The organism is Bradyrhizobium sp. USDA 4503 (assembly GCF_054055815.1).
In genome coordinates this window covers 4,635,257-4,691,987 of record NZ_JBSRXS010000001.1, presented here as the reverse complement: position 1 = coordinate 4,691,987, position 56,731 = coordinate 4,635,257, and the positions used below count along the sequence as shown (strand labels likewise).

General features: G+C 64.9%; 51 protein-coding genes (2 of these 51 cut by a window edge). 37 read left to right on the top strand and 14 right to left on the bottom strand.

The features are described 5' to 3' along the window. The 3 genes from ACVMIH_RS22715 to ACVMIH_RS22705 form a co-directional block, all read right to left on the bottom strand. Nucleotides 1-734 carry the 5' portion of an OpgC domain-containing protein gene (locus ACVMIH_RS22715; protein ID WP_057018168.1) on the bottom strand. Its footprint begins 457 nt before the window's first position, so 734 of the gene's 1,191 nt are visible here — the first part of the coding sequence; its start codon is at nt 732-734; its stop codon lies beyond the left edge, outside the window. Nucleotides 735-1,017: 283 nt separating this feature from the next. Next, nucleotides 1,018-1,632, bottom strand: a complete 615-nt coding sequence (locus ACVMIH_RS22710) for a TetR/AcrR family transcriptional regulator (RefSeq protein WP_076828126.1) — start codon at nt 1,630-1,632, stop codon at nt 1,018-1,020. A 156-nt stretch (nt 1,633-1,788) separates the two neighbouring features. Then, nucleotides 1,789-2,961, bottom strand: a complete 1,173-nt coding sequence (locus tag ACVMIH_RS22705; protein ID WP_456855263.1) for an acyl-CoA dehydrogenase family protein — start codon at nt 2,959-2,961, stop codon at nt 1,789-1,791. Here ACVMIH_RS22705 and ACVMIH_RS22700 point away from each other — a divergent pair. Continuing rightward, nucleotides 2,956-3,468, top strand: a complete 513-nt coding sequence (locus tag ACVMIH_RS22700; RefSeq protein ID WP_456863409.1) for an AMP-binding protein — start codon at nt 2,956-2,958, stop codon at nt 3,466-3,468. The two genes, ACVMIH_RS22705 and ACVMIH_RS22700, sit on opposite strands and share 6 nt — an antisense overlap. A gap of 112 nt (nt 3,469-3,580) precedes the next feature. After that, on the top strand, nt 3,581-4,675 hold the full coding sequence (locus ACVMIH_RS22695) for an asparaginase (RefSeq protein ID WP_456855265.1): 1,095 nt from the start codon (nt 3,581-3,583) through the stop codon (nt 4,673-4,675). Here ACVMIH_RS22695 and ACVMIH_RS22690 read toward each other — a convergent pair. Then, nucleotides 4,635-5,186, bottom strand: coding sequence for a sigma factor-like helix-turn-helix DNA-binding protein (locus ACVMIH_RS22690; RefSeq protein WP_456863406.1), 552 nt, complete (start codon nt 5,184-5,186; stop codon nt 4,635-4,637). The two genes, ACVMIH_RS22695 and ACVMIH_RS22690, sit on opposite strands and share 41 nt — an antisense overlap. A 184-nt stretch (nt 5,187-5,370) precedes the next feature. Here ACVMIH_RS22690 and ACVMIH_RS22685 point away from each other — a divergent pair, with 184 nt between their 5' ends. The 5 genes from ACVMIH_RS22685 to zigA all read left to right on the top strand — a co-directional run bounded on the left by ACVMIH_RS22685 (nt 5,371) and on the right by zigA (nt 12,073). Continuing rightward, entirely contained in the window at nt 5,371-6,351 is a 981-nt protein-coding gene (locus tag ACVMIH_RS22685) for an AraC family transcriptional regulator (RefSeq protein WP_076828101.1), read from the top strand. Between the two features lie 60 nt (nt 6,352-6,411). Further along, nucleotides 6,412-7,218 (top strand): MBL fold metallo-hydrolase, encoded by an 807-nt coding sequence (locus tag ACVMIH_RS22680; protein ID WP_168858395.1) that lies wholly within the window; start codon nt 6,412-6,414, stop codon nt 7,216-7,218. Nucleotides 7,219-7,309: 91 nt separating this feature from the next. Then, complete coding sequence (gene htpG / locus ACVMIH_RS22675) at nt 7,310-9,172, top strand: molecular chaperone HtpG (protein ID WP_316396076.1); 1,863 nt, start codon at nt 7,310-7,312, stop codon at nt 9,170-9,172. 186 nt (nt 9,173-9,358) lie between these two features. Then, entirely contained in the window at nt 9,359-10,387 is a 1,029-nt protein-coding gene (locus ACVMIH_RS22670; RefSeq protein WP_057016162.1) for an IS110 family RNA-guided transposase, read from the top strand. A 480-nt stretch (nt 10,388-10,867) separates the two neighbouring features. Continuing rightward, nucleotides 10,868-12,073 carry a zinc metallochaperone GTPase ZigA gene (zigA, locus tag ACVMIH_RS22665; RefSeq protein ID WP_456863403.1) on the top strand — a complete coding sequence of 402 codons (1,206 nt, stop codon included), beginning with the start codon at nt 10,868-10,870 and terminating at the stop codon, nt 12,071-12,073. Nucleotides 12,074-12,418: 345 nt separating this feature from the next. On the opposite strand, the gene ACVMIH_RS22660 is transcribed toward zigA, so the two are convergent. Beyond that, nucleotides 12,419-13,447, bottom strand: a complete 1,029-nt coding sequence (locus ACVMIH_RS22660) for an IS110 family RNA-guided transposase (RefSeq protein WP_057016162.1) — start codon at nt 13,445-13,447, stop codon at nt 12,419-12,421. A 231-nt stretch (nt 13,448-13,678) separates the two neighbouring features. On the opposite strand from ACVMIH_RS22660, the gene ACVMIH_RS22655 reads away from it, so the two are divergent. Further along, entirely contained in the window at nt 13,679-14,827 is a 1,149-nt protein-coding gene (locus ACVMIH_RS22655; protein ID WP_057018114.1) for a DUF3095 domain-containing protein, read from the top strand. Nucleotides 14,828-15,070: 243 nt separating this feature from the next. Here the strand turns inward: ACVMIH_RS22655 and ACVMIH_RS22650 are convergent, their stop codons facing one another. The 3 genes from ACVMIH_RS22650 to ACVMIH_RS22640 form a co-directional block, all read right to left on the bottom strand. Next, the gene (locus tag ACVMIH_RS22650) at nt 15,071-15,514 is read right to left on the bottom strand and encodes a DUF2147 domain-containing protein (protein ID WP_057018115.1); all 444 of its coding nucleotides are present in this window, start codon (nt 15,512-15,514) and stop codon (nt 15,071-15,073) included. A 261-nt stretch (nt 15,515-15,775) separates the two neighbouring features. After that, nucleotides 15,776-17,155, bottom strand: coding sequence for an MATE family efflux transporter (locus ACVMIH_RS22645; protein ID WP_456863400.1), 1,380 nt, complete (start codon nt 17,153-17,155; stop codon nt 15,776-15,778). A gap of 136 nt (nt 17,156-17,291) precedes the next feature. Then, nucleotides 17,292-17,822 carry a GNAT family N-acetyltransferase gene (locus ACVMIH_RS22640; protein WP_456863397.1) on the bottom strand — a complete coding sequence of 177 codons (531 nt, stop codon included), beginning with the start codon at nt 17,820-17,822 and terminating at the stop codon, nt 17,292-17,294. Between the two features lie 139 nt (nt 17,823-17,961). Between ACVMIH_RS22640 and ACVMIH_RS22635 the strand changes: the two genes are divergently transcribed. The 14 genes from ACVMIH_RS22635 (at nt 17,962) to ACVMIH_RS22570 (ending at nt 33,803) form a co-directional block, all read left to right on the top strand. Beyond that, a complete protein-coding gene (locus ACVMIH_RS22635; RefSeq protein ID WP_016846956.1) occupies nt 17,962-18,561 on the top strand; it encodes a superoxide dismutase in 600 nt (199 codons plus the stop codon). Between the two features lie 245 nt (nt 18,562-18,806). Then, on the top strand, nt 18,807-19,193 hold the full coding sequence (crcB, locus tag ACVMIH_RS22630) for a fluoride efflux transporter CrcB (protein WP_057018130.1): 387 nt from the start codon (nt 18,807-18,809) through the stop codon (nt 19,191-19,193). 554 nt (nt 19,194-19,747) lie between these two features. Beyond that, entirely contained in the window at nt 19,748-20,461 is a 714-nt protein-coding gene (gene tolQ, locus ACVMIH_RS22625; RefSeq protein WP_016846954.1) for a protein TolQ, read from the top strand. A 34-nt stretch (nt 20,462-20,495) separates the two neighbouring features. Then, nucleotides 20,496-20,963: a biopolymer transporter ExbD gene (locus ACVMIH_RS22620; protein WP_016846953.1), complete on the top strand. Its 468-nt coding sequence runs from the start codon at nt 20,496-20,498 to the stop codon at nt 20,961-20,963. Between the two features lie 30 nt (nt 20,964-20,993). Continuing rightward, nucleotides 20,994-21,926, top strand: coding sequence for a cell envelope integrity protein TolA (locus ACVMIH_RS22615; RefSeq protein WP_456863394.1), 933 nt, complete (start codon nt 20,994-20,996; stop codon nt 21,924-21,926). Between the two features lie 72 nt (nt 21,927-21,998). Next, nucleotides 21,999-23,324 carry a Tol-Pal system beta propeller repeat protein TolB gene (tolB, locus tag ACVMIH_RS22610; protein ID WP_028340643.1) on the top strand — a complete coding sequence of 442 codons (1,326 nt, stop codon included), beginning with the start codon at nt 21,999-22,001 and terminating at the stop codon, nt 23,322-23,324. Nucleotides 23,325-23,508: 184 nt separating this feature from the next. Then, nucleotides 23,509-25,833 (top strand): putative bifunctional diguanylate cyclase/phosphodiesterase, encoded by a 2,325-nt coding sequence (locus tag ACVMIH_RS22605; protein ID WP_456863391.1) that lies wholly within the window; start codon nt 23,509-23,511, stop codon nt 25,831-25,833. 172 nt (nt 25,834-26,005) lie between these two features. Continuing rightward, complete coding sequence (locus tag ACVMIH_RS22600; RefSeq protein WP_057018120.1) at nt 26,006-26,740, top strand: N-acyl amino acid synthase FeeM domain-containing protein; 735 nt, start codon at nt 26,006-26,008, stop codon at nt 26,738-26,740. 272 nt (nt 26,741-27,012) lie between these two features. Then, on the top strand, nt 27,013-27,495 hold the full coding sequence (gene pal, locus ACVMIH_RS22595; protein WP_456863388.1) for a peptidoglycan-associated lipoprotein Pal: 483 nt from the start codon (nt 27,013-27,015) through the stop codon (nt 27,493-27,495). A gap of 252 nt (nt 27,496-27,747) precedes the next feature. Then, entirely contained in the window at nt 27,748-28,788 is a 1,041-nt protein-coding gene (ybgF, locus tag ACVMIH_RS22590) for a tol-pal system protein YbgF (RefSeq protein ID WP_076828018.1), read from the top strand. A 52-nt stretch (nt 28,789-28,840) separates the two neighbouring features. Continuing rightward, nucleotides 28,841-29,875: a tRNA lysidine(34) synthetase TilS gene (gene tilS, locus ACVMIH_RS22585; RefSeq protein WP_057018121.1), complete on the top strand. Its 1,035-nt coding sequence runs from the start codon at nt 28,841-28,843 to the stop codon at nt 29,873-29,875. A gap of 258 nt (nt 29,876-30,133) precedes the next feature. Further along, entirely contained in the window at nt 30,134-32,056 is a 1,923-nt protein-coding gene (gene ftsH, locus ACVMIH_RS22580; protein WP_057018122.1) for an ATP-dependent zinc metalloprotease FtsH, read from the top strand. 39 nt (nt 32,057-32,095) lie between these two features. After that, a complete protein-coding gene (locus ACVMIH_RS22575) occupies nt 32,096-32,482 on the top strand; it encodes a DUF3052 domain-containing protein (RefSeq protein WP_244558820.1) in 387 nt (128 codons plus the stop codon). Between the two features lie 121 nt (nt 32,483-32,603). Next, nucleotides 32,604-33,803: an ABC transporter substrate-binding protein gene (locus ACVMIH_RS22570; protein ID WP_456855271.1), complete on the top strand. Its 1,200-nt coding sequence runs from the start codon at nt 32,604-32,606 to the stop codon at nt 33,801-33,803. Between the two features lie 210 nt (nt 33,804-34,013). Here ACVMIH_RS22570 and ACVMIH_RS22565 read toward each other — a convergent pair whose 3' ends face one another. After that, nucleotides 34,014-35,513 (bottom strand): hypothetical protein, encoded by a 1,500-nt coding sequence (locus tag ACVMIH_RS22565; protein ID WP_456855272.1) that lies wholly within the window; start codon nt 35,511-35,513, stop codon nt 34,014-34,016. A 397-nt stretch (nt 35,514-35,910) separates the two neighbouring features. Between ACVMIH_RS22565 and ACVMIH_RS22560 the strand changes: the two genes are divergently transcribed. Continuing rightward, nucleotides 35,911-36,585: a TetR/AcrR family transcriptional regulator gene (locus ACVMIH_RS22560; RefSeq protein WP_026191806.1), complete on the top strand. Its 675-nt coding sequence runs from the start codon at nt 35,911-35,913 to the stop codon at nt 36,583-36,585. Between the two features lie 94 nt (nt 36,586-36,679). Then, entirely contained in the window at nt 36,680-37,108 is a 429-nt protein-coding gene (locus ACVMIH_RS22555; protein WP_016841620.1) for an OsmC family protein, read from the top strand. 77 nt (nt 37,109-37,185) lie between these two features. Here the strand turns inward: ACVMIH_RS22555 and pyk are convergent, their stop codons facing one another. Continuing rightward, complete coding sequence (pyk, locus tag ACVMIH_RS22550) at nt 37,186-38,622, bottom strand: pyruvate kinase (RefSeq protein WP_456863386.1); 1,437 nt, start codon at nt 38,620-38,622, stop codon at nt 37,186-37,188. Beyond that, complete coding sequence (locus ACVMIH_RS22545; protein WP_038377731.1) at nt 38,619-39,227, bottom strand: DUF1036 domain-containing protein; 609 nt, start codon at nt 39,225-39,227, stop codon at nt 38,619-38,621. Before ACVMIH_RS22545 ends, pyk begins: the two co-directional genes overlap by 4 nt. 196 nt (nt 39,228-39,423) lie before the next feature. On the opposite strand from ACVMIH_RS22545, the gene ACVMIH_RS22540 reads away from it, so the two are divergent. The 3 genes from ACVMIH_RS22540 (at nt 39,424) to ACVMIH_RS22530 (ending at nt 42,193) form a co-directional block, all read left to right on the top strand. Next, nucleotides 39,424-39,726, top strand: a complete 303-nt coding sequence (locus tag ACVMIH_RS22540; RefSeq protein WP_456863384.1) for a DUF1244 domain-containing protein — start codon at nt 39,424-39,426, stop codon at nt 39,724-39,726. Nucleotides 39,727-39,997: 271 nt separating this feature from the next. Continuing rightward, on the top strand, nt 39,998-40,270 hold the full coding sequence (locus ACVMIH_RS22535) for a DUF2312 domain-containing protein (protein ID WP_016841616.1): 273 nt from the start codon (nt 39,998-40,000) through the stop codon (nt 40,268-40,270). Between the two features lie 159 nt (nt 40,271-40,429). After that, on the top strand, nt 40,430-42,193 hold the full coding sequence (locus ACVMIH_RS22530; RefSeq protein ID WP_076828030.1) for an adenylate/guanylate cyclase domain-containing protein: 1,764 nt from the start codon (nt 40,430-40,432) through the stop codon (nt 42,191-42,193). A 36-nt stretch (nt 42,194-42,229) separates the two neighbouring features. On the opposite strand, the gene ACVMIH_RS22525 is transcribed toward ACVMIH_RS22530, so the two are convergent. From ACVMIH_RS22525 to ACVMIH_RS22515, 3 genes are all read right to left on the bottom strand, one after another. After that, nucleotides 42,230-43,825, bottom strand: a complete 1,596-nt coding sequence (locus tag ACVMIH_RS22525; protein ID WP_456863381.1) for a DUF882 domain-containing protein — start codon at nt 43,823-43,825, stop codon at nt 42,230-42,232. A 265-nt stretch (nt 43,826-44,090) separates the two neighbouring features. Further along, nucleotides 44,091-46,388: a L,D-transpeptidase scaffold domain-containing protein gene (locus ACVMIH_RS22520; RefSeq protein WP_456863379.1), complete on the bottom strand. Its 2,298-nt coding sequence runs from the start codon at nt 46,386-46,388 to the stop codon at nt 44,091-44,093. Nucleotides 46,389-46,694: 306 nt separating this feature from the next. Beyond that, nucleotides 46,695-48,185 carry a sigma-54-dependent transcriptional regulator gene (locus ACVMIH_RS22515; protein WP_316396090.1) on the bottom strand — a complete coding sequence of 497 codons (1,491 nt, stop codon included), beginning with the start codon at nt 48,183-48,185 and terminating at the stop codon, nt 46,695-46,697. Between the two features lie 142 nt (nt 48,186-48,327). On the opposite strand from ACVMIH_RS22515, the gene ACVMIH_RS22510 reads away from it, so the two are divergent. The 10 genes from ACVMIH_RS22510 to ACVMIH_RS22465 form a co-directional block, all read left to right on the top strand. After that, nucleotides 48,328-50,244 carry a M3 family oligoendopeptidase gene (locus ACVMIH_RS22510; protein ID WP_456863377.1) on the top strand — a complete coding sequence of 639 codons (1,917 nt, stop codon included), beginning with the start codon at nt 48,328-48,330 and terminating at the stop codon, nt 50,242-50,244. A gap of 268 nt (nt 50,245-50,512) precedes the next feature. Next, complete coding sequence (locus ACVMIH_RS22505) at nt 50,513-50,665, top strand: aa3-type cytochrome c oxidase subunit IV (protein ID WP_092080774.1); 153 nt, start codon at nt 50,513-50,515, stop codon at nt 50,663-50,665. Between the two features lie 144 nt (nt 50,666-50,809). Further along, complete coding sequence (locus ACVMIH_RS22500) at nt 50,810-51,934, top strand: Re/Si-specific NAD(P)(+) transhydrogenase subunit alpha (protein ID WP_229192827.1); 1,125 nt, start codon at nt 50,810-50,812, stop codon at nt 51,932-51,934. A gap of 11 nt (nt 51,935-51,945) precedes the next feature. Next, nucleotides 51,946-52,263: a proton-translocating transhydrogenase family protein gene (locus ACVMIH_RS22495; RefSeq protein WP_016841609.1), complete on the top strand. Its 318-nt coding sequence runs from the start codon at nt 51,946-51,948 to the stop codon at nt 52,261-52,263. A gap of 43 nt (nt 52,264-52,306) precedes the next feature. Then, nucleotides 52,307-53,704, top strand: coding sequence for an NAD(P)(+) transhydrogenase (Re/Si-specific) subunit beta (locus tag ACVMIH_RS22490; RefSeq protein ID WP_028335992.1), 1,398 nt, complete (start codon nt 52,307-52,309; stop codon nt 53,702-53,704). A gap of 10 nt (nt 53,705-53,714) precedes the next feature. After that, nucleotides 53,715-53,885, top strand: a complete 171-nt coding sequence (locus tag ACVMIH_RS22485) for a hypothetical protein (RefSeq protein ID WP_199805310.1) — start codon at nt 53,715-53,717, stop codon at nt 53,883-53,885. A 15-nt stretch (nt 53,886-53,900) separates the two neighbouring features. Beyond that, entirely contained in the window at nt 53,901-54,719 is an 819-nt protein-coding gene (locus ACVMIH_RS22480) for an alpha/beta hydrolase (RefSeq protein ID WP_057019010.1), read from the top strand. A gap of 53 nt (nt 54,720-54,772) precedes the next feature. Further along, nucleotides 54,773-55,870, top strand: coding sequence for a calcium:proton antiporter (locus tag ACVMIH_RS22475; RefSeq protein ID WP_057019011.1), 1,098 nt, complete (start codon nt 54,773-54,775; stop codon nt 55,868-55,870). A 37-nt stretch (nt 55,871-55,907) separates the two neighbouring features. Further along, nucleotides 55,908-56,192, top strand: coding sequence for a cupin domain-containing protein (locus ACVMIH_RS22470; protein WP_028340624.1), 285 nt, complete (start codon nt 55,908-55,910; stop codon nt 56,190-56,192). Between the two features lie 264 nt (nt 56,193-56,456). Beyond that, nucleotides 56,457-56,731 carry the 5' end (the start) of a hypothetical protein gene (locus tag ACVMIH_RS22465; RefSeq protein WP_456863374.1) on the top strand. Its footprint extends 649 nt past the window's final position, so 275 of the gene's 924 nt are visible here — the first part of the coding sequence; it begins with the start codon at nt 56,457-56,459; its stop codon lies beyond the right edge, outside the window.

Here is a 56,731-nt window from a genome sequence, read left to right as displayed (position 1 = left end):
AGCGCGAACAGCAGATAGGCGCCGCCGAGCCAAAGGAAGGCGCGCGAGCGGATGAACGTGATCGATTCGCTCGCGCCGCCGAGCGCGAACCAGCCGCCGAACACGAACAGGAACTGCCAGCAGAACGGATTGAAATACCATGAGCCGGACGGATAGGCCGGCAGGTTCCAGCCGAATTGCCGCGCCGCGAGATAGAGCAGGAACGAGGCCAGCAGCGTCAGATTGAGCTTGCGCAGCATCGCCCACAGCACCAGCGGATAGCACAGCATCAGCGCTATATAGAGCGGCAGCACATCCATGTTGACCGGTTTGAACGCCAGGATCAGGCCCTGATAGAGCGTCTCGGCCGGATTGTGCATGAAGCCCGCGACGTTGAATTCGTCCTGCAGGTTCGGGTCGTGGTAGCGCTGGGAGAGATAGCCGATCTCGGCGATATAGATCACGAACAGCAGGACGTGGGCGACATAGATCTGCCAGGCGCGCTTGATCAGGCGGGTGGCGCCGATCACGGTGCCGCGCTCGAGCATCATGCGCGCATAGACGAAGGATGCGGTGTAGCCGGAGATGAACACGAACAGATCGGCCGCATCGCTGAAGCCGAAATTCTTCTGCGTGATCCAGTTCACCGCGTTGTTCGGGATGTGATCGAGATAGATCGCCCAGTTGGCGAAGCCGCGCAGCAGATCGAGGCGATAGTCGCGGCCACGCGGCGGCAGAACAGCCTTGACGTCCATCGGTACGCTCCCATCCCGAGTGCCCGCGTGTCCGGTCGCGGGTCGCCCACGACGTCATACTAGAACAGGATTTCGACGGTTGTGTATTGGTTTTCCGGAAACGGATCGCCGCCATAGCCGGCCAAACAGCGATGAATTTGGATCAAATCGTTCGCGCCGCGAACCACGCGGTGCGTAGGATGGGTAGAGCGAAGCGAAACCCATCGCTCCGTGTCGACCTGACGAATGATGGGTTTCGCTTCGCTCTACCCATTCTACGAGAGCCGGCCGCGCACCGGCGCGGCTAACGCTGCACAAACCCGTTATGCAGCGTGGTGAACAGCGCCTTGCCCTTCTTCACCAGATCGTATTTGCGGCCGTAAAGCAGCCAGACGGCGGTGAGGTGGCACATCCCGCCCATCATCAGCGACATCGCGGTGTAGGGATCGAGATTGCGGCGATAGGTGCCGGCGCGGCTCGCCTGCCTGATCAACTGCACATAGCGCAGCGCGTATCTGTCGACCGCCTTCTTGATCCGCGGTTCGGCGGCAAGCACGCTCGGCCAGATCTCGAGGAAGAACACCCGGCCCCAGCTCGGGTTGTCCTTGATGTACTGGAAGTTGGTGAGGAAGATGATGCGGAGCTGGTCGACGGGATCGCCACCCTTGACCAGCAGCGGCTCGGTCTTCTGATACAGCGCCTCGAAATTGCCTTCGGGCACATCGAGCACCAGCGCGCGCTTGTCCTCGAAATAATCATAGATGCTGGAGAGCGGTACTTTCGCCGCGGCGGCGACCTCGGTGAGCGAGGTTCCGTCGATGCCTTTTTCGCCAAACAGCTTGGTGGCCGCCGTGAGGATCTGCTCGCGCCGGTCGCGGCTGCGTTGCTGCTTGAGCTTGAGTGTCGTCCCCGAAGCCACGGTGGTCTCCAAGAGCGTTTTCGCGCGAAGTGGATACCGGTTCGCGCAAGGAAGACGCGTCAAAGCAGGAATCTCATCCCCGTAAAAAAAACAGTAAGGCAGCGGGATCGGAACACAAGTGCTATTGCGACGGGATACAGCGGTAAAGCCTGCGGGTCAGACCGGCGCGTTCCGCCGTTCATGTGTGCGGAACGCGTTGCGGGCAATGATCTGGCGCATGATCTCGGAGGTGCCGTCTAGAATGCGGACCACCCGCGTTTCCCGCCAGATGCGCTCGATCGGCAGGTCTCTTGAATAACCGGCACCGCCGAACAGCTGCATGGTCGTGTCGGCGACGCGCTGCACCATGTCGGCGCCGGTATATTTGGAGAGCGCTGCCGCGGCGGTGCGGGCGGCGGCATCGCCCTGGTCGTAACGCCAGGCTGCCTCATAGGCGACAAGCCGCGCGGCATGCAGCGAACTCGCCATGTCGGCGATCTGCCACTCGATGCCCTGATGGTCGCGCAGCTTGCGTCCGAACGTCTCGCGCTCCGAGACATGGTCGAGCGCGTAGTCCAGCAGCTGGCTCGCCGCGCCGACGCAATAGGCGCCCCAATGGGTGCGCCCGGCATCCAGGCACCGCATCGCGATGGCGAATCCTTCGCCCTCCTGTCCCAGCAGATTCTCGCGCGGAACACGGCAATCCTCGAAGATCACTTCGGCGTGCTCCGAGCCGCGTCCGGCAGCCATCTCGACCAGGCGGCCGATGGCAAGGCCCGGCGTCTTTGCGTCGACGACAAAGGCCGCGATGCCCTTGGCGCCGGCGGAGGGATCGAGCGTGGCGAACACCGTGAAGACGCCGGCCGCGGGCGCATTGGTGATATAGGTCTTGCGGCCGTCGAGCACGTAATGATCGCCGTCCCGCCGCGCTCGGGTCTGGATCCGGGCGGCATCGGATCCGGCATTCGGTTCGGTCAGCGCGAACGCGCCGATCACCCGTCCGCTGGCGAGCTCCGGCAGCCATCGGTCGCGAACCGCCGGCTGCGCGTAGAGCTCGATCGCCTTCGAGCCGATGTGAACGTTGACCCCGCTCAGATAGTAGAAGGCGGTGTGGGCCTTCGCGAGCTCCTCGATCGCGATGCAGCTGCCCAGCATCGTGAGGCCGAGGCCGCCGAATTGCTTCGGCGTGTTGGTGCCGAACAATCCCATCCTGCGCAGGCCGGCCATGGCGCTGTCCGGCACCTTGCCGGTCGCCTCGATCGCGGCATCGTGCGGCTGTAGCTCGCTGCGCACGAATTCACGCATCCGGCCTTGCAGAACGCGGAGGTCGTCGGGAAGCTCAAAATGCATCGCGGGCACCAAAAGTCGAATAATCTTCGAAAAATGTTGCGCCGCCTTCCGGCAGATGTCAAGGTTTTGCGGAAGTTCCGGAGAATACGGCATGCTCGCAGGCTTGATGCAGCAGGTCCCGCTCACCCTCAATCTGGTGAGGGACGTGTCGCGGATCTCTATCCGAACAAGACGGTGACGACGCGGTATTGCGACCGCGTCCATGTCATCAGCCATGCGGAGCTGCTCGGCCGCGCGGGCCAGCTCGCCAACTTCCTCGCCGAGATCGGCGTCGAGCGCGGCATGCGCGTTGCCACGCTGGCCTGGAACTCGCGCCGTCACCTCGAGCTTTATCTCGCCGTGCCCTGCATGGGCGCGGTGCTGCACACCATCAATGCGCGCCTGCACGCGCTTGATATCGCAAGACTGCTCGCCCACGCCGAGGATCGGGTGCTGTTCGTCGATCGTTCGATCTGGCGAACCGTCGGGACGGAGATCGAGCTGCGCAACACGTTTGAAGCTCACTAAACGCTTCAACCCATCTTCCGACCATCGCATCTTCCGCCGCAACTTTGTCCACTTGTTACGGGACAAAACCACGAGTTGTGGACTGGCGACCTGTCGCTTTGGGGAGAAGATCATGCCACGTTCGTTTCAATCCAATTATTCCGTTCGGCTCTTCCTCGGCCTCGCCGCCGCCCTCACGATCGGGCTTGCCTCGCCGGTATCAGCGCAACAGGCCTCCGGCACCGCGCTGGCCCGCGTGCTCGTGCTCGGTACCGGCGGCACCATCGCGGGGCAGGCCAGCGCACGCGCCGGCAACGCCTATGACTCAGGCAAGGTCAGCGCAGCCAACCTGGTCGCGGCGATCCCGGGCATCGACAAGCTCGCCCAGATGTCGGCCGAGCAGATTTCGTCGATCGGCTCGCAGGACATGAACGACAACGTGTGGTTCGACCTCGTCAAGCGCATCCGCGCGGCCATTGACGACAAGGAGGTCGACGGCGTCGTCATCACCCATGGCACCGACACGATGGAGGAGACCGCGTTCTTCCTGCAAAACGTACTCGACACCGACGTCCCGATCGTGCTGGTCGGATCGATGCGGCCCTCGACCGCGATCGGCGCCGACGGTCCGGCCAATCTCTACGAGGCGATGCGGGTCGCATCGGCCCCGGAATCCCGCGGCCGCGGCGTGCTCGTGGTGCTCAACGACACCATCCATGCCGCGCGCTGGGTGCAGAAGACCAACACCACCAGCGTCGAGACGTTCCGCTCGCCCGAAGTCGGCCCGGTCGGCTATGTCGACACCGGCTCGCTGCGCTTCCTGCAGCCGGCCGCACCCGTCAAGGCTGCCAGGTTGAAGCTGCCGGATGCGCCGCCCTTGCCGCGGGTCGACATCATCTATTCGCACGCCAACATGGACGCCGCTGAGGTCGAGGATGCGGTCAGGCGCGGCGCCAAGGGCATCGTGCTGGCCGGCGTCGGCGACGGCAATTCATCGAAGGGCGCGATCGATGCGCTGGCCGCCGCGGCGAAGCAGGGCGTCGTGGTGGTGCGTTCGACCCGGGTCGGCTCAGGCTTCGTCAACCGCAACGTCGAGGTCGAGGACGACAAGCTCGGCTTCGCGGTCTCGCTCGATCTCAACCCGCAGAAGGCGCGGGTATTGCTCGAGCTCCTGATCGCGAACGGCATCACCGAGCCGTCGGCGGTTCAACAGGCGTTCGCGCGGTAGACCACCGGTTTTGAGGCGCCGCCGGCTTCGCCTGCGCGGCCTTGTTCGCCGCGCGCCACGCTGGGAGCAGCAGGGCGCGCGCTTCCGCGATGCGCGACATCACGGTGGTGACGGGAATGCCGGTGACTTCGGCGATCTCCTTGTAGGAGAGATATATCATCTCGCGCAGCGCGATGACCTCGCCGAGCGGGGCGGGCAGGTCATGGATGAGTTGCCGGATGGTCGGGGTGTCGCGCCGTTCCGGCGTTACATTGTTGCCGGAGGGTTTCCGGTCGAGTTTCTCTTGGCAGACGGCTTTGAGGATCGCGAGCAGCCACGGCCTGATGGCCGGGCCGCGAACGCCGTCGAACCGGCGCAGTGCGCGCAGATAGCATTCCTGCACGGCCAGTTCGGCGTCCGCCTCGGTCCGCATCAGGACCTGGGCGAACGCGTAGGCATCGTCGAGACACGGCAATGCCGCGTCGCGAAACTGCTGCGCCGTTTTATTCCCGGCTTTCGCACTTCGCATCATAGGGTTGCATCTCGTGAATAGCTTTACCGGCAATCGGCGCAGTGGTATCAGGCTCCGCGCCGGAGTCGTGGACCGTCGCGCCAAGCGTAGGGACAGGAACGACGTGCGCACACGACATGCGCGCGGCGGACAGCAAGCGATCGATCGTGTCAGCCCTGATCGATCGAGCGTCGGAGCGCGGATCATGTCCGAGACACAGGTGCCCAACCGGTTCTCGATTTTCCATCATGGGCTGGCCAAAGGGCCGGCCTATGAGGCATGGCGCGAAGGGATTTGCCGCGGCTTCTGCCGGCTCGACGTCGGACCGACCGACGACAACCGCATCGACTGCCACAACGAGTTTACGCTGCTGCATACGGTTGCCATCGCGACGCCGCGCGGCGGCTCGGCCCGCTTCGCTCGCACCCGCGCGCTTCTGAATGACGGCTGCGACGACCTCGTCCTGATCTCTGCGACGCGCGGCACGGTGCAGGTCACGCAGGCAGGCAAGGCGATCGAGCTTCAGCGCGGCCAGATGTGCCTCACCGAAATGAATATCGTCGGCACCGCCGACCTCACCCGGTCGGGCAGCTTTACGACGACGCGGTTTCCGCGGCGCCTGCTGCTCCAGGTCGCACCATTGGTGGAAACGCAGCTGGCGCGGGTACTCGGGCGCGAGCCGGCCCTGGGCGCGATGATCGAGCGCTATTCCGTGCTCTGCACCGAGCTTGCCGGCGATCTGGACGTGCCCGGCCAGCGGGCGGCGGCGCACCATCTCGCCGACCTGGCGGGTCTCGTTCTCGGCAGCAGCGCCGAGACAAAGCAGCTGTCGGCACGCGACGGCGTGGCGAAGGCGCGGCTCGATCTGATGAAGGCCGATGTTCTCAAAAATCTCGACAACGGTAAGCTCACGATCGAAGCCATAGCAAAGGCGAATGCGCTGAGCACCCGCCAGGCGCAGCGCCTGTTCGCGTCCGCAGGAACGACATTCTCGGAGTTCGTCCTCGAGCAGCGCCTGCTGCGGGCGCGCCGGCTACTGCTGCACGAAGAGGGCGCCGGCCGCAAGGTCAGCGACATCGCCTATACGGTCGGCTTCAACGACTTGTCCTATTTCCATCGCGCGTTCCGCCGGAAGTTCGGCATAGCACCGGCGGAGATGCAGATGGAACTGGGGCGGCGGCATTGAACGCCTCCTGCCGCGGCGCTAGATCAGCAGACCAGCTTCATCGCAACGAGGGCGCTGCCAATGCCTCTGTGGACCTGCGAACAATGCGGCGCGCAATTTCCTGAGACCGCTGCGCCGCCGCCGGCTTGCCCGATCTGCGAGGACGAGCGGCAATATGTGAACTGGAAGGGGCAGGCGTGGCTGACGCGCGAGGAGCTCGCAGAGCGGCACAAACTGGTCTGTCGCGACGATCTTGGCCTCGTCGGGATCGCGCTCGAGCCGTCCTTTGCGATCGGGCAGCGCGCGCTGCTGGTGCCGGACCGCGGCGGCTGCGTGATGTGGGACTGCGTGCCGCTGGCAACCGCCGAGGCGATCGCCCATGTCAGATCGCTCGGCGGGCTGAAGGCGATTGCGATCTCGCATCCGCATTATTATGGCGCGGTCGCCGACTGGAGCGCGGCGTTCGACAATGCCCCGGTCTATCTGCACGGCGACGATGCACAATGGGTGACGCGGCCTTATCCGTCGATCGTGCCGTGGCAGGGGGACAGCCATCGCATCTCCGACGACATCCTGCTGGTGCGCGGCGGCGGGCATTTTGCCGGCGCCACCATGCTGCATTGGCGCAATGGCGCCGACGGGCGCGGCGCGCTTCTGACCGGGGATATCGCGATGGTGGCGATGGACCGCCGCTCGGTCAGCTTCATGTATTCCTACCCGAACTATATCCCGCTCAATGCATCAGCGGTCCGCCGCCTCGCGCGCGCGGTCGAGCCGCTGGCCTATGATCGGATCTATGGCGCCTGGTGGGGCAAGAACATCGCCTCCGACGCCAAGGCGGCGTTCGACCGCTCGGTGCAGCGCTATCTCGCGGCGATCTCGGACTGACGGTTCCGGCCGCTTTTGGCAACCTTGCCACGCGGCGCGATCGCGCTATATCAGGGCTTTCCCGCCCCTTACCGATTGTCCGAGTTTCCGCATGACCACAACTGCCGCTGCCGAATCCCAGCCATTCCAGGCCGAGGTTGCCGAATTGCTGCACCTGATGGTGCATTCGGTCTATTCCGAGACCGATATCTTCCTGCGCGAGTTGATCTCGAACGCGTCGGATGCCTGCGACAAGCTGCGCTACGAGGCGATCGCCAATCCGTCCCTGATCACGGACGGCACGCCGCCGGAGATCAGGATCGTCCCGAACAAGGCGGCCAACACGCTTGCCGTGGTTGATACCGGCATCGGCATGGAGCGCCAGGAGCTGATCGACAATCTCGGCACCATCGCGCGCTCCGGCACCAGATCGTTCCTGTCGAAGCTCACCGAGGCCAAGGACGGCGCCAACCTGATCGGCCAGTTCGGCGTCGGCTTCTATGCCGCCTTCATGGTCGCCGAAAAGATCGTCGTCACCAGCCGCCGCGCCGGCTCGGACGAGGTGTGGGTGTGGACGTCGGAAGGCGGCAGCGGCTTCGAGATCGCACCGGGGGGCGAAGAGGCCGCCCAGCGTGTCGCGCGCGGCACCGAGATCGTGCTGCATCTGAAGAAGGACGCCGCCAAGTATCTCGAGGCCTACGAGATCGAGCGCATCGTCCGCGAATATTCCGACAACATCCAGTTTCCGATCCTGCTGGTGCCGGAAGAGGGCGAGCCGCGCCAGATCAACTCGGCGAGCGCGCTGTGGCAGCGCTCGAAATCCGAGCTCAAGCCGGAGGATTACGCCCAGGCCTACAAGCAGATCGCCGGCGCGTTCGACGAGCCGGCGATGACGCTGCATTACCGTGCCGAGGGCCGGCAGTCCTACGCCGTGCTGCTGTTCGCGCCGTCGCAAAAGCCGTTCGACCTGTTCCAGGTCGAGCGCAAGGGTAAGGTCAAGCTCTACGTCCGCCGCGTCTTCATCGCCGACGATGCCGAGCTGCTGCCGGCTTACTTGCGCTTCATCCGGGGTGTGATCGACAGTGAGGACCTGCCGCTCAACATCTCGCGCGAGATGCTGCAGAACAATCCGCAGCTCGCGCAGATCCGCAAGGCCGTCACCGGCCGCGTGATCGGCGAGTTGGAGACGCTCGGCGAGAAGGAGCCGGAGACCTTCGCAAAGATCTGGAACGCGTTCGGCCCGGTGATCAAGGAAGGCCTGTGGGAGGATTTCGAGCGCCGCGACAAGCTGCTGGCACTGGCGCGCTTCACCACGACGTCGGGCGAGAACCGCTCGCTGAAGCAGGTTGTCGACGACTTCAAGCCGAACCAGACCGAGATCTATTATCTGGTCGGCGACAGCGTCGAGCGGCTGAAGTCGAACCCGAAGCTGGAATCGGCGCGCGCCCGCGGCATCGAGGTGCTGCTCCTGACCGATCCGGTCGATGCGTTCTGGACCTCGGCGCCGCTCGATTTCGGCGGCAAGCCGCTGAAGTCGCTGAGTCAGGGCGATGTCGATTTCGGCCTGATCCCGCTTGCCGATGACAAGGACGACAAGAAGGACGAACCCGCGGCCGACGCGGCGACCACGATCGCCGTGATCAAGGACGCGCTCGGCGAGCGCGTCTCCGACGTCCGCGCCTCGCAGCGGCTGACCGCGAGCGCGTCGTGCCTCGTTGCCGGCGGCGATGCGCGCGACCGCGCGCTGGAGCGGCTGCTCGCCCAGCAGAACCGCGGCGCGATCACAAAGCCGGTGCTCGAGATCAATTTGCGCCACCCGCTGGTCGCAGCGCTCGCGACCGATACCGCGCAGGCGAAGGACCTGTCGCTGCTGCTGTTCGAACAGGCGCAGATCCTCGACGGCGAGATGCCCGACGACCCCGCCGCGTTCGCTGGCCGCATGAACCAGCTTGTGCTGCGCGGATTGGGGAAGTAGAGCGCGAACTCTGAACCCGTCATCCTGAGCCCGTAGATGGGGTAACGGGCCGGCCGCCCGCTCGCTACGGCGCAATTTGGAAGCGCGCTCGCGAGCGGCCTGTTGGTTGGAAGGCGGTCGTCCCTCAAACTGATGGTGTTCAACGGAGTCGGGCAAGCCCGCTCCAAGCATCATTAAGGGACGACCATGTACCACTATGCAGGAATTGACGTGTCTTTGGAATGCTCGAGCGTTTGCCTTGTCGATGGGACAGGCAAGATTTTGCGCGAGACGAAGGTTGCGAGCGAGCCGGCGGCGCTGATCGCCTGGTTCCGGTCGCTGGGTCTGGTACTGGAACGGATCGGGCTGGAGGCAGGCCCCTTGTCGCAATGGCTGTATGCGGGTCTGCGAGACGCAGGGCTTGCGGTCGAGCTGCTGGAAACGCGGCACGTTCGCGAAGCCTTCAAGTCGATGCCGGTGAAGACGGACCGCAACGATGCCCGCCGGATCGCGCAGTTGATGCGGCTCGGCTGGTTCCGGCCGGTGCACTGCAAGTCGGTCGCGGCGCAGGAGACCCGCGCCATCCTGACGGCGCGCAAGCTGCTGCAATCCAAGCTTCGCGATGTCGAGAACAGCCTGCGCGGCATACTTCGCGGTTTTGGCCTGAAGGTCGGTGCGACCACCGAGCGCACGTTCGCCGGACGCATCCGCGAGCTCGTGACCGGCCATCCCGGACTGGAGTTGGTCGCGGCGGCGCTGCTCCAAGCCCATGCGGTGCTGCTGCGGGAGTTCAAGAGCCTGGACAAGCACACCCAGAAGCTCGCCAGGACGCATCCATCCGCCAAGCTCCTGATGACAACGCCGTCCGTTGGTCCGATCGTGGCGCTCACCTATGCCGCGGCGATCGACGACCCGAAGCGCTTCCGCTCCTCGAAGGCCACGGGAGCCCACTTTGGGCTTACCCCGAAGAAGTACCAGTCCGGTGAGACCGACTACACCGGCCGCATCAGCAAGATCGGGGATGCCTCCGTGCGCGAGGCACTCTACCAGGCAGCTCACGTCATGCTGACCAAGCCGGTCAAGAATTGCTCGGCATTGAAGAGCTGGGCGATGCGGATCGCCCGGCGCGCAGGCATGCGCAAGGCCAAGGTAGCGCTGGCTCGCAAGCTCGCCGTGATCCTGCATCGCATGCTCGCCGACACCAAACCGTTCAACCCGATGACCAAGGCCATCTAGCCAGGAGCAGCAATCGGTTCCGGGCGGGCCACGACACCAGGCTCTCCCCGAGCGAAGTCCCTCCGCTGGGACGATGGATCCGGTCAGGCCGCCATCCGGGAAGTGGCTCACGACCACGCAATCCGTAGATTGGCCGGCCGGCTCCTCAATGCACCCCATCAGGCGACGGCCTTCGCGCCGATCCCGTACAGAAGCAAGTGCCCGGCGAGTGGATGACGCGAAAAGGGATTGACTAACCAAGGCCCGTTACAGAAGCCCGGATGGAGCGAAGCGCAATCCGGGACAGGTCCATCCGTGGATAGCGCGGCCCCGGATTTCGCTGCGCTCCATCCGGGCTACGCATTCCTAAAACTGGCAGGCTGACTGCGCCGCCCAGGCGCTTGACAGGCCGCGGTCCATTGATGTTATGTTATAACATAACATCAAACGAATGCCCCATGTCCCGCCGCCGCCGATCCCTCCAGCAACTGTTTGATCTCGATGCAAAAACTCCCCGTCACCATCTTGTCCGGCTTCCTCGGGGTTGGAAAGACCACTTTGCTGAACCACGTCCTGAACAACCGCCGCGGCCTGAAGGTTGCGGTGATTGTGAACGACATGAGCGAGGTGAACATCGACGCCGACCTGGTTCGCGATGGCGGTGCGAAGCTGTCCCGGACTGACGAAAAACTGGTCGAGATGAGCAATGGCTGCATCTGCTGCACCCTGCGCGACGATCTGCTGAAGGAGGTACGCACGCTCGCCGAGAGCGGCCGCTTCGATTATCTCCTGATCGAATCGACCGGCATTTCCGAGCCGCTGCCGGTCGCCGCGACCTTCGAGTTTCGCGATGAAGATGGCCAAAGCCTCTCCGACATCGCGCGGCTCGACACCATGGTCACGGTGGTCGACGCCGCCAATCTCCTGAAGGACTACGCCTCGACCGATTTCCTCAGCCAGCGCGGCGAAGCGCTCGACGGCGACAAGCGCACGCTGGTCGATCTGCTGGTCGAGCAGATCGAGTTCGCCGATGTCGTGGTGCTGAACAAGATCGATGCCGCGACGCCTGCGCAGCGCGAGGCCGCCCGTACCATCGTGCGTGCGCTCAATCCCGAGGCCGACCTCGTCGAAGCGAATTTTGCGCAAGTCCCGTTCGACCGCGTGCTCGACACCGGCCGCTTTGCCTATGAGCGCGCGCAGCAGCATCCGCTCTGGCACAAGGAACTCTATGGCTTCGCCGAGCACGTGCCGGAGACCGAGGCGTACGGCATCAAAAGCTTCGTCTACCGCGCGCGGCGCCCGTTCGACCCGGTGCGCTTCCACGGCTTCCTGCGCGAGAGCTGGCAAGGCGTGATCCGCGCCAAGGGCCATTTCTGGATCGCGACGCGCCCGGATTGGTGCGGCGAGCTGAGCCAGGCCGGCGCCATCGTCCGCACCGAAGGGCTCGGTTCGTGGTGGGCCGCGATCCCGCGCGTGCGCTGGCCGGATGATCCGGACTGGCGGCTGATGATGCAGCGGAGCTGGAACGATCTCTACGGCGATCGCCGGCAGGAGCTGGTCTTCATCGGCTCCGGCATGAACGAGGACTACATCCGCCGCAGGCTCGATGCCTGCCTCGTCACCGGCAGACCGGGCATGGACCCGCAAGCCTGGGCCGGGCTGCGCGATCCGTTTCCGCCGTGGAGCAGGACAGGCGAGGCGGCGTGAGACAGTCACCGTAGCCCGGATGGAGCGAAGCGCAATCCGGGGTCTCCCGCCGCTTGAGAGGTCTCCGGATTTCGCTGCGCTCCATCCGGGCTTCTGTAACGGGCCTTGGTTAGTCAATCCCTTTTCGCGTCATCCACTCGCCGGGCACTTGCTTCTGTACGGGATCGGCGCGAAGGCCGTCGCCTGATGGGGTGCATTGAGGAGCCGGCCGGCCAATCTACGGATTGCGTGGTCGTGAGCCACTTCCCGGATGGCGGCCTGACCGGATCCATCGTCCCAGCGGAGGGACTTCGCTCGGGGAGAGCCTGGTGTCGTGGCCCGCCCGGAACCGATTGCTGCTCCTGGCTAGATGGCCTTGGTCATCGGGTTGAACGGTTTGGTGTCGGCGAGCATGCGATGCAGGATCACGGCGAGCTTGCGAGCCAGCGCTACCTTGGCCTTGCGCATGCCTGCGCGCCGGGCGATCCGCATCGCCCAGCTCTTCAATGCCGAGCAATTCTTGACCGGCTTGGTCAGCATGACGTGAGCTGCCTGGTAGAGTGCCTCGCGCACGGAGGCATCCCCGATCTTGCTGATGCGGCCGGTGTAGTCGGTCTCACCGGACTGGTACTTCTTCGGGGTAAGCCCAAAGTGGGCTCCCGTGGCCTTCGAGGAGCGGAAGCGCTTCGGGTCGTCGATCGCCGCGGCATAGGTGAGCGCCACGATCGGACCAACGGACGGCGTTGTCATCAGGAGCTTGGCGGATGGATGCGTCCTGGCGAGCTTCTGGGTGTGCTTGTCCAGGCTCTTGAACTCCCGCAGCAGCACCGCATGGGCTTGGAGCAGCGCCGCCGCGACCAACTCCAGTCCGGGATGGCCGGTCACGAGCTCGCGGATGCGTCCGGCGAACGTGCGCTCGGTGGTCGCACCGACCTTCAGGCCAAAACCGCGAAGTATGCCGCGCAGGCTGTTCTCGACATCGCGAAGCTTGGATTGCAGCAGCTTGCGCGCCGTCAGGATGGCGCGGGTCTCCTGCGCCGCGACCGACTTGCAGTGCACCGGCCGGAACCAGCCGAGCCGCATCAACTGCGCGATCCGGCGGGCATCGTTGCGGTCCGTCTTCACCGGCATCGACTTGAAGGCTTCGCGAACGTGCCGCGTTTCCAGCAGCTCGACCGCAAGCCCTGCGTCTCGCAGACCCGCATACAGCCATTGCGACAAGGGGCCTGCCTCCAGCCCGATCCGTTCCAGTACCAGACCCAGCGACCGGAACCAGGCGATCAGCGCCGCCGGCTCGCTCGCAACCTTCGTCTCGCGCAAAATCTTGCCTGTCCCATCGACAAGGCAAACGCTCGAGCATTCCAAAGACACGTCAATTCCTGCATAGTGGTACATGGTCGTCCCTTAATGATGCTTGGAGCGGGCTTGCCCGACTCCGTTGAACACCATCAGTTTGAGGGACGACCGCCTTCCAACCAACAGGCCGCTCGCGAGCGCGCTTCCAAATTGCGCCGTAGCGAGCGGGCGGCCGGCCCGTTACCCCATCTACGCTTCTAAAACCGGTCCCAACCCGCGCCGTATCTGCTAGAGAATCCCGCATCAGGGCGGAAACGGCGCGGCGTTGCGATGGCTGGCGGCAGCGATATCTTCTACGGCGGCATTCCGGTGTTTCGCGGCTTCGCGCGGCTGATGGACCCCGCGCTGTATGCGCCGTTGCCGGATGACTGGACGGTCGGCGTCGCCGATATCGTGGAATCGACCAAGGCGATCGCGGCGCAGCGCTACAAGGCGGTCAACATGGCCGGCGCCGCGGTGGTCGCCGCCGTCACCAATGCGCTGGAGGGCCGCGAATTCCCCTTCGTGTTCGGCGGCGACGGTGCGAGTTTTGCGGTCGCGCCCGCCGATCTCGACAAGGCGCGCGAAGCCCTGGCCGCGACCGCGCGCTGGGTGCACGACGACCTCGATCTGGTGCTGCGGGTGGCGCTGGTGCCGATGGCGGCGATCCGCGCCGCGGGCGCCGATGTCCGCGTCGCGCGCTTCGGGCCGTCGGCCAATCTGTCCTATGCGATGTTCTCAGGCGGCGGTCTTGCTTACGCCGATGCCGCGATGAAGCGCGCCGAGTTCGCGGTCGATCCGGCGCCTCAGGGCACGCAACCCGATTTGTCCGGCCTGTCCTGCCGCTTCGAGGTGATGCCGTCCGCGCGCGGCGTCATTCTGTCGGTGCTGGTGCTGCCGGCGAAGAACGCCGATCCCGCGTCCTTCCGCAAGGTGATCGAGGATATCGTCGTCCGCGTCGAGAAAAGTCCCGATGCCGGACGGCCGGTGCCCGCCAGCGGTCCGCCGCTGCACTGGCCGCCGCAGGGAATGGAGTACGAGGCGCGCGCACGGCGCCGCGGCCCGCTTGCGCTGCGGCGCGCCGTGGTGCTCACATTCACGCTGTGGGCCTATACGCTGATGCGGTTCAACATCCCGGTCGGCAAGTTCGCGCCGAAACGTTATCTGCAGCAGGTGGTCGAGAATTCAGACTTCCGCAAGTTCGACGACGGCCTGCGCATGATCCTGGATTGCACGCCGGAGCTCGCTTCCGACATCGAGCAGCGCCTCGCCGCCGCCGCGGCGCAGGGCATCGTGCGTTATGGCCTGCACGAGCAGGATGCCGCGATGATGACCTGCTTCACCCCGTCGGTGATGCGCGCCGACCACGTCCACTTCATCGACGGCGCCCGCGGCGGCTACGCCTCGGCCGCGACGGTGCTGAAGGCGCGCGCGGTGTAGCAATTTTTCTCACCTCTCCCCGCTCGTTTGCGGGGAGAGGTCGGACGCCACGCCTCGCGTGGCTTCCGAGTGAGGGCAGGCAATGCGTGGCCGCAAGAGATATTCATCCGACTCGCGAGATCGACGGTGAGCTGACTACAATTCAGATATGGCTACGCGGATAGAGCCCCTCACCCCAACCCTCTCCCCGCAAGAGCGGGGCGAGGGAGCACGGTCCCGTCGCGGTTGCCGCTCGGCTCAGAATTACCGCCCCACCCGCGTCCAGGTCTCGCCGCCGCACAGCGCGCCGACGCAGCCTTCGACGCGCAGCGTGCTCTCGCCGGTCACCGAGATGCTGCTCGCATAGGTGCCGCCGTCGTCGGCGTTGTAGATCTGGCCCGACCATTTGCCCGCGGCGACCGGATGCATGCCGGAAAACAGCGGCAGCCCGATGATCGGCCGGCTGGACAGCGACGGATTCGGATTCTTGTTGTCGACCTGGGGCTTGCCGGTCATCGGATCGATCGGGTCGCGCAGGCTCACCACCACGCCGCAGATGCCGCCGCCGCATTTGCTGATCTTGACGCGGGCATCGCCGGCCTGGGTCTGCCAGACGCCGACCGGCTCAGGCGCGCCTTGCGCATGCGCGGCGGGCACGGCAAGCGCCGTCGCAATGATTGCGATCATGAATTCGAATCTGCAGGCCATGGCTCATTCCCCCAGAGCATGATCCGGAAAAGTGCGAAGCGGTTTTCCGAAAAGATCATGATCAAACAAAGAGCTAAAGCGCGATGACGATTCGACCCAATCTCATCGCGCTTTAGTGGTCGGCCTGCATAACAAGTCGAAGAATTTCTGCAATGTCATATTCGCGCGATCAGGTGAGCGCGCTCCCAAAAAAAATCTGGTGCCTGTTTCAGGAGCAGTCATGCTCAGGCAACGCTCCGGTGCGAGGGCGCTGCGTCGTATTTATTTCCAGTGGGTCAGCCGGATCGAAATGATGGTGGCCAGGCCGAACGCCACCATTGCACCGCCGACCAGCGCAAACAGCGTCCACGCCGGGGCGCTCACGGTAGCGAGCCACCAGCCGCCGATACCGACCAGCAGCAGGCGGATGGTGCCGGCCAGCACCGGTCCGCCGACCTTGGCCGCGCCCTGCGAGGAGAAATAGAGACAGACGCCGACGCCGAAGAAGCCGAAGCCCGGGCCGGCCAGCGCGAAATAGGACGAAGCCGCGGCGGTCACGCCGGGATCGGTGGTGAACAGCGCAATCCACAGCGTCGGCTTGAGCGCGACCACAAGTCCGACGAAGCCAACGACAAGTCCGGCGACGGTGCCGGCGGTCCACGCCACCTTGCGGGCGCGGGTCACGAGTCCCGCGCCGATTGCCATGCCGACCATCGGCACCGAGGCGACGCCGACCGCGAACGCGATCGGGATCAGCAAGAATTCCAGCCGCGAGCCCATGCCGTAACCGGCCAGCGTTTCGGTGCCGAAGCTGGCCAGGATCTTGGTGAAGATCAGGATGGTCAGCACGCTCTGCAGCGGCGACAGGCAGGAGATCGCGCCGACCTTGAGGATGTCGAGGAACATCGCGCGCTGGAAGCTGAAGGCGGCGAAGTCGAGCTTCAACCGGCTGCGGCCAGAGGCGAGATACCAGGCGAGGAAGATCGCACCACACGTGAAGGCCGTGAGCTGTCCGGCGGCGACGCCGCGCATGCCGAGACCGGGCATGCCGAACAACCCGAGACCCAGCACGCCGCCGACCGCGATCTGGATCATCGAGACCGTGATCAGCGTCATCGAGGGAATTCGCATATCGCCGGTGCCGCGCACCACGGAGGCGAGCGTGTTGACCAGCCAGATCGAGATCGCGCCGGAGAACAGCACCTGCGAGTAATGCATCGACTGCTCGAGCACGCCGCCATGTCCGCCGAGCAGCGCATAGAAGTTGCGGCCGAAACCCAGCATCATCACGGTGAAGAACAGTCCGGCGCATCCGCCGATGATCGCCGCATGCAGCGCCAGATCGGCGGCGCGGTCGCGGTCGCCGGCGCCGAGCGCGCGGCTGATCGCCGACGAGACGCCGCCGCCCATGGCGCCGGCCGACATCATCTGCGTCAGCATCGCGAACGGAAACACCAGCGCAATGCCGGCCAGCGGCTCGGTGCCGAGCCGGCCGATGTAAGAGGTCTCGGCCACCGCGACCAGCGTCGAGCCGAACATGGCGATGGTGTTCGGGATCGCGAGGCGAAGCAGCGTCGGCAGGATCGGCGCGGTCAGCAGGTCATTGACCGGCGTGGCGGGCGTGGCCGGCTGCACGTCGTCGATCGAGGCATCAATGGTCATGCGTCACGGCTCACTTCGCAAGCGGGAGAGGGGCGCACTGCAATCCAACGCCAGTGAACCGGGCTCGCAATCAATAAATGATGATCGACATGTTACGATGTTGCACCGATCATCGCCACCGCCGCCGATGCAGGGGTCACCACGGCAGGCCGCATAGGTCGATCTTGCCCTGGCGCGGCGCGCGGACGATGTCGTTGACGAACGGCGCCATCGCCTCAAAGCGGATCTGCCCGGAAGGCTGTTCGCAATAGACTTCGCCGCTGAAGGGATGCCAGCGGCGCGCTTGGTAGAACGCGAAATTGTGCGGCTCGCAGAATAAGATTGCAAATTTCACCGCGTCGTTGGCACGAATGGTGTGCACGGCGGCATCTAACGCCAGTGACGCATAGCCGCGCCGCCGGCAGTCCGCACGGGTCGAGACTCCGCCGATGCCGCCGACATGCACCTTGTGGCCATTCCAGGTGATGGTCCGGAAATAGATACCGACATGGCAGGCCAGCCCGCTGTCGTCGGGCGCATCGAGCAGTACGCGCAGATCCGCGTGGGCCCATTTGATGTCCGCCCAGACCGACTTCTCGGCGGCATCCGGGCTCCAGACCGCCTGGAGCAGCGGCTCGGCGCGCTTCCACGACGCATCTCCGTTGAGAATGTCGATTTCGATGCTCATCGTCTGGGTCCTTGGTCTTGGTTCGGGCTGTGCCGATCTGTCATGGGCGATCCGAAAATGCGGTGTTTCTCCGCCATGGAACCTTCTATAAGGGGGGCCCGTTAAGTGTAGTCTCCCACCCTCTGTTGGACATTACCCCATGACCTTCACGCTACCCGATCTGCCCTACGCCCACGACGCCCTTGCTCCCTACATGTCCAAGGAAACGCTGGAGTTTCACCACGACAAGCATCACCAAGCCTACGTCACCAACGGCAACAACGCGATCAAGGGGACCGAATTCGAAGGCAAGTCCCTCGAGGAGATCGTGAAGGGTTCGTTCGGCAAGAACGCGGCCGTCTTCAACAATGCCGGTCAGCACTACAACCACATCCATTTCTGGAAGTGGATGAAGCCGAATGGCGGCGGCAGCAAGCTGCCCGGCCGGCTCGAGAAGAAAATCAACGAGGACCTCGGCGGCTTCGACAAGTTCAAGGCCGACTTCGCCGCTGCCGGCGCCGGTCAGTTCGGCTCCGGCTGGGCCTGGCTGCAGGTCAAGGGCGGCAAGCTCGAGGTCGCCAAGACTCCGAACGGCGAGAACCCGCTGGTCCACGGCGCGGTGCCGATCCTCGGCGTCGACGTCTGGGAGCACTCCTACTACATCGACTACCGCAACCGCCGTCCGGACTATCTGAAGGCGTTCGTCGAAAACCTCGTCAACTGGGACTATGTCGACGAGCTGTTCGGCAAGGCCGGCTAAGCGCGGCTTCGACCGTCGCATATTTCTTCACCCTCCCCTGAAAGGGGAGGGTCGTTTCGCATGCAGCGAAGCGAAATGCGAAACGGGGAGGGGTCATCTCTCAGCACGAGCAGTCTCTCAATGGAGAGACTGTGACCCCGCCCCGCCGCTCATTTCATTCGCATCGACCCTCCCCTTTCAGGGGTGGGTGATTTGAGTGTGCGACAAGATGCGCCCTCACTCGACACACACCAGCGGGGGCATTGGTGGGTAACGCGGCAAGCTATCTCCTCGTCTTCTTCGGCGGCGGTCTCGGTGCCACGTTGCGCCAGCTGATCAACGTCACCTGCGCGCGCTGCATCGGCACCGCGTTTCCCTACGGCACCTTCATCATCAACATCACGGGCTCGACCGTGATGGGCCTGATCGCCGGCTATCTCGCCTTCAAGGGCGACGCCTCGCAGCCCTGGCGGCTATTTTTGATGACCGGCATCCTCGGCGGCTACACCACCTTCTCCGCCTTCTCGCTCGACACCGCGCTGCTCTACGAGCGCGGCGAGCTCGGCCTTGCGGTGTTGTATGTCGCGGGCTCGGTCGCTCTCTCGATCGCCGGCCTGTTCGCCGGGCTCGCGATCATCAGGCATTTGACGTGAGATGCACTCGGCACCGCCGTCTCTGGAATACTGGATCACCCGCATGCGCGGGTGATGACACCGCGTGGTGTGGCAACTTGAATCGAGAACCATCCTTCCCGTCGTCCCGGCGAAGGCCGGGATCCATTACCCAAGTCTCAAATGTTGCGCGGGCTGGGGCCGCGATCCCGTTCGTCACTGAGTGCGGTGGTTATGGATCCCGGCCTTCGCCGGGACGACGTGGGGAGGGGTCTCGTCACCTTCCATCCCGCGGGAACTGTTCATCTGTGGAATCCGCCAACCTCCCCGGCCGGCGGCATTTCCCGCCTCCAAATTTCCCTTTGGTAACCTCGCCTTAACCATGATTAGCGTTTGGTTAGGGTCGGAATGACGCGTGAAAAGCCCTCGTTTTGACATGTTGGCAGGGGAAGCAGGGCCCGGCTTTGGACGGGCCCCCCATGCGACAGATGTAAGAGGCTCTCGCGCAGTTTTGCCGCGCCGGGCGCGCGGCCGTGGAAGGGGTGCCGATTGGCGGCCCGCCGAATTGGGACACTTGCGTTGAGAGGATATTGCCGATGAATCCCGCCGACGTGGCTCAGTCAACTCTGCCACTGGCATCGAGCGACGTGTCGCTGATCGCGCTGTTCTGGCAGGCCCATTGGGTCGTCAAATGCGTGATGTTGGGACTTCTGTCCTGCTCGGTGTGGGTCTGGGCGATCGCAATCGACAAGATCCTGCTCTACGCCCGCACCAAGCGGGCCATGGACAAGTTCGAGCAGGCGTTCTGGTCCGGCCAGTCGATCGAGGAACTCTACCGCGCCCTCTCGGCCAAGCCGACCCAGTCGATGGCGGCCTGTTTCGTCGCGGCGATGCGGGAGTGGAAGCGCTCCTTCGAGAGCCAGTCGCGGTCCTTTGCCGGCCTGCAGGCGCGGATCGAGAAGGTCATGAACGTCTCGATCGCCCGGGAGGTGGAGCGGCTGGAACGCCGGCTGCTGGTGCTCGCCACCGTGGGCTCGGCCGGTCCCTTTGTCGGCCTGTTCGGCACCGTCTGGGGCATCATGTCGAGCTTCCAGTCGATCGCGGCCTCCAAAAACACCTCTTTGGCGGTGGTGGCGCCCGGTATCGCGGAAGCGCTGTTTGCCACCGCGATCGGCCTGATTGCCGCAATTCCGGCGACTATTTTCTACAATAAGTTCACTTCGGAGGTGAACCGGCAGGCCGCGCGCCTGGAGGGCTTCGCCGACGAGTTCTCCGCCATCCTGTCCCGTCAGATCGACGAGCGGGGTTGAGTTAGATGATGGTCACTTTTGCGGGTGTGCGATCATGGCGATGAGCATGGCAGGGTCCGGCGGTGGCAGACGCCGCCGCGGCGGCCGCAAGCCGGTCATGGCCGAGATCAACGTCACGCCGATGGTCGACGTGATGCTGGTGCTGCTGATCATCTTCATGGTGGCGGCGCCGCTGATGACGTCGAACATCGACATCGACCTGCCGGTGGCGAGCGGCGGCAAGTCGATCTCGTCGAACCAGCCGCCGCTGACACTGTCGGTCAAGCGCACCGGCGGCGGCTGCAACTCGAATGTCGAGCTCTATCTGGGTGACGCGCCGGTCACGGCCGCCGATTTTCCGGCCAAGATCAAGGCGATCGGTGACGCCCGGTCGGATGCCGAAAAAGTGGTCTATCTGCGTGGCGACAAGGACGTCTGTTACACGGATATGATGAAACTGCTCGGGGAGGTCCGGGCCGCGGGATTCAAGGCGAATATCGTCATCATCCCGGAAGGCGGATAACCACCATGCCAAGGCACGGGGAAGCCTGATTTGAAGGTCAAGGTCGACAAGACTCTGGCGGCATCGATTGTCCTGCACGTCCTCGTGATCGGGTGGGGCCTCGTGTCGTGGTCGACCAAGGCGTACGTGATGCCCGAAGAGGAATCGGTTGCCGTCGACGTGATCTCGCCCGACCAGCTCTCGCATGTCATGGCCGGTCAGAAGGACGGCAAGAAGGAAAATCCCAAGCCGCTGGTCGACAAGGTCGCTGAAGCCAAGCCGGTCGACGACACCGTCGGCAAGGTCGAGGAGAAAAAGCCCCCTGTCGTGACCGACACCGCGCCGCAGCCGGCGCCGAAGGTGGAGAAGCCGGAAGACAAGAAGCCGGATCCGCCGAAGAAGGTCGAGAACAAGCCGAAGGAAGAGCCGAAGCCGGTCGAGAAGAAACCCGATCCGGTGAAGCCCGACCCGATCGCGGAAGCGATCAAGAAGGAAGAGAAGAAGCTGCCGCCGAAGCCGATGCAGCAGGCCGCCAAGCCGCCGCCGGAGCAGAAGCCGAAGGATCGCGTGTTCGACCAGAGCAAGATCGCAGCCCTCCTCGACAAGCGTGACCCGACGCGCGCCGCGGCGACCGGCGATACGCTCAATGCCAATGCGGCGCTCGGCACCGCGAAGGGCAAGGCTGCCGACAACTCCGCGACCTGGGGCGCGATGTTCAAGCAGCAGGTCGAGCGCTGCTGGAAGAAGCCCTATGGTGGCATCGAGGCGCAGCAGACCGAGGCGGTGTTCTCGATCAAGCTGAAGCGTGACGGCTCGCTCGAGGGCATGCCGGTGCCGGAAGGCACGCCGGCGACGCCCTATCTGCGCGTCTATCAGGAGAGCGCGCTGCGGGCGATCATCGAATGCCAGCCGTACAATCTGCCGGCGGCCTTCTTCGACGAATGGAAGTATTTTGCGCCGGTGTTCACAGAGCGAAAGACCTGAGGGCGACGGCGTCGCTTGGCCAATAGCAAACAAAGTCTACGGACAATGACCGACCAGAATGATTTGCGTACAATGACGTTTCGCCTCGACCGCCGACAGATGATCTCCGGAATGGCTGCCCTTGGCGTGCTGGCCGGAAGCCGCAGCGCCTTTGCACAGAAGCGCGTCGTCATTCCGGAAGGCGACTTCGCGCCGCTGCCGATCGCGATCCCGAACTTCGCCGCCGGTACGCCCGGGGACACCGAGGTCGGTGTCGGCGTGACGCAGGTGATCACCAACAATCTGAAGCGCAGCGGCCTGTTTGCGCCGATCGATCAGGCGGCCTATCTCGAGAAGCAGATCAACATCGACGCGGCGCCGAACTTCAACAACTGGAAGAGCATCAACGCTCAGGCGCTGGTGACCGGCCGCATGACGCGCCAGGGCAACGGGCGCGTCAAGGCGGAGTTCCGGCTCTGGGACGTCAACACCGGCCAGCAGCTCGCCGGCCAGCAGTACGACACCTCGGCCGAATACTGGCGGCGCATTGCCCACATCATCTCCGACCAGATCTACGAGCGGCTGACCGGCGAGAAGGGTTATTTCGATACCCGCGTCGTGTTCGTCGACGAGAGCGGCTCGGCGGATCGCCGCGTCAAGCGGCTCGCGCTGATGGACCAGGACGGCGCCAATGTGCGCTACCTGACCCGCGGCTCGGATCTCGTGCTGACGCCGCGCTTCTCGCCGTCGACCCAGGAAATCACCTATATGGAATTCGGGCAGGGCGACCCGCGCGTCTATCTGCTCAACATCGAGACCGGCCAGCGCGAGATCGTCGGCAACTTCCCGGGCATGTCGTTCTCGCCGCGCTTCTCGCCCGACGGCCAGCGCGTCATCATGAGCCTGCAGCAGGGCGGCAACTCCAACCTGTTCGTGATGGATCTCCGCTCGAAGTCGATGACGCGGCTGACCGACACGCCGGCGATCGACACCTCGCCGTCCTACGCGCCCGACGGCACGCGGCTGTGCTTCGAGTCGGATCGCGGTGGCAAGCCGCAGATCTACGTGATGCCGGCAACCGGCGGCGGTGCACAGCGCATCTCGTTCGGCGACGGCACCTATTCGACGCCGGTTTGGTCGCCGCGCGGCGACTACATCGCCTTCACCAAGCAGGGCGGCGGGCAGTTCGCGATCGGCATCATGAAACCCGACGGTTCGGGCGAGCGCATCCTGACCTCGGGCTTCCACAATGAAGGCCCGACCTTTGCGCCGAACGGGCGCGTCGTGATGTTTTTCCGCGATCCCGGCGGCAACAGCGGCCCGTCGCTGTTCACCATCGACGTCTCCGGCCGCAACGAGCTGCGGGTACCGACCCCGGGCTTTGCCTCCGACCCGGCCTGGTCGCCGCTGTTGTCGTGAGCCGGGTGCAGAGCTGCTCCGGGAACCTCGGCGGCGGTCAGCACTTCTCACCTAGCGCACTGAATTTTATAGTGAATTTCGGTCGTCGCCTGGGCGCGGCAAGGACTTGCTAACGATGTTCGCTCAGAAAGACTTCACCTGCGATCAGTAAGAGTGCGAGCTGAAAAGGACGCGCGCTCTCACAATGCAGTTTGCAAGTCAGACGGGTGAACCGGACCGGTCGATGTCGCCGACGATTTCGGCGGCACTGGTCGATTCCCTGTTCATGAACCCAGCGCCCATGATTTTCGGCGCCTTCGGTCCCGCCATTGCGGGCGCCGTGATTGCGGCTGTCACGAGCAATCTGTTGTGCTGGCTGTGCGTGCCGCTGTTCATCGTGGTGGGGCTGGCGCGCGCGCTGCAGATGTACCGCTACAAGCAGCGCAATTCCCGGCTCACCGTCGAAGAGTCCGTGACCTGGGAGAAGCGTTACCGGATCGGCACCATCGCCTACGGCATCTCGCTCGGCATCTGGGGCGTCACCGTGCTGCTCACGACCAATGATGCCGCCGCGCACATGCTGTGCGTGACCACGGTGGTCGCCTACACCTCGGCGGGGGTAGGGCGGACCTTCGGCCGGCCGCAGATCTTCCACCTGCATCTGTTGATGTCGATCGGTCCCCTGATCCTGGCGCTGATGTATGTCGGCGGCCCCTATCACATCGCCCTTGCACTGCTCAGCCTGGTGTTCTTCAGCGCCATCCGGCATCTGACCTCCAGCCTGCAGCGCATCTACGTCAACGCCTGGATCGCCAAGGAGCGCGAGGCCGCGCTGGCGGGCCAGTTCGATACCGCGCTGAACAACATGCCGCACGGCCTGTGCATGTTCAGCGCCGACGGCCGCGTTGCGGTGATGAACCACCGCTTCATCGAGATGATGCAGCTGTCGGACGATTTCGTGCAGCGCGGCGCCAGCGCGTCCGATATCTGCAACGCCTGCGTCCTGTCCGGCTCGATCTCGGCCGCGGCCGCGCAGCAGATCCTCTACGAGATCGAGAGCTCGCAGCGCGGCGATATCGTCACCAGCGATCCCGACCCAACCAAGAACCGCTCGCTCGACTGGACTTTCCAGCCGATGGCCGGCGGCGGCACGGTGGTGCTGGTCGAGGACATCACCGAGCGCAAGGACGCCGAGGCCCGGATCAGCCACCTCGCGCGCTACGACGAGCTGACCGCGCTGCCCAACCGCGTCAATTTCCGCGACGAAATCGGCCGGCTGCTCGCCATGCAGCACGGCGACCATCGCTCCGCATTGCTGTTCGTCGACCTCGACCAGTTCAAGCAGGTCAACGATACGCTCGGTCATCCCTGCGGCGACCAGCTGCTCTGCGCGGTCGCCGAGCGGCTGCGCGAGATGCTGCGGCCGGAGGATTTCGTGGCGCGGTTCGGCGGCGACGAGTTCGTGGTGTTCCAGCAGAACATCCACTCGCACGAGGACGCTGCGGCGCTGGCTCGTCGCATCGTCGACCGCCTCAGCGAGCGCTACAAGATCGACAACCATTTGGTCGAGATCGGCGCCAGCGTCGGCATCGCGATGACCGCGCCCGGCGTCGGCGCCGACACGCTGCTGAAGAACGCCGACATGGCGCTCTACCGCGCCAAGGCCGACGGCCGCGGCACCTTCTGCTTCTTCCGCGACGAGATGGCGCAAACCGTCGAGGCCCGCCGCATCCTCGAGCTCGACCTGCGCAAGGCGCTCGCCAACGAGGAATTCGAGCTGTTCTACCAGCCGCTGATCAACCTGAAGTCCGGCAAGGTGAGCACCTGCGAGGCGCTGCTACGCTGGAACCATCCGGCACGCGGCACGGTCTCTCCGGTCGACATCATTCCCGTTGCCGAGGACATGGGCCTGATTGTCGATCTCGGCCGCTGGATCCTGCGCAAGGCCTGCATGGAATGCATGAAGTGGCCCGAGGCGGTCAGCGTCGCGGTCAACTTCTCGCCGCAGCAGTTCCACCAGCGCGACGTGCTGAGCGAGGTTCGCTACGCGCTCGAGGTCTCCGGCCTGCCGGCGCACCGGCTCGAGATCGAGATCACCGAATCCTCGCTGCTGCACAACACCGAGCTGACCCACGACTTGCTGTCCCAGTTGCGCTCGCTCGGCGTGCGGATCTCGCTGGACGATTTCGGCACCGGCTACTCGTCGCTCAGCTACCTGCACAATTTCCCGCTGCAGAAGGTCAAGATCGACCGCTCCTTCCTCGAAGGCATCGACAGCGACCGTCCGCTGACCCTGCTGCGCGGGGTGGCGCGGCTGTCGGCGGATCTCGGCATGTCGGTCGTGGTCGAGGGCATCGAGACCAATGAGCAGCTCGAACTGATCAGCGCCGATGGCGCGGTGACCGAAGCACAGGGATACCTGTTCAGCCGGCCGGTTCCCTCCGTCCGCATCCGCCAGCTGCTCAATGCCTCGCACGGCCGGCGGATCGACGAGCAACTGCACGTGGTTCCCTCGCGCTCGATCGCTTGACCCGGCGCAATACCCTCAATCGATAGTTGTGAGAGCCTTCGGCTGCACCATTCGTAGTGTACCCTTGCGGCGAGAGGTTAACTGTATTGCCTCGATTGCTTTGACGGAAATTAAGAAGCTGTTAATCTTTTGGCCGCGCGTTGAAGTTGTTGCGTTGTTCAGGGAGTACCAAATGAGGTCCGCGGCCGAAGCCATCAAGCCCGCGACAGGAAGGCTTGCGGACCCTCTGGATCAAGTCGATTACCGCCTCGCTCAGACCCCGGAACAGAAAGACGAGATCTACCGGCTTCGCTATCGCGCCTATCTGCGCGAAGGTGCGATCCGGCCCTCGGCGGATGAGCGGGTCGTCGATCAGTTCGATGATGCGCCGAATGCCTGGGTGTTCGGTGTCTATCTGCAAGGCGAACTCTGCAGCTCGATCCGCATCACCGTGGTGACGCCGGAATGGCGTACCTCGCCGACGCTCGAGGTGTTCGGCGACGTGCTGCTGCCGAAGCTTGATCAGGGTCTGGTCTTCATCGACTCGACGCGCTTCGTCGCGGATCCCGAGAAGGCCCGGAACGTTCCGGAACTGCCCTATGTCACCGTGCGCCTCGGCTCGACCGCGGGCGTGCACTTCAACGCCGATTACGGCCTGGCGCCGGTCCGGCCCGAGCACATGGCGTTCTACCGGCGTGTGTTCCTGCACGAGACCTGGTCGGAGCCGCGGCTCTATCCCGGGCTGGTGAAGCCGGTCGGCTTGATGGCGTCGCATTTGCCGACGGTGCGGGAACGCGTGCTGGCCCGCTATCCCTTCCTGCGCTCCAGCGCCTTCGAGCGGCGCATGCTGTTCGACCGCGAAGGCCAGTTGCAGCCCGACGGCTTCGTGCAGCCGTTCGAGCGCGCTTCGATCGTGCCGAATCCCTGAGGGAATCGGCCATTCTCATCGAGTCAGTGTCGATCGACTGTTGCGCGCAGGCCAAATTGTCCTGCAAAAGCGGCCGGTTCCCGCGAACCTTGCCTTCCCTTCACCATCGCGCCACATTTGCCACCCATTAACCATCGGGGGCGCTTTTCGCCATTGCCTGGCATTTGATGGGGTTCAGCAAGGTCTCGTCAAGGTTGACGGAACGTTCGCTTAACCATCGCCCTGTAGACCGATTGGGTAGTACGAAGAGCGCGAGCGTGGAGGCTCCGGGAATGAATTATCTCCAGGGTATGAAGCTGGTTGCGGTTCTGGCGGTGGCGCTGTCGATGGGCGCCTGCGCCAACAAGAACCCGTTGGACGCCAATGGCGCGATTGGGGGCGCCGCGACCCCGGGCAGCCAGCAGGATTTCGTGGTCAATGTCGGCGACCGCGTGTTCTTTGAGAGCGATCAGACCGATCTCAGCCCGCAGGCGACGGCGACCCTCGACAAGCAGGCGCAGTGGCTGCAGACCTATAATCGTTACTCCTTCACCATCGAAGGTCATGCCGACGAGCGCGGCACCCGCGAATACAACATCGCGCTCGGTGCCCGCCGTGCCCAGTCGGTCCGCGCTTACCTTGCCTCGCGCGGCGTCGATCCGAGCCGCATGCGCACCATTTCCTACGGCAAGGAGCGTCCGGTCGCGGTCTGTAACGACATCTCCTGCTGGTCGCAGAATCGTCGCGCCGTCACCGTGCTGAACGCCAGCTCCTGACGCGAACCTGAATGAGTGTTTTCAAGCCGGCGCCTTCAGGGCGCCGGTTTTTGTTTTGGCCGCGTGAAGGCCCGGCCCGCCGTCATCAAGATGAACGAAGCTGCGCGCAATTGGCCGCTTGCTTGTTCCAGCGTCCGTACTAAACCGGTATCCCGCGACGCTGTCCCGGATTTGAAGTGCCAGTCACAATTCCGGCGTACTCCGTCTTTCAATGTCGCTCGCTTTTCACGTCGATCTCGTCGTCAGGGCAAAATGTCATCCAGGATTCATTTTCTTTCCTCCGCCGCGGCGATCGCGGCGTTGCTCGCCGTTTCCGCGCCAGTGTTTGCCCAATCCGACGATTCCGATGCTGAAATGCGGATCGAGCGGCTCGAGAACCAGCTGCGGCAGCTGACCGGCCAGAACGAGGAACTGCAATACCGTAACCGCCAGCTCGAGGAGCGGCTGCGGCAGCTTGGCGGGCAACCGCCCGGCCCAGCTGGACAGGCTCCGGCGGGCCAACCCGTTGCGGCGGCGCCACCGGCGCAGCAACCGCAGGCCTACCCGCAAGCGCAGCCGGGCTACGCCCAGCCCCAGCAAGGCTACGGCCAGCCGCAGCAAGGATATGGCAGGCCGCCGCAGGGCGGCTATGACCAGCAGCAGCAGATCGCGGCGCCTGCGCCGATCGCGCAGGAGCCGGCGCCGGCGGCTTCCGGCCGCCGCGGCCGCGGCGATGCCTTCGATCCGAACCAGAACCCGAATGCCCCAGGGGCGCCGCGCGCACTTGGCGGCGGCGGGATGCCGATGCCCGGTGAGGCGGCGGTTGGTGCGCCCGGCGGCCGTGGGGCAGGCGAGCCGCTCAATCTCGGCAACACCAGCCCGCAGCGTGCGCCCGGCGCAAGCGCAGCCCTGACCACGCTGCCGCCGTCGGCGACGTCGAAGGACGAGTTCGACCTCGGCATCGGCTATATGCAGCGCAAGGACTATGCGCTCGCCGAAGAGACGATGAAGAACTTCGGCCAGAAGTATCCGAACGATCCCCTGGTGGCGGACTCGCAATACTGGCTCGGCGAAAGCTATTTCCAGCGCCAGCAATATCGCGATGCTGCGGAGACCTTCCTCGGCGTGACCACCAAGTTCGACAAGTCCGCGAAGGCGCCCGACGCCCTGCTGCGGCTCGGCCAGTCGCTGGCGGCGCTGAAGGAGAAGGAAGCGGCCTGCGCCGCGTTCGGCGAGATCACGCGGAAGTACCCGCGCGCGTCCGGCGGGGTCAAGGCTGCGGTTGATCGCGAGCAGAAGCGCGTGAAGTGCTAAACCAGATGCGGGAAGGCCGCTTCCGGCCTCTCCGCCAGCAGCTGGTTTTGCGATGCCCGACGATCAATCCGCCATCCCGGCAAGGGACGCCAAGCGCCTGTTCGCAGGCCTTGCGGGCGCGCCGGCGCTCCTGCTTGCGGTGTCCGGCGGTCCCGATTCAGTCGCGCTGATGTGGCTCGCCGCGCGCTGGCGCCGCGCGCTCGCGCAGGGACCGCGGCTGGTGGCGGTCACGGTCGATCACGGCCTGCGTCCTGAAGCGGCTCGCGAGGCGCGCGACGTCAAGCGGCTGGCGCGAAGTCTCGAGCTGCCGCATCACACGTTGCGTTGGACTGGACCAAAGCCTGGAACCGGCGTGCCGGCGGCCGCGCGCGCGGCCCGCTATCGACTGCTCGCGCAGGCCGCACGCAAGCATGGCGCCACGCATATTTTGACCGCGCACACCCGTGACGATCAGGCCGAGACGCTGTTGATGCGGATGCTGCGCGGCAGCGGCGTTGCGGGCCTCTCGGCAATGGCGCGCGAGACCGAGCGCGATGGCGTCTTGCTGACACGGCCGCTGCTCGACATCTCCAAGGCCCAGCTGATCGCGACGCTGCAGAAGGCGCGCATCGGCTTTGCCGACGATCCGACCAACCGCGATCGAACCTTCATGCGTCCGCGGCTGCGCGCGCTGATGCAGATGCTCGCGGCGGAGGGCGGCGACGCGCGGAACCTGGCGCGGCTTGCCGCGCGGATCGCGCGCGCCAACGCCGCCCTGGAGGTGCTGGTCGACGGCGCCGAGCACTATCTTGCGTTGAAGAGCGAGGATAACTCTGGCACGGGCTTCGATGCTGCACTGTTCGCAGTAATGCCCGAGGAAATTCGCGTCCGTCTGCTCAAGCGCGCCATCGACCGCGTCGGACATGAGGGCCCGGCCGAGCTCGGCAAGGTCGAAACCCTGCTCGCCGCGATGGACGAGGCCTTGGATGGGACTTTGGGAAAACGCGAATCCAGGCTGAAACAGACCCTTGCCGGAGCGGTCATCAGCATCGCTGCCGGCCGGATCAGGATCGGCCCGGCACCGCCCCGCCGGGCGCGCTCCCGCTGAGCCGGGTTCGATTGTTTCAATCGCTGTCATAATCGGGCAAAGAGGCTTAACCACCCCGGAAAAACACCGGATTCAGCGCCATTTTTTGACCGGGAATCGCGCTAGGATGCGGTAAATAGTCGTGCGTGGTTCCCTTGGCATCTACCCCAGCGGCACCTAAATTGTATGCCATCGACGGGATGGATTCCCTGGGGATTCCCACAGAGCCTGCCCAAGGATAGAGAGAGGCCGCGATCCGCGCGACCACGAAGGAAGACCATGAACGCCAATCTGCGGAATTTCGCCCTCTGGGTCATCATTGTCCTGCTGTTGCTGGCGTTGTTCACGCTTTTCCAGAATCCTGGCCAGCGCTCGTCGTCCTCGGACATCTCGTTCTCGCAGCTTCTCACTGAGGTCGATCAGGGCCATGTCCGCGACGTCGTGATCCAGGGGCCGGAGATTCACGGCACCTTCAACAACGGCACGAGCTTCCAGACCTACGCGCCGAGCGATCCGACGCTCGTGAAGCGCCTCTTTGACGCCAAGGTGCAGATCACCGCGAAGGCGCCCGGCGATAACGTGCCGTGGTTCGTCTCGCTGCTCGTCTCCTGGTTGCCGTTCATCGCGCTGATCGGCGTGTGGATCTTCCTGTCGCGGCAGATGCAGGGCGGCGCCGGCAAGGCGATGGGCTTTGGCAAGTCGCGCGCCAAGATGCTGACCGAGGCCCATGGCCGCGTCACCTTCGAGGACGTCGCTGGTGTCGACGAGGCCAAGCAGGATCTGCAGGAGATCGTCGAATTCCTCCGCGACCCCGGCAAATTCCAGCGGCTCGGCGGACGGATTCCGCGCGGCGTGTTGCTGGTCGGCCCTCCCGGCACCGGCAAGACGCTGATCGCGCGCGCGGTCGCGGGCGAAGCCAACGTGCCGTTCTTCACCATCTCCGGTTCTGACTTCGTCGAGATGTTCGTCGGCGTCGGCGCGAGCCGCGTCCGCGACATGTTCGAGCAGGCCAAGAAGAACGCGCCCTGCATCATCTTCATCGACGAAATCGACGCGGTCGGCCGTCATCGCGGCGCCGGCCTCGGCGGCGGCAACGACGAGCGCGAGCAGACGCTGAACCAGTTGCTGGTCGAGATGGACGGCTTCGAGGCCAATGAGGGCGTGATCCTGATCGCGGCGACCAACCGTCCCGACGTGCTCGATCCCGCGCTGCTGCGTCCCGGCCGCTTCGACCGCCAGGTCGTGGTGCCGAACCCGGACGTCGTCGGCCGCGAGCAGATCCTCAAGGTTCACGTCCGCAAGGTGCCGCTGGCGCCGGATATCAACCTCAAGACCATCGCGCGCGGCACCCCGGGCTTCTCGGGCGCCGACCTGATGAACCTCGTCAACGAGGCTGCGCTGACCGCCGCCCGCCGCAACAAGCGGATGGTGACGCAGGCCGAGTTCGAAGAGGCCAAGGACAAGGTGATGATGGGCGCCGAGCGCAAGTCGCTCGTGATGACCGAGGAAGAGAAGCTGCTGACGGCCTATCACGAGGGCGGCCACGCCATCGTTGGCCTCAACGTCGTCGCGACCGATCCGATCCACAAGGCGACCATCATTCCGCGCGGCCGTGCGCTGGGCATGGTGATGCAGCTGCCGGAGCGCGACAAGCTGTCGATGTCGCTCGAGCAGATGACTTCGCGCCTTGCCATCATGATGGGTGGCCGCGTCGCCGAAGAGTTGATCTTCGGCCGCGAGAAGGTGACCTCGGGCGCCGCCTCCGACATCGAGCAGGCGACCCGCCTTGCCCGCATGATGGTGACGCGCTGGGGCCTCTCGGAAGAGCTCGGCACCGTCTCCTACGGCGAGAACCAGGACGAGGTGTTCCTCGGCATGTCGGTCTCGCGCACGCAGAATGCGTCCGAGGCGACCGTCCAGAAAATCGACTCCGAGATCAGGCGTCTGGTCGAGGAAGGCTACAACGAGGCGACCAAGATCCTCACCGAGAAGCGCGAGGATCTCGAGGCGCTCGCCAAGGGCCTGCTCGAGTTCGAGACGCTGACCGGCGACGAGATCATCGACCTCTTGAAGGGCAAGAAGCCCAATCGCGAGTCGGTGCTGGAGCCGTCGACGCCGCGCGCATCCGCCGTGCCGCCGGCCGGCAAGCCGCGCCCGCGTCCCGATCCGGACACCGGCATGGAGCCGCAGCCGCAGGCGTAAGCCTCGCCCGCGATGGCCGGCACTTCCGGCAGACCAGTTGTGCAAAAGCTCGGCCTCAAGCCGGGCTTTTGTATTTTTGTCGACGGGTTGTCCGTTCCCTATGGCGACGTTGTCGGCGAGCTGCCCGCCGATGTGCTGGTAGCGAAGACCGCACGGGCACCGCTCGATGCCGTGCACCTGTTCGCCGCCAAGGCCGAGGGGCTTGCGGCCAGGCTGCGGCGTTACCGTCATGCGATCGCCCCTGACGGCATGATCTGGGTATCGTGGCCGAAGAAGAGTTCGGGTGTCGCGACCGACCTTACGGAGAAGGAGGTCCGCGCAACCGGGCTCGCGAACGGCTTGGTCGACGTCAAGGTCTGTGCGGTCGATAACGTCTGGTCGGGGCTGAAATTCGTGATCCCGGTCAGGGACCGCGGCAAGCGCTGAAATCGCGCCTTTCGAATATCCGTGGCCTCCGCTGCAACGCCGTGGCATCCTCCCGCCAAGCCGTCAAACGGCACAGCCGCGATGTCTGAAGGCGCGGCAAGAAAAAGGGAAGGGGAGGCCGATGCGCAAGGCATTCGGCGCGCTTGGCGCCATTTCGTTCCTGCTGCTGCCCACGTCTTCTCTCGCCGACGAGATGCGGGGCGTCACATCAACCGAAATCAGGATCGGCCAGACCATGCCCTATAGCGGGCCGGTGTCGGCGTTCGGCGCACTCGGCAAGGGCGAAGCCGGCTATTTCAGGATGCTGAACGAGCGCGGCGGCATCAATGGCCGCAAGATCAACTTCATCTCGCTGGACGATTCCTACGCGCCGCCGAAGACGGTGGAGCAGACGCGCCGCCTCGTCGAGAGCGACGAGGTCGCGCTGATCTTCTCCTCGATCGGCACCGCGCACAACACCGCGATCGCAAAGTACCTGCAGGGCAAGAACATCCCGCAGCTGTTCCTGGCCTCCGGCGCCTCGAAATTCGGCGACGTCACGCAATTCCCGCAGGCGACGATGGGCGTGCAGGCGCCGTTCCGCTACGAGGCACGGCTATATGCGCGCTATGCGCTGGCGAAGAATCCGAATGCAAGGTTCGCCGTCATCTCGCAGAACGACGACTACGGCCGCGACTATCTCGCCGGCCTCAAGGACGTGCTCGGCGAGAAGTATGAGTCTCTGGTCACGGTTGCGACCTATGAGATCACGGACCCGACGATCGACTCCCAGATCGTCAAGCTGAAGGCCACCAATGCCGACGTCTTCGTGATCGCGGCGACGCCGAAATTCGCGGCGCAGTCGATCCGCAAGGCCTTTGAGATCGGCTGGCGGCCGATGACTTTCCTGTCCAACACAGCGGTGTGGATCTCGACCGTGATGCAGCCTGCCGGCCTCGAGGCCGGCACCGGCATCATCTCCACGGCCTATGTGAAGGATCCGGACGACCCGGCATGGAGCGACGATCCCGGCATGAAGGGCTGGCGCGAGTTCATGACCAGATACGTGCCGGACGGCGACCAGCACGACACCAACTACGTCAACGCCTACAACAGCGCGATGGCGCTGGAGGCGGTGCTGAAGGCCTGCGGCGACGATCTCTCGACCGAGAACATCCTGCGTCAGGCATTCGCGATCAAGGGCCTGGAATTGCCGATGTTGCTGCCGGGCATCAAGGTCAACACCTCGCCGGCCGACCACGTGCCGGTCGATCAGATGCAACTGATGCGCTTCAACGGCAAGACCTGGGATCGCTTCGGCGAGCTTCAGACAGGGAATTGAGGGTGGGGCTGATCGCGCTTGAACTGTGAGCGCCGGGGATCAAACCCGTCATCCTGAGGAGCCGCGCAGCGGCGTCTCGAAGGATCGACGGCCCGACTGGTGGCCGATTCATCCTTCGAGGCTCGCCCAGCGGCGCAATTGCGCCGCAAGGCTCGCACCTCAGGATGACGGGCTCAGCAGTGCGCGATTCCAGGCAACGCAATAGCAAAGCTACTTCGAACCCGTGGCCGCCGCCGCGCCGGCCTTCGTCTCGTCCGAGCGCACATGGATCACGGCGATGTCGTCCTTGTACAGCCGCTTCCAGCCCTTCAGGTGATCCAGCGCGTTGCCGGCGGGCGAGTCCGAGCTCAGCAGCGTGGCATCGATCCGGTATTTGTCGAGCAGGCCCAGCAGCCGGCCGACGTCGCGGGCGTCGAGCGCATCGTAATAGTCGAGCACGAATTGCTCGCCATAGAGCTCGGCGCGGCCGTCGATGAACACCTTCATGTCGCGGCTGACCATGTAGCCGCCAAACGGCGCGGTGCTGAACACGCGCTGCGCCTTGTGCTGCTGCAGCACATCGACCGCGGCAACGGGCGAGAACATCGGCAGGAATTTGAACTGATGCTGCGCGACGAACATCGCCGTCGTCACCCACGCGCCGATCACCATCGCGATCACAGCCAGGATCGCGACGACGGGGAATGCGCGCGTTTCTCCGAAGCGGGCGGCGGTGGCGCCTGCCGTTCCCCATTGCTCGGCGATCGGCTTGGCGAGCACCAGCGGAGCGATGAACGCGAATACCTCGATGTTGCGGACATGGCTCAGCGCCATCCAGATCAGCCCGAGCAGCAGCAGGATCCGCGGCACCGACAGCGTCAGCCTGCGATAGCAGATCAGGCCGATCAGGCCGAGCAGCGTGGCTTCGAAGAAGCTGGGCTTGCTGAAATCCGCCGGCTTCCATTCCCCGATCAGCGTCAGCAATTTGCCGAGGCTGAGGATCTTGGTCGCGCCGAGCAGGCTGTTCCAGCCATAGGGCGTCAGGCAGCTCGCGGCCAGCGCGGCGAGGCCGAACAGGCCCCATCGCACGACAAGCTGGCGGCGGCGGCCGGGCTCCGCGTTCCACACCGCCTCCAGTCCGATCGGTCCGATCAGCGCCAGGCCGAGAACGAAGCCGCCATGCAGATTGGCCCACAGCGTCATCAGCGGCAGCAGCCACCATGACGGTGAGGCGCGGCGATCCGCGGCCACGAGCAGGCCGCCGATGAACGCCAGCAGCACCGGCAGCGCCAACACATGCGGCCGCGCCAAGAAGTGGATCGTCGACAACAGCAGCGCCAGCGCCGCGATCAGAAGCGCGCGCGCCGGATCGAAATACGGGCTCAACAGATGCAGGAAGATTGCGACCGTCGCGCCGATCGCCATCGACGACAGGATCACCGGCCCGGCCCAATCGCCGCCGTATACGAGCGCGTACACCACCTGCGGCAGCCACGAGCTCGAGATCCAGGGCTCGCCGAAACGGGTGAACGAGAACACGTCCGATGTCGGCATCGCGCCGTGTTCGAGGATCCACTGTCCGACCCGGATCTGCCACATCGTGTCGGAATCGCGCAGCAGGATTTCGCCGGCCGAGAGATAAAACAGATAGGCGCCCACGGCGGCGCACAGCGGCACCAGTCCTCGCGCCGCGCTACGGCTGCTCACGCTGCTGGTGATGGAGAGTGACATGCGCTTTCTTGCTTGTTTCGGCCGGGGGCATCCAGAGCCAACGCCACGCGTGATGCTGGCGCGCACTCGACCACGGCTTCCGATAAATTCGGGTAAATGCCGCGGCGATATCGCGAGTGTGTGCAAGATCAGATGTCTCGATTTCGAGCGATCACCTTAGCCGGCGATTTACCATCGCGGCCCTGAACCGGTCGGGGAGAGGCCCGAAGCACCGCCGGCTCAATCAGAGGTGGTACCAGAGGTTGCAAAAAAATCCTTACAATTCCAGCTTGTCAACCAGTCTGAATAGTTGTTCACTTCTTCAGGCGATTGCGGGATCAATCGCTCAAAACGTTGAAGACTCGTGTGTTCTGCCGGTGGGCGCCGGCCGGGGCGCACGGCGGGGGGACGGAACGCCATGGTTTACCGGCGAACTCATCAGGTCGTGAAACGGCTGGCCGCGCGGCGCAGCGCCATCCTGTCGGCTGCGCGGGACGCGGCGGCGGCGGGCGGCATGGCGGCGGTCCAGATCGCACCCGTCGCGGTGCGGGCCAATGTCGCGGCGGGAACAGTCTACCGCTATTTCCCGTCGAAGGCCGAGCTGATCTCGGAATTGATCACGGAAGTCTCGCGCGACGAGCTCACGGCGATCCGGCGTGCCGCCGATGCCGCGCCGGGGCCGTCATCGGCGCTTGCCGCCGCGGTGACGACGATCGCGGTCCACGTGCTGTCGCAGCGCAAGCTCGCCTGGGGCATTTTGGCCGAGCCGGTCGACGTCGACGTCACCGCCTCGCGCCTCGCCAGCCGCCGCGATATTTCCGGCGAGCTTGCCATGCGCATCGATGCCGCGGTGCGCGCCGGGCACCTGCCGGCGCAGGACACGGCGCTAGCCGCCACCGCCTTGCTCGGCGCGCTGCACGAAGCGCTGGTCGGCCCGCTGGCGCCGGCCAATCTCGACGATCCGATCAAGCTGCGTGACGCGGTGCAGACCGTGACGCTGCTTGCGCTGCGCGCGGTCGGCGTGATGGACGCACGCGCGCGTGGCCTCGTGGTGCAGGCGACGACTCCGGCGAAGGCGCTGGTCGGCGCCTGAGTCCAGGATGAGGCCAACGCGCGCGAAGAACACTTCTGTCGCATTGGCGTTGTAGTTTTGCGGGCTGGGTTCAACCAACCTCACGGAGCAACCCATGACGACAACCCATGGCTCGGCCAAATGGCAGGGCGGCATCAAGGACGGCAAGGGCGCGATCTCGACCAAGAGCGGCGCGCTCTCGGATTACCCCTACGGCTTCGCCAGCCGTTTCGAGGGCAAACCGGGTTCGAACCCGGAGGAGCTGATCGGCGCGGCGCATGCCGCCTGCTTCACGATGGCGCTGTCGTTGATCCTGGGAGAAGCCAAGCTCACGGCGGAGCATATGGAGACCAAGGCCGATGTGACCCTGGAGAAGGTTGCCGACGGCTTCGCCATCACCGCGGTGCATCTGACGCTGTCGGCGAAGATCCCGGGCGCCGACAACGCGACGTTCCAGGAACTGGCCGGCAAGGCGAAGGCCGGATGTCCGGTGTCGAAGCTGCTCAACACCAAGATCACGCTCGACGCGTCGTTGCAGGGCTGATCGCGGCGCGGCGGGTTAGAGCGTTTTCGAGCGAAATAGGCACCGGTTCGTGTGAAGAAGACGCGTCAAACTGGAATCTAGAGCTGCGCGTCGCCCCTCGGGCCGACCGAGGCGATGCGCAGCATGTTGGTGGTGCCGGGCGCGCGCAGTGGCACGCCGGCAACGATGATGACGCGCTGGCCGGCCTTGGCAAAACCGTCGCGGAACGCAATCGAGCCGGCGCGGTCGACCATGTCGTCGAGATCGTGAGCGTCCTCGGCGACCACGCAATGCACCCCCCACACCACCGACAGCTTGCGGCCGGTGACGAGGTTCGGCGTGATCGCGACCACCGGCACCTTGGGGCGCTCGCGCGCCACGCGGATCGCGGTCGAACCTGATGACGTCCAGCAGATGATCGCCGACAGGTCGAGCGTCTCGGCGATCTGCCGCGCGGCGTCGGCAATGGCGTCACCCACCGTCGCTTCGGGATCCACGCGCTGCGCGTTGATCACGTTGCGATAGGTCGGGTCGCGCTCGACCTCCTCGCCGATGCGGTTCATGGTGGAGACTGCCTCCACCGGGAATTTGCCGGCGGCGGATTCCGCCGACAGCATGATGGCGTCGGCGCCTTCGTAGACGGCGGTGGCGACGTCGGAGACTTCGGCGCGCGTCGGCACCGGCGCCTGGATCATCGATTCCAGCATCTGGGTCGCGACCACCACCGGCCTGCCGGCGCGGCGCGCCATCCGGATCATCTGCTTCTGCAGGCTCGGTACCCGTTCCAGCGGCAGTTCGACGCCGAGATCGCCGCGCGCCACCATCAGCGCGTCCGACGCTTCGATGATGTCGGCAAGGCGGTCGATCGCCTGCGGCTTCTCGATCTTGGCCATCACGGCGGCGCGGCCGCGGATCATCTTCTTGGCCTCGATCACGTCCTCGGCGCGCTGCACGAAGGACAGCGCGACCCAGTCGATCCCCTCCGGCAGCGCGGCTTCCAGGTCGGCGCGGTCCTTTGCGGTCATCGCCGACACCGGCAGATCGGTATCGGGCAGGCTGACGCCCTTGCGGTCCGACATCTTGCCGCCGATCACGACGCGCGTGACCGCGCGCTCGGGCGAGGTTTCCTCGGCGATCAGCCGCACCTTGCCGTCGTCGAGCAACAGCGCATGGCCCGGGCGGAGCGCCGCGAGGATCTCCGGATGCGGAAGCTGGACGCGGCTGTTGTCGCCCGGCGTCTTGTCGGAATCCAGAATGAAGCTCTGGCCGTTCTTGAGCTGGGTCGCGCCTTCCGCGAACGAGCCAAGCCGCAGCTTCGGCCCTTGCAGGTCGACCAGGATGCCGATCGGCCGGCCGTAGCTCGATTCGACATTGCGGATGGTCTTGACCAGCTCCCGCATCTTGTCGTGCGGGGTATGGCTCATGTTGATGCGGAAGACGTCGGCGCCCGCCTCGAACAGCTTGCGGATCATCGCGCTGTCTGAGGAGGCCGGGCCGAGCGTTGCGAGGATCTTGATTCGACGCAGTCGTCTCATGGTTTGTTTCCGGGTGGTGCGGCTGGCGGCAGACCAGACGCGCCCGGCGGCGCTGCGCCCGGCGGCGGGTTGGGCAGGCCCGGCATCGCCCCGGGACTTCCTGGACCCACGCCGCCCGGCATTCCCGGTACTTTCTGCGGCTGTTGTTCGTTGGCTTCGGTCAGCTGGACGGTCCATGCACGCTGCTCGCCGGTGTCGACCTCGAAGAAGCCGGTGCGGTCGAACCCGCGCGCCAGGCAATTTTCGGTGCCCTTGATGGTGAATTCCTTGTCGCGCGAGCACATGAAGGCCTGGCCGGACCATTCGCCGCCGCGATCATAGTCGAGAGCGTAGATGTAGTAGTAGCGCGCCACAAGGTTGCCGCGCAGCAAGGTCTCGCAGGTGCGCGACGACACATTCCACCAGCCCTCGGTGGTCCAGCCCTCGGCGTCCTTGTAGCCGAGCGCGATGCCGACGCGGCTCGAGGTGTTGTTGCAGAGCCGGAAATCGGCGGCCGCCGGACTCGTCCACAGGCAGGCCGCGACCAGCGCCAGCACCGGCAGGAGGCCGGCCAACGTCAGGCGGATATTGCGGGGAGCTGAGGCGAGGGAATCTGTTGGGCTCATGCAGCGAAGCTATATCAAATCATGGACGATTTCGCGTGCCCGGCCGGCACTGTCAACGGGCGGGCGCCCGTCTGCGACGCTGTCGGACCATGGCCAGGGTGGCCGGACCGGTCCGTTTTGCGCGCCGATATGGCAAAATCTGTGACAATTCCCACCTGATATCAATATGGTGAGCGCGACACACGGGATCACGATCATGAGCATTGACGACAAAACCAGAACGGAACTCGAGGCCGCGGTCTTCCGGCGTCTCGTCAGTCACCTGCGCAACCGCACCGATGTGCAAAACATCGACCTGATGAACCTCGCCGGCTTCTGCCGCAACTGCCTGTCCAACTGGATGAAGGAAGAGGCCGACGCCAAGGGCCTTACCGTGAGCAAGGACGAGAGCCGTGAGGCGGTCTACGGCATGCCGTATGAGGAATGGAAGGCCAAGTATCAGGGCAGCGCGTCGCCGGAGCAACTCGCGGCGATGAAGAAAGCCCAAAGCGGGCATTAAGCCGAGCAACGTCATTCCGGGATGGTGCGTTAGCACCAGACCTCAGATGCGCAATTGCGCATCGGGGAATCTCGAGATTCCGGGTTCGATGCTGCCGCATCGCCCCGGAATGACGTTTATACCTGAAAGACCAGCATCTCCTGTGGGCGCGCTGTGGATGAGCGCGATGTTTCCTTGACGGAACGCGCGCCAAAATCGAGGGTCGCCCGCAGCAAGCGGTGCGCAAGGCGCGTATTCGCGTAACATTTCAATGCCTGTTCAGGAGTGCGCGATGGCCACCACGTCTGCCGCCGTCAAGGAAGAGCCCGCAACGCGATTTGCCAAGGACCAGCTCAAGTCCATCATCGAGCGCATCGAGCGGCTGGAAGAAGAGAAGAAGACGATCTCGGACGACATTCGCGACGTTTATGCCGAGAGCAAGGGCAACGGCTTCGACGTCAAGGCGCTGCGCGCCATTATCCGTCTGCGCAAGCAGGATCCGAACGAGCGCCAGGAGCAGGAGACCATCCTGGAGACCTACATGCAGGCTTTGGGGATGCTCTGAGGCGGCCAGCGGCCACCCCTGCCGGGCGTTGCCAAGGGCGCCCCCCAAAGGCTCTCCCTGAGGCTCAGGTCAAAGCTGCTGGAAGGCCTCCTGTCGAGGCTTGGGTGAAATCCCGGGATTTGCTACACTGGCGGCGAGGTAACCGGGCAGATCGTTCAGATGGACGTGCCAGGACCAGAGCGTCGGCTCGCTGCGGTCCTCGCCGCCGACATGGTCGGCTATAGCCGCCTGATGGAGGCTGACGAGACGGGCACCCTTGCGCGCCTCAAAACCCATCGCATCGAACTGATCGATCCGGCCATCGCCAAGAATCGCGGCCGCATCATCAAGACCACCGGCGACGGCCTGCTGGTCGAATTCCACAGCGTCGTCGATGCGGTGCTGTGCGCGGCCGAGGTCCAGAGCCGGATGGCGAAGCGCAACGCCGACGTCGCGCCGGCGCGGTGGATGCAGTTTCGCATCGGCATCAATCTTGGCGACGTGATCGTTGACGGCGCCGATATCTTCGGCGACGGCGTCAACGTCGCGTCCCGTCTGGAGACGCTGGCCGAGCCCGGCGGCATCTGCATTTCCGGCGCGGTGCGCGATCAGGTCGGCGATCGCCTGGAAGATCTGAGCTTCGAGGATCTCGGCGACCAGACCGTCAAGAATATCGCGCGCCCGATCCGCGTTTTTCGCGTTCATCTCGAATCCGGTGCCAGGCCCGTGCCGGAGCACCCGAGTGCGGTGGCCGCCCCTGTCGTCGCCAAGAAGCCCTCCATCGCCGTGCTGCCGCTCGTCAACATGAGCGGCGATCCCGAGCAGGAATTCTTCGCCGACGGGCTCACCGAGGACATCATCACCGAGCTGTCGCGCTTCCACGATCTGCTGGTGATCTCGCGCAACTCGAGCTTCGTGTACAAGGGCAAGGCCGTGAAGGTGCAGGACGTCGCGAAGGAATTCGCCGTCGACTATGTGCTGGAAGGCAGCGTGCGGAAGGCGGGCGGCCGGATCCGCGTCACCGTGCAGCTGATCGACGCCGTGGCCGACCGGCACGTTTGGGCCGAACGCTACGACCGCGAGCTTGCCGACATCTTCGCGATCCAGGACGAGATGACGCGCGCGATCGTGGCGACCTTGCCGGGGCGCGTCGAGGCTGCCGCGCATGACCGCGTCAAGCGCAAGCCGACCGACAACATGGCGGCCTATGAATGCGTGCTTGCCGCCAAGGTGCTGCATCATCGCTCGGCACGGGACGACAACGCGGAGGCGCAACGCTTGCTCGAGCGGGCCATCGTGCTTGACCCAAACTATGCCCATGCCCACGCCTGGCGGGCCTGCGTGCTCGGCCAGACCTGGGTCTACAACTGGTGCACCGACCGCGACGCGACAATGGCGCAGGTCGCCGCAGAGCTCGAGATCGCGCTCAAGCTCGACGACAATGACAGTGACGTGCACCGGATCCTCGCCGCGCTGAACCTTAACCGCGACGACCACGACAAGGCGGCCTTCCACCAGGAGCGCGCGCTCGCGCTGAACCCGAACTACGACCTCGTCGTCGTGCAGCAGGGCGAGCTCCTGACCTGGCTCGGGCGGCCCGAGGAGGGCATCGACTGGATCAAGCGGGCGATGCGCCTCAATCCGTTCCATCCGGAGCGCTTCTGGAGTCATCTCGGCCGGGCCTGCTATTGCGCCGAGAAATACGCCGACGCCGTCGAGGCGTTCTCGCGCATCACGCGCCCCGACCACACCCATCATGCCTTCCTCGCGGCGACCTTCGCGCAGATGGGCAACACGGTGGCGGCCTCTGCCCACGCCGCCGAGGTGCTGAAGCGCGAACCGACCTTCTCGGTTGCCGCGCATCTGACAACCCAGCGCTACAAGTATGAGCCCGATCGGGCACGCTACGAGGCCGGCCTGCTCAAGGCAGGGCTGCCGGCCTGAAGGGGCGGAAAGCTATCTTGTCGGCAGAAGCGCGGCTCAGCGCAGCGAGGCGGTGCGGAGCACGAAGGACTGGGTCGTCAGGAGGGCGGTCGCCGAGCCCGAGAAGCGGTCGCAGGTCATGCCCATCATCGGATCTTCCGAGAAGGTCATGACGACGGCGGCCTGCGGCTTCACGAAATGAGCCCGCATCATGGTCATGTCGGTGTCGCCAAGCACCGTGGTCAGCATGGCATTGCTGGCGCTCGGCGCCAGCATCACCACGCGCATCCAGATATCGTTGCCCTTGGCAGCCGAGATCCGCGCGGAGGTGGTGATCACGCCCTGGCTCGGTGCGCCCTTGGCAACGACGGTGTTGATTTCGGTGCTAGGGACCGCACCATTGCGCGTCGGGCGCACGTTGCGCGGGATCGGCGCGGTCGCTGCGACGATGTTGGCCCGATCGACCGGCGAGGCCGCGGGCGCATAGGCCAGCGCCTTGTTGAAGTTTTCGGTTGTCGTGCTCGCAGTGGTCTGCGGATCGCTACCGCCGACCGCCTCGCGGGCCTTCAGCGCGGCAATCTGCGCCGCCGACGCCTGCTTCGGCGCCTCACCCTCGTCACCCCAGAAGCCGCGGGCATTGATGATGTCGGCAGGGGATTGCGGCGCGGTGTTCTCGGCCACCTGCACCACTTGCACCGCCGGCTTCGCCTTCGGCATCGGCACGAGCTGGGCGTCGGCGGCGGCGAGCTGGATGGCGGCGGCGAACTGCGGCTTGGCGCGCGGCAGCGGGACCGGATCGGCGGCTTTGGCGGGCGCGGCGGCAGCCACCACGGTGTTGGCGGCGGGCTTGTCGTTCACGCTGGCCGCGCCTTCGTCTTCATCGTCACTCGACTTGCCGCCACCGAACAGCTTCGCGAACAGGCTCGGCTTGCCGATGGTCGCGGCATCGTCACCATTGCCGCGGCGCTCGATATCGGCCTTGGCAAGCTCATAGCCCTTGAGCGGCGTGCCGTCGGTCGGGACATGGACGGTGCGGCCGTCGGGGAACACCCTGACCAGCTGATCGCGGGTCATGCGCGGCCAGTGGCGGATGCTGCCGGTGTCGAGATGGACGAACGGCGAGCCCGAGGTCGGATAGAAGCCGACGCCGCCGCGCTGCAGGCGGAGGCCGGCGTAGCGGATCTGCTCCAGCGGCACGCCCGGGATGAAGAAGTCCATCGCATGCCCCAGCATGTGCTGGCTGTGGCGCGCAACGCCCGAGGAGCGGCGGCGGAGCATGGCGTTGGTGGCAGGGGCGCGATAGGCGGAGATGATCTGGATCGGCTGCTTGCCGCCGACGTCGTTATAGACGTCCCACAGGATGTCGAAGAGGTGACGGTCCATCACCGTTTCATCCTGGGAACGCCAGTCGCGCAGGAAGTGGTTGAGCTGGTTCAGCGCGCCTTCGTCGTAGCGGCCCTCGCGCTTGAAGGTGACGGTGAGGTCTTCGCCGGAATGGGTGTGGTGGAAGGAGAGGGTGCGGGTCTGGTTCAGCGCGGTGGCATCGTGCACCGATCCTGCGCCCGCCAACAGCAATAGCACAGTCAGGCCGACTTGGTATCCGGCCTTAGGCAACGACAGCGGATTGCAGCGGCGTGCGAAGACAGCCAGCACTATGAGCCCACCCAGTCGACGAGCGTTCGGTCGGCATCTTTCGCAGACCCCCTGCGGAAGACGGTGAACGCTTTCTTAAAGCGGGAGGGTTAACCGAGGTTTACCGACCCGCCCCCAAGTTAGGCTTAACTAACTGGGCGACTGTGGCAAAAGATAGCCCTGCTCCCCGGCCGAGACCCGAAATGGTTAACGTAAACGATCTCGCCTTTTGAGCGAGATCGTTGATTTTGCTTCAAAATTTATCCGAATCGGGCGGAAATGCAGATTAGCGGGTGATCACCCGGCGCTGCTGCTGGGCCTGCCCGCGACGGATCGGCTGCGGCTCCGGCTGTCCGAATCCTCCGAACAGGCGCTCGAAGAAGTTTGGTCCGGAGGAGCCAAAGCCGTTGTCGCCGGCGACATTGACGCCGGCGGGCAGGCTGCTGCTCGGCGGACGCGAGTAGCTCGGCTGGGCGTGCGCCACCACCGTCTCGAGATCCTTGCCGCGGTTGTTCCTGAGCAGCGACAGCATGCTGGCATCGCGGCCGTAAACGTCCCTGCGCAATTGCAGCTTGCCGGCATCGTCCACGAACGCGGTCTGGTAGGTGATGTTCACCGGGATCGGCGTCGGGAATTTCAGGTCGACCTCGCTCGAACCGTACATGCTGCGGATCCGCTCCGGCGTGTAGTGCTGGTTCGGCTCGGTAATGTTGAGCAGGACGGCGGCGTACTGATCGGGATTCTGCACGCGCATGCAGCCGTGGCTGAAAGCGCGCTCGTCCTTCGCGAACAGGTACTTGTCCGGCGTGTCGTGCTGATAGACCAGGAACTTGTTCGGGAAGTTGAAGCGGATGCGGCCGAGCGCGTTGGCTTCACCCGGTGGCTGCGAGATATGAATCGAGCCGTCGCGGTTGCGCTCGAGCCTGAGGCCCATGCGCTGCAGCACCGTCGGATCCTGCTGCAGGGCCGGCAGATACTCGTTGTAGATGATCGACGGCGGCACGTTCCAGGTCGGATTGACCGTGATGTACTTCATCGTCTCGGTCAGAAGCGGCGTGGCATGCTGGCCGGGCTTCCCGGTGACGACGCGGGTGGTCCAGACCGGCGCGCCGTTCTGCATCACCTTCAGCGTGTAGTCCGGGATGTTGAGGATCACATAGGCATTGCCGACACTGGCGGCGCCGAGCTGGCGCGGCAGCCAGCGCCAGCGCTCCATGTTGACGATCACGGTATCGATCTGCCGGTCGCGCTTCGGATTGTTCAGCGCCTTCACCGTGCGCTCGTCGAGAACGCCGGTCGGCTTGAGGTCGACGCTGCTCTGGAATTTCTCCACCGCCCGCGCGACCGTCGCGTCATACTTGGTGCTGTCGGCATCCTCGGTGATGCCGAGCTTGTTGCGCAGGTCCGGCACGCGCGGATCGTCCATCTCGACCGCGGCCTGCTTCTTGCGCGCCGGCAAATATTTCAGCGTCGGACCGTCCGCGATCGTGATGACCGGACCGTCGCCCTGGCCGCGCAACTCGGCGAGCTTCTTCTTCAGCTCCTTGTAGAGCTTCTGCGGCGGGTTGTAGCCGTCGAGCGCGGCGGAGGCGTCCTTGGCGGAGGTCACATTGGCGAACACTTCCGCCGGATCGATCGGGTGCTCCGGATAGAGAATGTCCGCCGACACCTGCGACCAGTGCATGCGGCCGCTCTGGGCCTGGCGGGCGTAGTCCAGCATGCTGGCGGCGAGCTTCAGCTCGGCGTCGGCCAGCGCGTCCGGCGAGGTCGCCGCGGCGAAATCCGGCACCGGATAGTCTGATGCATCGAGGCCGTCGGCGGCCGCGTCCTTCAGGCGGGCGATGACGCCCTTGCCGGCGTCGGTCAGCTTGCCGGCTTTGGTGAACACCGGCGCGTATTCGCGAGCCGAATAGAACTTCTCGGCCGCTGCGCGCTCGTTCTTGCGGTCAAAGCTACGCAGCGACTTGCTGGCGAGCAGTTCGCGCAGCTTGTCGGCAACCGGCTGATCCTCGGCAGCAACGTTGCTTGCCGCCTTCGCCGGTTCGCCCGCCGGCGCTGCGGCGGTCGCGGGAGCAGGAGCTGTGGTCGGCGCCGCTGCCGTTGCAGGCGCGGGGCTTGCGGCAGGCGCGGTGGCCGTTGCAGGGGCGGGGGTGGCCGCCGCCGGCGCGACGGCGGTATCGGTCTTTGGCGCGTCGGCGGGCTTCGTCGCCGGCGCGGTTACGGCATCGGCGGGCTTCGGCTCGACGGCCTTTGCAGTCGCGCTCGGCTCTGCCGGCTTGGCGTCGACCGGCTTTGTCTCAGCAGGCTTGGCTTCGGTGGCGTGCACATCCGCTGGCTTCACGTCGGCCGGCTTGGCTGCATCGGGCAGCGCGGCGGTGGTGTCGGCCTTGAAATCGCTTGCGGTGGGGGGCGGCACGTTGGCCGGTTCGGGGCGCGGGATCGCCGCGTCGATCGCGAGTTCCGAGGCGCTGGAGTGCGGCGTGTCCTGCGCGAAGGCCGCGGTCGCGGACACCGTGAGGAAGGTTGCCGCGACGGCCATCAATACGCGGTCAAATCCTCGACGGTTGTTCGAACAGTCACGCATCGTCACACCCCCTGGGTGAAACTGCCCCTCATCAAGCTGGAACAGTTCAAATCAGAATTTGGTTTCATAGCTTGCGCGAAGCGCCGGCCTCTCGATCGACTCGCACGCCTGCACACAACGAACGCAGACGATACCTTTGCCCCTCTCATGCAGCCAGCGCCATGCGGGGCAACTCACGACAAACTGACCTCGAAGCAGCTGATTTCACTCCGGGCTGTGCGTTTTTGCCACGCGGCACAGCCTTTGTCTGTCACCGCCACGACACGGTTCAAAAGGTTCCCTGGTGCGGCCTGTCGGCCTCGAGAGCTAAGTGGCGTCGCTTGCGCGCGCGCCGGCCGCAGCTTCGTCGAGCTTGCGATAGAGCGTCGAGCGGCCGATCTTGAGGCGGCGCGCGACCTCCGACATCTGTCCGCGATAATGCGAAATCGCGAAGCGGATGATCTCGTTCTCGAGATCTTCTAAAGGGCGCACCTCGCCCGCGGCATTGAGCATGGAAAGGCCGCCGGCGGTTGGCAGGGAGGCGACAACCGGTATTTCATTACCGGAAATCATAGCGGGGGCCGTGGAAGGCGACACCACCAGCGGCTCGCCCTGCAGCGATTTGCCATCCGGCGCCGGATGCGCCGTTCCTTGCGGGAAATCGGCGAGCCCGAGCTGGTCGCCGTCGCTCATCACCACGGCGCGATACACGGTGTTCTCGAGCTGGCGGATGTTGCCCGGCCAGTCGAGCTGCGAGAGGTGAGCCATCGCCTCGCCGCTGATGCCGGTGATGTTGCGGTTCTCCTCGGCGCAGAACCGCGCCAGGAAATGCCGCAGCAGATGCGGGATGTCTTCGCGCCGCTGCCGCAGCGCCGGAATGGTCAGCGGCAGCACGTGCAGGCGATAGAACAGGTCCTCGCGGAACTGGCCGCCTTTCACGAGATCGAGCAGCTTGCGGTTGGTCGCCGAGATGATGCGAACATCGACCTTGACCGGCTTGCGGCCGCCGACCGCCTCGACGGTGCCTTCCTGCAGCGCGCGCAGCAATTTCACCTGCGTGGCCAGCGGCAATTCGCCGACCTCGTCGAGGAACAGCGTGCCGCCATGCGCTTCGACGAACTTGCCCTGATGGCGCTCGGTGGCGCCGGTGAAGGCGCCCTTCTCGTGGCCGAACAGGATCGATTCGACGAGATTGTCCGGGATCGCGCCGCAATTCACCGCAACGAACGGCCTGGCCTTGCGCTCGCTGCTGCCGTGAATGGCGCGCGCGAACAGTTCCTTGCCGACGCCGGATTCGCCCTCGATCAGCACCGGGATCGTCGAGGACGCGGCCTTTTGCGCGGTGCGCAGCACCCCGGCCATCGCCTCGCTGCGGGTGATGATGTCGGAGAAGGTCAGCCGGCCCTCGCGGCTGTGGCGGATCCGCTGCAATTCGCCCTTCAGCGCCGAGGCGTTGAGGGCGTTGCGCAGGGAAACCTGCAGCCGCTCGAAGCCGACCGGCTTGACGACGAAATCCTGGGCACCGGCGCGCATCGCCGACACGACATTGTCGATGCCGCCATGCGCGGTCTGCACGATGACCGGGACGGTCAAACCAGCTTCACGAATTTTTGCGAGGACTCCGAGACCGTCGAGGCCCGGCATCACGAGGTCGAGCACGACGGCGTCAATCGCCTGCGTCTCGGATGCGGTCAGGGCCGCGATCGCCGCGTCGCCACTGTCCACGACGAGGGGCTCATAGCCGCACTTCTGCACCATGTTTTCAACCAAACGGCGCTGTACTGCGTCGTCATCGGCGATCAAAATGGTGGCAGCCATGGTTTTCCCCGCACGCTACGTTTATTTGTCTCGAATCGGGGCAATGTCGCCGATGCCGATTAACGCACTCTTAAATGTTGCAAACCCGCATTCATTCCGCCGCCGCCGACATCTTTCCGACTGAAGTAAGGTTACGAACAAGATGACCTCGCGCTCCAAAACTGCATCCAACAAGTCTGCCCTCAGCAAGGCCGCTCTTCGCAAGGAAGCCGCGTTGCGCAAAACGGCCGCGCAACGCAAATCGTCCGCAGGCGGTCCGGCGGCGAAAAAGGCAGCCAGCAAGACCGGCAAGCTTCCGGAATGGAATCTGGCAGATCTCTACTCCGGTATCGATGCGCCTGAGGTCGCACGCGACTTGCAGAAAATGGACGCAGATTGCGTCGCGTTTGAGACCGACTACAAGGGCAAGCTTGCCGAAAATACCGCCAAGGAAGGCGGCGGAAGGTGGCTGGCCGAGGCGATCAGGCGCTATGAGGCGATCGACGATTTGGCTGGCCGTCTCGGCTCTTACGCCGGCCTGGTCCATGCCGGCGACAGCGTCGATCCCGCGATCTCGAAATTCTACGGCGATGTCTCCGAGCGGCTGACCGCCGCGTCGGTGCATCTGTTGTTCTTCTCGCTCGAACTCAATCGCGTCGACGATGATGTGATCGAGCGCGCGATGGCCGAACCCGAGCTCGGCCATTACCGGCCGTGGATCGAGGATCTGCGCAAGGACAAGCCGTACCAGCTCGAGGATCGCGTCGAGCAGCTGTTCCACGAAAAGGCGCAAAGCGGCTACGCGGCCTGGAACCGGCTGTTCGACCAGACCATCTCCGGTCTGCGTTTCAAGATTGGCGGCAAGGAGCTCGCGATCGAGCCGACGCTGAACCTGCTGCAGGACAAGGCGGGGGATAAGCGCAAAGCTGCCGCGCAGGCGCTCGCCAAGACCTTCAAGGACAATGAGCGCAGCTTCGCGCTGATCACCAACACGCTCGCCAAGGACAAGGAAATCTCCGACCGCTGGCGCGGCTTCCAGGATGTCGCGGACTCCCGCCATCTCAACAACCGCGTCGAGCGCGAGGTGGTCGATGCGCTGGTCGCCTCGGTGCGCGCGGCCTATCCGAAGCTGTCGCACCGCTATTACGCGCTGAAGGCCGGCTGGTTCAAAAAGAAGAAGCTGCCGCACTGGGACCGTAACGCCCCGCTGCCGTTCGCGGCGACCGGCACCATCGCCTGGCCCGAGGCGCGCAACATGGTGCTGTCGGCCTATAGCGGCTTCTCGCCCAAGATGGCCGAGATCGCGGAGCGCTTCTTCAGCGATCGCTGGATCGATGCGCCGGTCCGTCCCGGCAAGGCGCCCGGTGCGTTCTCGCATCCGACCACGCCGTCGGCGCATCCCTATGTGCTGATGAACTATCAGGGCAAGCCGCGCGACGTGATGACGCTGGCGCACGAGCTCGGTCATGGCGTCCATCAGGTGCTGGCGGCGAAGAACGGCGCGCTGATGGCGCCGACGCCGCTGACGCTGGCGGAAACCGCAAGCGTGTTCGGCGAGATGCTGACCTTCAAGCGGCTATTGTCCCAGACCAGGAACGCCAAGCAGCGCCAGGCGCTGCTCGCGGGCAAGGTCGAGGACATGATCAATACCGTGGTGCGGCAGATCGCGTTCTATTCATTCGAGCGCGCGGTTCATACGGAGCGCAAGAACGGCGAACTCACCCCCGAGCGGATCGGCCAGATCTGGCTCAGCGTGCAGGGCGAGAGCCTGGGGCCGGCGATCGAGATCAAGCCGGGCTACGAGACGTTCTGGATGTACATTCCGCACTTCATCCACTCGCCGTTCTACGTCTATGCCTATGCGTTCGGCGATTGCCTCGTGAACTCGCTCTATGCGGTCTACGAGCACGCGTCCGAAGGCTTTGCGGAGCGCTATCTCGACATGCTCGCCGCCGGCGGCACCAAGCACTACTCCGAGCTGCTGCGGCCGTTCGGGCTCGATGCCAAGGACCCGAAATTCTGGGACGGCGGCCTGTCCGTCATCGCCGGCATGATCGACGAGCTGGAGGCGATGGGCTGAGGCCCATCGGCGTTCCGGCCGGGCCGGGCGGCAGCCGGTCCCGTGCCAGTTTCGTTCGGCGTTTTTTGCGCCTGGCGGCATGATCGTTCCATGATGCCTGCGTTTGGGAGGCCAATCCTGCCGAGGGGCTGCCGCGGCGTCGTCGCTCGAACGTGGATCGGGGACGATTTGCGCTTCAAATCGCCCGATCGGGACCGCGCCGTTGCCCTGCCTATCCGTTTGCGGTAATGGCTCGCGGAGGAACGCGAATTTCTGACTGGGGACAGCGATGGCAGACCATAGCGAAGTGGCCTACACGACCGCCGACGGCAACGATTACGTGGCGCATGAGCAGACCTATGAAGGGTTTCTCATGCTGGTCAAATGGGGCACCATCAGCGTCGCCATCATTCTCGCCTTGATGGCCTATTTCCTGGTCTGATCCTTAGATCGGCTAGCGGCGCCGCCGTCCCGCGGCGGTGCCGGAATTGCTGTCGAAACCCGGATGTAAAAACCGGGTATCCAAATCTGGCGAAAATAACGCTAGTTTGAAGACGCGTGCGCCGCTCGCGCCGCCGGAGGGCCCATGAAGATTGCCGTTGCCAAGGAAATTGATCCGTCCGAGCCGCGGGTTGCGGCCTCGCCCGATACCGTGAAGAAGTTCAGGGCACTCGGCGCCGAGGTCGCGGTCGAGCCGGGCGCGGGCATCAAGTCGGGCCTTCCCGATTCGGAGTTCACCGCGGTTGGCGCCACCGTCAGCGCGGACGCGCTCAAGGACGCCGACATCATCATCAAGGTGAAGCGGCCGGAAGCCTCCGAACTTTCCAAATACAAGCGCGGCGCGCTGGTCATCGCGATCATGGATCCCTACGGCAACGAGGCCGCCCTGAAGGCGATGGCCGATGCCGGCGTGTCCGCCTTCGCGATGGAATTGATGCCGCGCATCACCCGCGCGCAGGTGATGGACGTCTTGTCCTCGCAGGCCAACCTGGCGGGCTACCGCGCCGTGATCGAGGGCGCCGAGGCCTTTGGCCGCGCCTTCCCGATGATGATGACCGCCGCCGGCACCGTTCCGGCCGCCAAGGTGTTCGTGATGGGCGTTGGCGTCGCCGGCCTGCAGGCGATCGCGACCGCGCGGCGGCTCGGGGCCGTCGTCACCGCGACCGACGTGCGCCCGGCCACCAAGGAACAGGTCGAATCGCTCGGCGCGAAATTCCTCGCCGTCGAGGACGAGGAATTCAAGAACGCGCAGACCGCCGGCGGCTACGCCAAGGAAATGTCCAAGGAGTACCAGGCCAAGCAGGCCGCGCTGACCGCTGAGCACATCAAGAAGCAGGACATCGTGATCACGACCGCGCTGATCCCCGGCCGTCCGGCACCAATGCTCGTCACCGGCGAGATGGTGAAATCGATGAAGCCCGGCTCGGTGCTGGTCGATCTCGCGGTCGAGCGCGGCGGCAATGTCGAGGGCGCGAGGCCCGGCGAAGTGGTCGAGACCGATGGCATCAAGATCGTCGGCTACACCAATGTCGCAGGCCGTGTTGCGGCGTCGGCCTCGGGGCTCTACGCGCGCAACCTGTTCTCGTTCATCGAGACGATGGTCGACAAGGCCAACAAGGCGCTCGCGGTCAATTGGGACGACGAACTGGTGAAGGCCACCGCGCTGACCAAGGACGGCGCCGTCATCCATCCCAACTTCCAGCCGAAGTAAGGAGAGAAGCCATGGAGCATCTCGCGCAGGCCGTCGATCCGTTCGTGTTCCGGCTGTCGATTTTCGTGCTCGCCGTGTTTGTCGGCTATTTCGTGGTGTGGTCGGTGACGCCGGCGCTGCATACGCCGCTGATGAGCGTGACCAACGCGATCTCGTCGGTGATCGTGGTCGGCGCGCTGCTTGCGGTCGGCGTCGGCATGGTCTCGAGCGGTTCGGGCTGGGCCCGCGGCTTCGGCTTCGTCGCGCTGATCTTCGCCTGCGTGAACATCTTCGGCGGCTTCCTGGTCACCCAGCGCATGCTCGCGATGTACAAGAAGAAAGCCAAGTGAGCGGCAATCACCTCGGGGTGATGAGGATTTTGGGGGACCTGAGATGAGCGCCAATCTCTCTGCACTGTTGTATCTCGTGGCGGGGGTGCTGTTCATCCTGTCGCTGCGCGGCCTGTCGAGCCCGGCGTCGTCGCGCCAGGGCAACATGTTCGGCATGATCGGCATGGCGATCGCCGTCGGCACCACGCTGGCGAGTCATCCGCCGGCCGACGGCGTGGCCTGGCTGCTGGTGATCCTCGCGGTCGCGATCGGCGGCGGCATCGGCGCCGTGATCGCGCGCCGGGTGCCGATGACCTCGATGCCCGAGCTGGTCGCCGCGTTCCACTCGCTGGTCGGCATGGCCGCGGTGCTGGTCGCCGCCGGTGCGTTCTATGCGCCCGAGGCGTTCGACATCGGCACGCCCGGCCACATCCATCCGCAGAGCCTGGTCGAGATGTCGCTCGGCGTCGCGATCGGCGCCCTGACCTTCACCGGCTCGGTGATCGCGTTCCTGAAGCTGTCGGCACGGATGAGCGGCGCGCCGATCATCCTGCCGTTCCGCCACGTCATCAACATCGTGCTGGCGCTGGCGCTGGTGTTCTTCATCGTCGGCCTCGTGATGAGCGGCAGCGCGCTCGACTTCTGGCTGATCACCATCATCGCGCTGGCGCTCGGCGTGCTGATGATCATCCCGATCGGCGGCGCCGACATGCCGGTCGTGATCTCGATGCTGAACTCGTACTCCGGCTGGGCCGCGGCCGGCATCGGCTTCACGCTCGGCAATTCGGCGCTGATCATCACCGGCGCGCTGGTCGGCTCCTCCGGCGCGATCCTGTCCTACATCATGTGCCACGCGATGAACCGCTCGTTCATCTCGGTGATCCTCGGCGGCTTCGGCGGCGAGACCGCCGCGGCCGGCGGCGGCTCGGGCGAGCAGAAGCCCGCCAAGCTCGGCTCGGCGGATGACGCCGCCTTCATCATGAAGAACGCCTCCAAGGTCATCATCGTGCCCGGCTACGGCATGGCGGTGGCGCAGGCCCAGCACGCGCTGCGCGAGATGGCCGACATCCTGAAGAAGGAAGGCGTCGAGGTGAAATACGCCATTCACCCGGTGGCGGGCCGCATGCCCGGCCACATGAACGTGCTGCTGGCCGAGGCCAACGTGCCCTATGACGAGGTGTTCGAGCTCGAGGACATCAACTCGGAGTTCGCCCAGGCCGACATCGCCTTCGTGATCGGCGCCAACGACGTCACCAACCCGGCGGCGGAAGAGGACAAGACCTCGCCGATCTACGGCATGCCGGTGCTGCAGGTCTGGAAGGCCGGCACCGTGATGTTCATCAAGCGCTCGCTCGCCTCGGGCTATGCCGGCATCGACAACCCGCTATTCTACCGCGACAACACCATGATGTTGCTCGGCGACGCCAAGAAGGTCACCGAGAACATCGTCAAGGCGATGTAAGGCGGTAGCGATGGCGCTGAACCGGGAGTGGCATCGAGCGCATCGCATGCCGCTCCAGGCGACGCGCGAGCAGCGCATCAAGTGGCACGTCGCGCATGCGGCGGCGTGCGTGTGCCGACCGGTCCCCGACAGCATCAAGGCGGACGTCGAGAAGCTGCTCAAGCTCCGCGGCAAGACATAGCCGCGGCCACCGCTGATGGCACTGGCACTCGCAATCCTGAAATGGTTCCTGATCGCCGCGGTCGTCGTCTATCTCGGCGGGCTCGCGGTGCTCTACGTCAAGCAGCGCGAGCTGCTGTTTCCGATCCCGCCGGTCGGACGGACTGCGCCGGCAGCCGCGGGCCTTCCCGAAGCGGAAGAGCATGTCCTGACCACGGGCGACGGCGAGAAGGTCATCGTCTGGCACGTGCCGGCGAAGCCGGGCCGGCCCGTCGCGCTGTTCTTTCATGGCAATGGCGATTTCCTTGCCGGGCGCGTGGCGCGCTTCAAGGCCATCACGGCCGACGGCACCGGGCTGGTGGCGCTGTCCTTTCGGGGTTACGCAGGGTCGAGCGGGTCTCCGAGCGAGCAAGGACTGCTGCAGGACGCCGCGGCGGCCTACGCCTTCACCACCGCGCGCTACCGCGCCGAGCAGATCGTGGCCTGGGGATTCTCGCTCGGCAGCGGCGTTGCGGTCGCGCTCGCCGCCGAACATCCGCTCGGCAAGCTGATCCTCGAGGCGCCGTATACGTCGACGGCCGACGTCGCCGGCGCGCATTTCTGGTATGTGCCGGTCACCCTCCTGATGCGCGATCAATTCCACTCCGACCGGCTCATCGCGCAGGTCAAGGCGCCGCTCCTGATCATGCATGGCACCGACGATCCGGTGATCCCGATTCGCTTCGGCGAGCGCCTGTTCGATCTCGCCCATGAGCCCAAGCAATTCGTGCGACTGCCCGGTGGCGGGCACGACAATCTCGACGATTTCGGTGCGATGGCGACGGCGCGGCGGTTTATCGGCGCCGCAAGAGGCTGACGGCGGCGATTGTCTGTCGCATAATCGCGCCACCGAAGTGAGGGGACCCCACGATGAGTGCACACGGACCGATGCCGCGGTCGGCCTGGCTGTATCCCGTTCTGGCGGTGCTGTTGTTTGCCGCGGTCACGGCCACCGGTTACAGCTTCGCGCCATCGGCCGGGGGCTGGGTGTTTGCGGCGGTGCTGCTGGTCATTCTGTTCGGCACCGTGTTCGCGGCGGTCCACCATGCCGAGATGATAGCCGAGCGGATCGGCGAGCCGTTCGGCACATTGCTGCTGACGCTCGCGGTGACGATCATCGAGGTGGCGCTGATCTCGACCATCATGCTGGGCGAAACGCCGGCGCCGACCCTGGCCCGCGACACGGTGTTTGCGGTGGTGATGATCGTCTGCAACGGTCTGGTCGGGCTCTGCATCTTCATCGGCGGCCTGCGCTACAAGGAGCAGGATTTCCAGATCACCGGGGCGAACCTTTACCTCAGCGTGCTGTTCGTGCTCGCGACCATCACGCTCGATATGCCCAATTTCACGCTGACCTCTCCGGGCCCGGTGTTTTCCACGGCCCAGCTCGCCGTGGTCAGCATAGTGACCGTGCTGCTCTATGCGGTGTTCCTCTACACCCAGACCATCCGTCACCGCGATTATTTCGTCAGCGGCGCCAATGAGGCAGCGGCGCATGGCGAGGTGATGTCGGACCGCATGACGGCGATCAGCGTTGCACTGCTGCTGGTCTCGCTGCTGGCGGTGGTGCTGCTGGCGAAGAAATTCTCGCTGGTGGTCGATGTCGTTACCGTCAAGATCGGCGCGCCGCCGGCCTTTGCCGGCCTGGTGGTGGCGGCCCTGATCCTGTTGCCGGAGAGCGTTGCCGCTGTGTCGGCGGCGCGCAAGAACGACCTGCAGAAGAGCATCAACCTTGCGCTCGGCTCGTCGATCGCCACCATCGGGCTTACGGTTCCCGCGGTGGCCGTAGCCGCCTATGCGCTCGACAAGCAATTGGTGCTCGGGCTCAGCAACCAGCATATGCTGATCCTGCTGCTCACCTTCATGGTCAGCATGCTCACCTTCGGAACCGGCCGCACCAACATCCTGTTCGGGCTGGTTCACATGGTGGTGTTCGCCGTGTTCGTGTTCATGGTTTTCGTGCCGTAGAGCATGATCCGCTTAAAAAAAATTGGAGAAAATGACGATGCTCAGTGCCAAATCGGATGTGCAGGTGGATACGGCGGAAGTCCGGGTGACCGAATGGCGCCTCGCGCCGGGCAGCGCCACCGGCCACCACACCCATGAGATGGACTATGTCATCGTTCCGATCACGGCGGGCGAGATGACGATCGTGGCGCCGAACGGCGAGCGCTCGAAGGCGCAGCTCGGAGCCGGCAAATCCTATTTCCGCAAGGCCGGGGTCCAGCACGACGTGCTCAACGAGACGGCCAGCGAGATCGTGTTCCTCGAGGTCGAACTCAAGCCCTGACGCGGCGCGAGAACCAAGCAAGGAACCCTGCACCCGCCGAATGGCAGGTCCGAGCCGGTGCGGCTGTGGAAATTCATAACCCGTTAACGGCTGCGCGATGATCTAGCAGGCGGATGCGGCCTGCGCAGGGGACGCCTCCGGCTGAAACCAAAGCGACACCAAAGGTGACGTCGGAACGGGGGTTTGCCACCGATCCGACGCAGTTGATCCCTGAATGTGCCTCAAAGTTCCAGCATGTAATAGCGGGGTGGGGAGTGGCAGGTCATGCTGAGTTACCTGAAGAAATTCGTGATGGACATCTTACCCTCGGTGGCAGCGACCATCATCGGGGCGTACATCGTTAATCACTACATCGTGGCCAAGCCGGAAGCACCGGCAGCCGCAGCCTTGACCGCCGCAGTCGATCCCAAGGTAAATCCCAAGGCAGATCCGAAAGCCGCCGCCAAGCCCGCCACCGTCGTCAGCAGCCTCCCCGAAGCCGGCGTGAAGGCCAAGGGCATGTCCGAGCGCACGCTGATCGAGCGGTCGGCGTCCGAGAA

Excerpts from the sequence above, each read along its gene's own strand:
- ACVMIH_RS22535 (WP_016841616.1), top strand. The coding sequence starts at position 39,998 with ATGGCCACCACGTCTGCCGCCGTCAAGGAAGAGCCCGCAACGCGATTT.
- ACVMIH_RS22605 (WP_456863391.1), top strand. The coding sequence starts at position 23,509 with ATGCAGTTTGCAAGTCAGACGGGTGAACCGGACCGGTCGATGTCGCCG.
- ACVMIH_RS22620 (WP_016846953.1), top strand. The coding sequence starts at position 20,496 with ATGGCGATGAGCATGGCAGGGTCCGGCGGTGGCAGACGCCGCCGCGGC.
- ACVMIH_RS22510 (WP_456863377.1), top strand. The coding sequence starts at position 48,328 with ATGACCTCGCGCTCCAAAACTGCATCCAACAAGTCTGCCCTCAGCAAG.
- ACVMIH_RS22670 (WP_057016162.1), top strand. The coding sequence starts at position 9,359 with ATGTACCACTATGCAGGAATTGACGTGTCTTTGGAATGCTCGAGCGTT.
- ACVMIH_RS22470 (WP_028340624.1), top strand. The coding sequence starts at position 55,908 with ATGCTCAGTGCCAAATCGGATGTGCAGGTGGATACGGCGGAAGTCCGG.
- ACVMIH_RS22475 (WP_057019011.1), top strand. The coding sequence starts at position 54,773 with ATGAGTGCACACGGACCGATGCCGCGGTCGGCCTGGCTGTATCCCGTT.
- ACVMIH_RS22690 (WP_456863406.1), bottom strand. The coding sequence starts at position 5,186 with ATGATGCGAAGTGCGAAAGCCGGGAATAAAACGGCGCAGCAGTTTCGC.
- ACVMIH_RS22645 (WP_456863400.1), bottom strand. The coding sequence starts at position 17,155 with ATGACCATTGATGCCTCGATCGACGACGTGCAGCCGGCCACGCCCGCC.
- tolB (WP_028340643.1), top strand. The coding sequence starts at position 21,999 with ATGACGTTTCGCCTCGACCGCCGACAGATGATCTCCGGAATGGCTGCC.
- ACVMIH_RS22515 (WP_316396090.1), bottom strand. The coding sequence starts at position 48,185 with ATGGCTGCCACCATTTTGATCGCCGATGACGACGCAGTACAGCGCCGT.
- ACVMIH_RS22480 (WP_057019010.1), top strand. The coding sequence starts at position 53,901 with ATGGCACTGGCACTCGCAATCCTGAAATGGTTCCTGATCGCCGCGGTC.
- ACVMIH_RS22655 (WP_057018114.1), top strand. The coding sequence starts at position 13,679 with ATGGCTGGCGGCAGCGATATCTTCTACGGCGGCATTCCGGTGTTTCGC.
- ACVMIH_RS22650 (WP_057018115.1), bottom strand. The coding sequence starts at position 15,514 with ATGGCCTGCAGATTCGAATTCATGATCGCAATCATTGCGACGGCGCTT.
- tolQ (WP_016846954.1), top strand. The coding sequence starts at position 19,748 with ATGAATCCCGCCGACGTGGCTCAGTCAACTCTGCCACTGGCATCGAGC.
- ACVMIH_RS22560 (WP_026191806.1), top strand. The coding sequence starts at position 35,911 with ATGGTTTACCGGCGAACTCATCAGGTCGTGAAACGGCTGGCCGCGCGG.
- ACVMIH_RS22530 (WP_076828030.1), top strand. The coding sequence starts at position 40,430 with ATGGACGTGCCAGGACCAGAGCGTCGGCTCGCTGCGGTCCTCGCCGCC.
- ACVMIH_RS22600 (WP_057018120.1), top strand. The coding sequence starts at position 26,006 with ATGAGGTCCGCGGCCGAAGCCATCAAGCCCGCGACAGGAAGGCTTGCG.
- ACVMIH_RS22495 (WP_016841609.1), top strand. The coding sequence starts at position 51,946 with ATGGAGCATCTCGCGCAGGCCGTCGATCCGTTCGTGTTCCGGCTGTCG.
- ACVMIH_RS22695 (WP_456855265.1), top strand. The coding sequence starts at position 3,581 with ATGCCACGTTCGTTTCAATCCAATTATTCCGTTCGGCTCTTCCTCGGC.
- tilS (WP_057018121.1), top strand. The coding sequence starts at position 28,841 with ATGCCCGACGATCAATCCGCCATCCCGGCAAGGGACGCCAAGCGCCTG.
- htpG (WP_316396076.1), top strand. The coding sequence starts at position 7,310 with ATGACCACAACTGCCGCTGCCGAATCCCAGCCATTCCAGGCCGAGGTT.
- ACVMIH_RS22520 (WP_456863379.1), bottom strand. The coding sequence starts at position 46,388 with ATGCGTGACTGTTCGAACAACCGTCGAGGATTTGACCGCGTATTGATG.
- pal (WP_456863388.1), top strand. The coding sequence starts at position 27,013 with ATGAATTATCTCCAGGGTATGAAGCTGGTTGCGGTTCTGGCGGTGGCG.
- ACVMIH_RS22505 (WP_092080774.1), top strand. The coding sequence starts at position 50,513 with ATGGCAGACCATAGCGAAGTGGCCTACACGACCGCCGACGGCAACGAT.
- ACVMIH_RS22680 (WP_168858395.1), top strand. The coding sequence starts at position 6,412 with ATGCCTCTGTGGACCTGCGAACAATGCGGCGCGCAATTTCCTGAGACC.
- ACVMIH_RS22685 (WP_076828101.1), top strand. The coding sequence starts at position 5,371 with ATGTCCGAGACACAGGTGCCCAACCGGTTCTCGATTTTCCATCATGGG.
- ACVMIH_RS22570 (WP_456855271.1), top strand. The coding sequence starts at position 32,604 with ATGCGCAAGGCATTCGGCGCGCTTGGCGCCATTTCGTTCCTGCTGCTG.
- ACVMIH_RS22555 (WP_016841620.1), top strand. The coding sequence starts at position 36,680 with ATGACGACAACCCATGGCTCGGCCAAATGGCAGGGCGGCATCAAGGAC.
- ACVMIH_RS22565 (WP_456855272.1), bottom strand. The coding sequence starts at position 35,513 with ATGTCACTCTCCATCACCAGCAGCGTGAGCAGCCGTAGCGCGGCGCGA.
- ACVMIH_RS22545 (WP_038377731.1), bottom strand. The coding sequence starts at position 39,227 with ATGAGCCCAACAGATTCCCTCGCCTCAGCTCCCCGCAATATCCGCCTG.
- pyk (WP_456863386.1), bottom strand. The coding sequence starts at position 38,622 with ATGAGACGACTGCGTCGAATCAAGATCCTCGCAACGCTCGGCCCGGCC.
- ftsH (WP_057018122.1), top strand. The coding sequence starts at position 30,134 with ATGAACGCCAATCTGCGGAATTTCGCCCTCTGGGTCATCATTGTCCTG.
- ACVMIH_RS22700 (WP_456863409.1), top strand. The coding sequence starts at position 2,956 with ATGCATCGCGGGCACCAAAAGTCGAATAATCTTCGAAAAATGTTGCGC.
- zigA (WP_456863403.1), top strand. The coding sequence starts at position 10,868 with ATGCAAAAACTCCCCGTCACCATCTTGTCCGGCTTCCTCGGGGTTGGA.
- ACVMIH_RS22540 (WP_456863384.1), top strand. The coding sequence starts at position 39,424 with ATGAGCATTGACGACAAAACCAGAACGGAACTCGAGGCCGCGGTCTTC.
- ACVMIH_RS22635 (WP_016846956.1), top strand. The coding sequence starts at position 17,962 with ATGACCTTCACGCTACCCGATCTGCCCTACGCCCACGACGCCCTTGCT.
- ACVMIH_RS22500 (WP_229192827.1), top strand. The coding sequence starts at position 50,810 with ATGAAGATTGCCGTTGCCAAGGAAATTGATCCGTCCGAGCCGCGGGTT.
- ybgF (WP_076828018.1), top strand. The coding sequence starts at position 27,748 with ATGTCATCCAGGATTCATTTTCTTTCCTCCGCCGCGGCGATCGCGGCG.
- ACVMIH_RS22490 (WP_028335992.1), top strand. The coding sequence starts at position 52,307 with ATGAGCGCCAATCTCTCTGCACTGTTGTATCTCGTGGCGGGGGTGCTG.
- ACVMIH_RS22705 (WP_456855263.1), bottom strand. The coding sequence starts at position 2,961 with ATGCATTTTGAGCTTCCCGACGACCTCCGCGTTCTGCAAGGCCGGATG.
- ACVMIH_RS22640 (WP_456863397.1), bottom strand. The coding sequence starts at position 17,822 with ATGAGCATCGAAATCGACATTCTCAACGGAGATGCGTCGTGGAAGCGC.
- ACVMIH_RS22660 (WP_057016162.1), bottom strand. The coding sequence starts at position 13,447 with ATGTACCACTATGCAGGAATTGACGTGTCTTTGGAATGCTCGAGCGTT.
- ACVMIH_RS22485 (WP_199805310.1), top strand. The coding sequence starts at position 53,715 with ATGGCGCTGAACCGGGAGTGGCATCGAGCGCATCGCATGCCGCTCCAG.